The organism is Paracoccus sp. S-4012, assembly GCF_009674885.1.
Classification (GTDB): domain Bacteria; phylum Pseudomonadota; class Alphaproteobacteria; order Rhodobacterales; family Rhodobacteraceae; genus Paracoccus.
Window position 1 is genome coordinate 113,267 of the sequence record NZ_WKKA01000003.1, and the last position, 54,818, is coordinate 168,084.

Here is a 54,818-nt window from a genome sequence, read left to right on the forward strand (position 1 = left end):
GTCGCGGTCCACCAGCGTCTCGTAGATGTGGTGGGCGAAGTTGTGGGTCACGCCCTGGTTCTGCGAATGCGGATCGAGCGTGAGCGCATCCGAGCCGCGGGCCCAGCGGATCGTTTCCGCCGAGGCGCCGGAGACGAGCATCGTGGTGGCCAGCAGGCTTGCCGCGAGACGCGGGCCGATTCGGTTCATCCTGGTTCTCCCTGTCGGTTTCTTTTTCGGTCCGCCCGTCCGTTGGCCGGGCGCTGCGGCAATCGAAGCGGAAACTGCGGCCAAGTGCAACGAAAGACGCAAGTTCCGCCGCCATGACCTTGCGGCCGCGGCTGGGGCAGGGCGCTTCGTGCCGCGTCACGCACCGGGGTGGGCGTAGCCGAGCACCCGGCCCGCGGCATCGACGGTGCAGAGATGCAGCCGCGCGCCATCGCGCGCCTCCACCGTCGCGCCGCTGTCAGAGGTCGCAATCACGCGCGAGACGATCTCAGACGGCGGGCGCCCGACATGATCGGCGATGACCGCCGTGCAGGCACCTTCCTGCCGTGCCTGCAGGTCATCGGCCGGAGGCGCGGCCGTCGTGCAGGCGGCGACGGTGAAGGGAAACAGCAGCACAATTCGCATGTCATCCTCCCGGATTCGGACCCTGCCAGCGTAGCAGATCAATTCGCGATGGGCGCCAATCCCGGAACGTCCCCGGGGTGCAACCAGAATCGTCGCTGCAATCCTACCCAATTTGGACAGGTTGAGGGCCGGCGGTGTCGATTCCATTCTTTGATTCCTTGAAACCTCGCCGGCCCGCCGGCGCCCTCGACACGCGGAGTCTTTTGTAATGCCTCGTATTTTGCTTCAACTCATTGCTCTCCTCGCGGCCATTCCGGCATTCGCCCTTGAGCCCGCGCCGGGCCATCCTCCCCCCGGCGGCGGTGGCGGGGCGGTGCGCAACGTGCCCGAGATCGACCTCTTCGCCGGTGCCTCGGTGCTGATGATCGCGGTCGTCGTCGGCCTTCTTCTCTGGGAATGGCGCCGTCGCAGCCTGCGCCGGTGATCCATGAGCCAGACCGGCGGGGCGTTTGGAGGCTCGGGGCCCGAGTGATCGCGATGACGCCTCGCGGCGTAGTCCCGGCGCGGCGCTCGTATCCGAACGGGTAGATTGCCCTGCCAGCCCCGCCGGTCATTCTGGGAATCCCGGGATCTGCCGATCCTGCAAACTGGAGTGATGTCCATGCTTCGCATTTTCCTCCCCCTGTTCGTCGCCTTGTTCGCCGTAAGCCCTGTGCTTGCCCAGTCAGCCCAGGGACTTGCCAACGGCAAGGGCCACAACAAAGGTCCGCGGAACGTGCCGGAGATCGACCTCTTCGCGGGCGCCACGGTCCTGTTGATCGCCGTCGTGGTGGCGCTTCTGCTCTGGGAGTGGCGTCGTCGCAGCGTGCGTCAGTGAGGCGTCACGCCAGTCCCGCCAACCTGGCCCCTGAAGGCCGTGCCATCGCCGCAGGGCCCGCCCCAGCCTCGCTGTTTCCGGCGACGGGCTGGGGCGTGGCGGCTCTCTTCGGCACGGTGCTGTTCGTCGAACTGGTCGTCGTCGCCGTCAGCTACCAGTTCCTGATCGACCTCGACTGCGGTGATTTCGGCAGTCCGCAGGCCTGCCTCGCGATCCGCGACGGCCTCGGGCGTCTGCTCTCGCTCGCGATGCTGGTCGGGCTGCTGATGACGGCCCGCCGCCAGCTGTTCGGCTTCCTTGACGCCGGCCCTGCGCAGAACGGCGGCCTGTCGCCCGGAACCGCGCTGGGCGTGATGCTGGCCGGGCTGGCGGTGATGCTGCTTCCGATGATGCAGCGCGACCTGACGGCCAGCCTCGCGCCCCTGGCGCTCGGCCTCGGCCTCGGCGCGGCGCTGTCGGTCGGCGGGGCGGTGCTGGGCACGGCGCCGCTGGCCAGCTGGCTGTCGATACTGCGCCGCGGAGGCCCGTGGCTGTGGCTCGGGCTCGGCCTCGCCCTCTTCTCGCCCGAGCTGACGGCGCTGCTCAACGGCGCCTGGGGCTGGCGGCCGCTGACCGCCGTGACCTTCGACATGGTGCTGGGGGTGCTGGCCCTGCTTCCGGGCGAGCTGACCTTCGAGCCCGGCCCGATGATCATCGGCTTCGACGACTTCTTCGTGCGCGTCGGCGATGCCTGCTCGGGCCTGCAGGGCTTCGCGCTGATCACGCTGGTCACGACGGCATTCATCGCCTTCGAGCGCCATCGGCTGCGCCTGCCGCTGGCGCTGATTCTGCTGCCCCTCGGGCTGCTGGCCAGCTTCGCGCTCAACGTGGTGCGGATCGCGGTGCTGATCTGGATCGGCGCGCGGATCTCGCCGGATCTGGCGGTGAACGCCTTCCACAGCTACGCGGGCTGGCTGCTGTTCACGCTGCTGAGCATCGGCCTCATCGGCCTGGCGCATCTCACGCCGGTCCTGTGGCGGACCGAAGCCGCCGCGACCTCGACACGCCCCGTTGCAGCCTTCCGGCGCGATCCGGTGTCGGCGATGCTGGTGCCGCTCGTGGTGCTGCTGCTCTCGGGTCTGGTCGCCTCGACCTTCTTCATGACGCCCGAATCCGCCTATCCCTACCGCGTCCCGGCGATGTTCGCGGGGGCGGCGCTGTTCTGCCCGGTCTGGGCACGGCTCGACTGGCGCACAGACATGGTGGCGCCACTCGTCGGCGTCGGGGTCGGGATCCTGTGGATCGCGGTCTCGCCCGCGCTCGGAGGCCCCGTGGACGCGGCGCCCTTCGCCGGGATGGGCCTTGCGGCGGCGGCGATCTGGATCGCGCTGCGGTTCGTCGGCACCGTGCTGCTCGTCCCGTTGATCGAGGAGGCGGCTTTTCGCGGCTATCTGCTGGGCCACCTGCTGAAGCTGCCCGGCCCCGCCGGGCGCGTGGCCGCCGCCATTCTGTCCTCCGCCGCCTTCGCTTTCCTCCATGCCAGCGGCCCCGCCGCCTTCGTGGCGGGCCTCGCCTTCGCGGCCGTCTACCTGCGCCGCGGACGCCTCGCCGACGCGGTCTGGTCCCACGCTGCCGCGAATCTGGCGGTCTTCGCCGCCGCCGCGGCGAGCGGCAACTGGGCGCTGATCTGAAGGCCGGGTGTTGCCGAAGCGGCAGGATCGCCCCGGAACCCCGCGTCGCGGGCGGGGTGCGGCGGATTAGCCTTTGAGTCCGCGGCCCTCGTGGTGCAAACCTGCGGAAGGGCGCGATGCCGAAGAGCATCCGCCAGAGTCCCGTTCCAACTCGGAGTCCACATGTCTCTCTCCAAGCTGCTCGGCGCCGTCAGCGTCGCCTCGTTCCTGGCCGCTCCGGCCTTCGCGCAGGACTATCCCGCGCGCCAGATCACCATGGTCGTGCCGTTCTCGGCCGGGGGCCCCACCGACACCGTGGGCCGGCTGGTGGCCGAGCGCATGTCGGCCGATCTCGGCCAGCAGGTGATCGTCGAGAACGTCGGCGGCGCGGGCGGCACGCTCGGCGCCGGTCAGGTCGCCAAGGCCGAGCCGGACGGATACACGGTCCTGCTGCACCACATCGGCATGGCGACGGCGGAGACCCTCTACCGCAATCTCGCCTACGAGACGCTGGACGCCTTCGACTATGTCGGCCTCGTGACCGACGTGCCGATGGTGATCGTGGCGCGGCGGGACTTCGAGCCGGCCGACTTCCCGGCCTTCGTCGACTACGTCAAGGCGAACGCCGACAGCATCACCATGGCCAATGCCGGCATCGGCGCCGCGAGCCATCTGTGCGGGATGCTGTTCATGCAGGCGCTCGACGTGCCGCTGGTCACGGTGCCCTACAAGGGGACCGGCCCGGCGATGACCGACCTGCTGGGCGGGCAGGTCGACATCATGTGCGACCAGACCACCAACACCACCCAGCAGATCAAGGGCGGCACCATCAAGGCCTATGCCGTGACCACGCCCGAGCGGCTGGACGTGTTCCCCGACCTGCCGACCGTGGTCGAGGCCGGGATGCCGAGCCTCGAGGTCGCGATCTGGCACGGCATCTACACGCCGAAGGGCACGCCCGCCGAGGTGAACCAGCGGCTCTCGCAGGCGCTGCAGAGCGCGCTCGCCGACGAGGGCGTCATCAAGGCGATGGCCGACCTCGGCACCGCGCCGGTCGCGGCCGAGCGGGCGACCCCCGAGGCGCTGAAGGCGCATCTCGAGGCCGAGATCGCCCGCTGGCAGCCGGTGATCGAGACCGCCGGCGTCTACGCCGACTGACCGGCCCGCGAGCCGCATCAAGGCCCCGCCGCCGCATTTCCGGCGGCGGGGTTGCTTTCAGACTGGGGGAACGGAATGGCCACCAAACCCAAGGACGACACCGACATGGTCGCCGGCCTCGCCCTGATGGCGGTGGCGGCATTCTTCGGCTGGCAAACGGCGGGCCTCGAGATCGGGACCTCGCTGCGGATGGGGCCGGGCTATTTCCCGATGGTCCTCTCGGGGCTGCTGTTCCTGCTGGGGCTGTTCGTCTTCGCCAAGTCCTTCGGCCGGGACGGCGAGCCCACGACGCCGCTCGCCTGGCGCGGCATGATCTTCATCATCTCGGCGCCGGTCTTCTTCGGCCTGACGGTGCGGGGCCTCGGCTTTGTCCCGGCGCTCTTCGTCACCACGCTGATCGCCTCGCAGGCCTCGGCCAAGATGCGCCCGCATTACGCGCTGATCCTCGCGGTCACGGTCACGATCCTCTCCACCCTCATCTTCAGCTACGGCCTCGGCCTGCCCTTCCGGCGCTTCGGCCCCTGGTTCCCCCTCTGAGCGCCCGACCATGGACCTTCTCTCCAACCTCGCCCTCGGCTTTTCCGTCGCCGGCTCCCTCACCAACATGGGCTTCTGCCTGATCGGCGTGATGCTCGGCACGCTGATCGGCGTGCTGCCGGGGATCGGCGCCACCGCCACCATCGCCATGCTGTTGCCGATCACCTTCCAACTCGAGCCGGTCAGCTCGCTCATCATGCTGGCGGGCATCTATTACGGCGCGCAATACGGCGGCTCGACGACCGCGATCCTCATCAACATGCCCGGCGAGAGCTCGTCCGCCGTGACCGCGATCGACGGCTACCAGATGGCGCGCAAGGGCAAGGCGGGGACCGCGCTTGCGGTCGCGGCGCTCGGCTCGTTCTTCGCGGGTACGGTGTCCACCTTCCTCGTCGCCCTCTTCGCGCCGCCGCTGACCGCCGTCGCGCTGAAGTTCGGGGCGGCCGAGTATTTCAGCCTGATGGTGCTGGGCCTCGTGATGTCGGTCGCGCTCGCGCATGGCTCGGTCATCAAGGCGCTTGCCATGGTCATCCTCGGGCTGCTGCTCGGGATCGTCGGGACCGACATCTACACCGGCGTCCCGCGCTTCACGATGGGCATCACGCAATATGCGGACGGCCTCAACTTCGTGGCGGTGGCGATCGGGGTGTTCGGAATCGCCGAGATCCTGCGCAACCTCGAGGACGAGCACGAGCGCGAGGTGATGACCAAGAAGGTCACGAACCTGCTGCCGACGCGCGCCGAATTCCGCCAGATGGTCGGCCCGGTCCTGCGCGGGACCGGCATCGGCTCGGTCCTCGGCATCCTGCCGGGGGGCGGCGCGATCCTCGCCTCCTTCGCCTCCTACACGATGGAGAAGAAGCTCTCGAAGACGCCGGAGGAGTTCGGCCGCGGCGCGCTCGCGGGCGTGGCGGGGCCGGAGAGCGCCAACAATGCCGGCGCGCAGACGAGCTTCATCCCGCTCCTGACCCTTGGCATTCCCGCCAACCCGGTCATGGCGCTGATGATCGGCGCGATGATCATCCAGGGGATCGTGCCGGGACCGAGCGTGGTGACGGATCAGCCGGCACTCTTCTGGGGCATCGTCGCCAGCATGTGGATCGGCAACCTGATGCTGGTGGTGCTGAACCTGCCGCTGATCGGGCTGTGGGTGAAGCTGCTGACGGTGCCCTACTACATCCTGTTCCCGATCATCATGGCGATGTCCTCGATCGGGGTCTATTCGGTCAATTCGAACGCCTTCGACCTCTACGCCGTCGCCTTCTTCGGCCTGCTCGGCTACGCGATGGTGAAGCTGCGTTTCGAGCCGGCGCCGCTGCTGCTGGGCTTCGTTCTCGGCCCCCTGCTGGAGGAAAATCTTCGCCGCGCCATGATCCTGTCGCGCGGCGATCCGACCACCTTCGTGACGCGGCCCATCAGCGCCGGACTGCTGGTGGTTTCGGTCGCGGTGCTGGTGCTGGTGTTCCTGCCGCAGATCCGCAAACGGCGCGAGGAGGTGTTCACGGAAAGCGACGCCTGAGGTTTCCACCTCCGCGGAATCGCGGGCCACCACATCCGGCAGCTTGCGCCGCGAAATCCCGGTCGGACTCGAGCCCGCGCCGATAACGCCGATGCCGATCTTGAGCGCGGGGCGATCCTCGGCGATGTCTCGCGCAAGGATTGCCGGGGAGGCGAGGGGCAAGCGGGTCCGTCAAGCGGCCTCCGCCCTTCCGCGGCAGTGCCCCCGGCCTTCAGATACCTTCGCCGACGAACGCCTTCTCGACCACGAACTCCTTCGGATCGCTGTTGGCGCCCTCGTTCAGCCCGAAGCCCTCCAACACCGTCTTCACGTCGATGTTGAAGGCCAGCGAGCCGCAGATCATCGCGCGGTCCGTCGCCGGGTCCATCTTCGGCAGCCCGAGGTCCTCGAAGACCTTGCCCGAGGTCAGGTTGTCGGTGATCCGCCCCATCCGCGCCGAGACCTCCCGGGTCGTCGTGGGGTAGTAGAGCAGTCGCCCCCGCACCACTTCGCCGATCAGCGGGTCGTCGGCGAGGCTCTCGACCAGCTCGCGGCCGTATTCCAGCTCCGCCGCCTCGCGGCAGGTATGCATCATCACGACCGTGCCGAAACGCTCATAGGTCTCCGGGTCGCGCATCAGCGAGGCGAAGGGGGCGACGCCGGTTCCGGTGGCCAGCAGCCACAGCCGCTCTCCCGGCAGCAGCGCGTCATGGACCAGCGTGCCCACGGGCTTGGGGCGCAGGATGATCTCGTCGCCCTCGCGGATGTGCTGCAGGCGCGAGGTCAGGGGACCGTCGGGCACCTTGATCGAGTAGAACTCGAGTTCGTCGTCCCAGTTGGGCGAGGCGATGGAATAGGCGCGCAGGAGCGGCTTGCCGTTCTCGCCCGGCAGGCCGATCATCACGAACTCGCCCGAGCGGAAGCGCAGCGACTTCGGCCGGGTGCAGCGGAACGAGAACAGCCGGTCGGTCCAGTGCCGCACCTCGGTCACGGTCTGGGCGTCGGGCAGGGTCACGGCGGGGCGGTCGGCAACAGCGGCTTCGGCCAAGGCAAGGGCTCCTCGCTGGAAGGGGTTGCGAGGCTTCTAGGCCAGCCGCGCCCGGATCGGAAGGGACCGGCAGGCGGGCCGGCCGTCGCAGACGGGGCCGCGGTTCCGCGCCCGCCGCCCGCGCCACGCTCGGATCGCGGCGCCGGTAGGGCGGGTGGAACCCCGTCGCGCCAGGCGCATGAAAGCCGGAACGGCATTCCTTTTTCCGTCCCTATTCGTCCACCACGGCGAACAGCGCGGGCACCGCGGGGCAGGGGGCGAGCTTGTTCCGCGCCACGTCCGACAGCGTGATGTTGTGCAGGAACACATAGACCTGCGCGCTCAGCCCCTGCCACAACCGGTTCGACATCGACTGCGCCATGCTGCCCGACAACGCGCCCGTGGCGCCTGCGCCGACATGCAGCGCGCTCACCGTCTCGTCCACGGCGCCCAGCACCTCGGTCATGGTGATCTCCTCCGCCGGCCGGGCGAGGCGGTAGCCGCCGCCCGGTCCGCGGGCCGAGGTGACCAGCCCCGCACGGCGCAGCCGCACGAAGAGCTGCTCGAGATAGGGCAGCGAGATGTCCTGGCGGCGCGAGATCTCGGCCAGCGACACCGGGCCGTTCCTGCCGTTCAGCGTGAGGTCCACGAGCGCCACGACCGCGTAGCGCCCCTTGGTCGAGAGTTTCACGGGCAGCGCCCTCCATCCGGCACGAGCCGCGCCTTGCACGGCAGGCACCGATGCCCCAGATAGATGCGATGATCTAGGCCGGGCCGCCCGCACCGGTCAAGGAACGCATTCGAGGATACTGATGCCCGAACTGATCTTCCCCGGACCCGAAGGACGCCTCGAAGCCCGCTACCACGCCCAGGCCGCCCCCGACGCCCCCATCGCCATCGTGCTGCATCCGCACCCGCAATATGGCGGGACGATGAACAACCGGGTCGTCTACAACCTGCATTACGCCTTCCACCGGATGGGCTTCACCGTGCTGCGGTTCAACTTCCGCGGCGTGGGGCGCAGCCAGGGCGAGTTCGACCAGGGGATAGGCGAACTGTCGGACGCGGCCTCGGCGCTCGACTACCTGCAGGCGATGAACCCGAACTCCAAGCATTGCTGGGTGGCAGGCTTCAGCTTCGGGGCCTGGATCGGGATGCAACTGCTGATGCGGCGGCCCGAGATCACCGGCTTCATCAGCGTGGCGCCACCCGCGAACATGTACGACTTCACTTTCCTCGCCCCGTGCCCGGCCTCGGGGCTCATCATCAACGGCACCGCCGATAGGGTCGCCGCGCCGAAGGACACGGCGACGCTGGTCTCGAAGCTGCGCGACCAGAAGGGCATCACGATCACGCATGAGCAGGTCGAGGGCGCCGATCACTTCTTCAAGGATGACGAGGCGCACATGAAGCCGATGATCGACACCGTGCAGGCCTATGTCCGTCGCCGGCTGACCGAAACGACGCGCTGAGCCGGCGCGTCACCCGACCGTCAGGTCGAGGGTGATCTCGCAGTCGAGCAGCTTGCTGATCGGGCAGTTTGCCTTGGCCCCCTCGGCCGCCCGGCGGATCGCTGCCTCGTCCCCTTCGCCGCGGACCCGCGACGTCAGGGCCGAGCGCGTCACGGCGAAACCCTCGCCCTGTCGGTCGAGCGTCACCGCTGCCTCGGTCTCGATGCGCACGTCCTTCACCCCCGCGTCGCCCAGTTCCTTCGACAGCGCCATGCTGAAGCAGGCCGCGTGCGCGGCGCCGATCAGTTCCTCGGGGTTGGTGCCGGGGCCGTCCTCGAACCGCGCCCGGAAGCCGTAGGGATGCGCCTTGAGCGCGCCGGTCTCGGTCGAGATGCTGCCCTCGCCGTCCCTGATGCCGCCGCGCCATTCGGCCGATCCACGCTTGATGGTCATGTCGTCCTCCGCTGTAACACCGCCTCAACGCGGCGACCGCCGGTCCGGGTCCGCCGCGAACCGCCGCGGCCTTCAACCGGCCCGCGATTGCGTCTAAGCTGCGCCCGAGAGGGCGGCCCAGACGCGCCGCGAGCAAAAGGAGTGCCCGAGAGATGAGAACCCGCGCCGCAGTCGCGCTCGAGGCGGGGCGCCCGCTCGAGATCATGGAGGTGAACCTCGAGGGCCCGAAGGCGGGCGAGGTGATGGTCGAGATCAAGGCGACCGGCATCTGCCACACCGACGAGTTCACCCTCTCGGGCGCCGACCCCGAGGGGTTGTTCCCGGCGATCCTGGGGCATGAGGGCGCCGGGGTGGTGGTCGAGGTGGGGCCGGGCGTGACCTCGGTGAAGGTCGGCGACCACGTGATCCCGCTCTACACGCCGGAATGCCGGCAGTGCCCGTCCTGCCTCAGCCGCAAGACCAATCTCTGCACCGCGATCCGCGGCACGCAGGGGCAGGGGCTGATGCCTGACGGCACGACCCGCTTCAGCATGCTCGATGGCACGCCGATCCTGCATTACATGGGCTGCTCGACCTTCTCGAACTACACCGTGCTGCCCGAGATCGCGGTGGCGAAGGTCGATCCCGAGGCGCCCTTCGACAAGATCTGCTACATCGGCTGCGGCGTGACCACCGGCGTCGGCGCGGTGCTGAACACGGCGAATGTGGAGGCGGGCGCGAAATGCGCGGTCTTCGGGCTGGGCGGCATCGGCCTCAACGTGATCCAGGGGCTGAAGCTCGCCGGGGCCGACATGATCATCGGCGTCGACATCAACCCCGACCGCGAGGAATGGGGCCGGCGCTTCGGCATGACCCATTTCGTCAACCCGAAGGACGTGGGCAACATCGTCGAGACGCTGGTCAACATGACGAAAACCCCCTTCGACCAGATCGGCGGCTGCGACTACACCTTCGACTGCACCGGCAACGTGACGGTGATGCGCCAGGCGCTCGAGGCCAGCCACCGCGGCTGGGGTCAGTCGATCGTGATCGGCGTGGCCCCGGCGGGGGCGGAGATCCAGACGCGACCGTTCCAGCTGGTGACGGGGCGGGTGTGGAAGGGCAGCGCGTTCGGCGGCGCGCGGGGGCGGACGGATGTGCCGAAGATCGTGGACTGGTACATGTCGGGCAAGATCGAGATCGACCCGATGATCACCCACATCCTGACGCTGGACGAGATCAACAAGGGCTTCGACCTGATGCATGCGGGCGAGTCGATCCGCTCGGTCGTGGTGTATTGAGGGGAGGCGCGAACTTTTCGCGCGGCCGTGCATCCAATCGTCAGGACCGGCCGGTGCCGGCCCCCAGTCGAAAGGATGAAGCCATGCTGATCCGTTCCCTCGCCGCCGCCGTCGCCGTCTCCTGCGCGGCGGCGTTTGCCGTCCCCGCCGCGGCCCAGGACGCCGACCTGAGCAAGGCGCCCCCGCCGGCGCCCTATGCCGCCGTGAGCAGCCTCGTCGAGCTGCCCGACTTCCTGCCCGGCCTCGGCACCCTCTATGTCGATCCCGAGACGCTGCCCGCCGGGCCGTTCCTCGGCTACGACCACGACGGCAAGCTGTCGGCCACCATCTACATGGTCCCGATCGCCGATCTGGAGGCCGGCACTGCCTTCGACGATCTGGCGGTCGGTGCGCCGGAGGTCACCTCGGTCGACATCTACTACAACGCCGGCCATCCCGGCGTCGAGGAGCCGCATGCCCATGTCGTGCTGTTGCATGACGCGGATGCGAAGGCGAGGCTGGCGGAATGAACCGGCGCGGCCTCCTGGCGCTGGCAAGCGGGGGCGTCGCCGCCCTCGCGCTGCGCACCCGCCCCGCTGCGGCGCACGGGGCTGCGGCGCACGGGCCGGTGCTGATCGAGATGCGAGGCAGCGCGCGGGGCGAGCATGTGGGCTTCGCGCCGCTCGGCCTTGCGGTGGCGCCCGGCGCACTCCTGCGCTTCGTCAACCGCGACGCGAGCAACAGCCATACGGCGACCACCTACCACCCGTCGCTCTTCGACCGGCAACGCCGCATTCCCGCGGCGGCGGCGCCCTGGGACAGCGGGCTGCTGCTGCCGGAGGAGAGCTTCGAGGTCACCCTGGAGGCGGCGGGCGTCTACGACTGCTACTGCCAGCCGCATGAAATGGCGGGGATGGTGCTGCGCCTCGTCGTGGGCCGCCCCGGCGATCCGGGGTGGGAGGGGGCCGCCCCGCCCTCGGACGACCTGCCGGAAGCGGCGCTTGCGGCCTTGCCCTCGGTCGAGGCGATCCTGGCCGATGGGCCGCTCATGCCTGCGGGGCTGGCATGAGCGCGGCGCCGCAGCGGGCGCGGGCCGCCGCCGACCCCGGCGCCTCGACCGAGGCCGATCTCGTCGCCGGCGCCCGCGCCGGCGACGAGGCGGCGATGCGCGAGCTGATCCGGCGGCTGAACCCGCGCCTGTTCCGCGTCGCACGAGGCCACCTCGACGGCGATGCCGAGGCCGAGGAAGCGGTGCAGGAAGCGTGGATTGCGGCCTTCACCCGGCTCGAGCAGTTCCGCGGAGAGGCCGCCTTCTCGACCTGGGTCACGCGCATCGCCATCAACGCCGCGCGGATGCGTCGCCGCGCGGCCCGTCCGCAGGAGGAGTATGACACAGTGGCCGAACGCGCGCGCCCCGATGTCCTCGCCTTCCCGGGCCGTGGGACCGAGTCCGCCGAGGCTGCGCTGGCCCGGCGCGAGGTGCGCGGCATGCTCGAGGCCGCCGTCTCGGCGCTGCCGCCCGAGTTGCGCGTCGTGTTCCTGCTGCGCGAGGCCGAGGGCCTCGCCGTCGCCGCCATCGCCCGCGACCTGTCGCTGAACGCGATCACGGTCCGCACCCGACTGTTCCGCGCCCGCCGCCTGCTGCGGACGACGCTGGAGGCGCGGCTGCAGGGCGGCTTCGCCGCCGTCTTCCCCTTCGACGGCGCGCGCTGCGCGGGCATGGCGGACCGGGTCGTGGCAGGGCTGCGCGCGGGCGGTCGCCTCTGACCGAAGGAGGGCTGGCCCCGCGCGCCACGACGTGAAACCCTGCGCCCGCGCCCGAATCCGCGGCGCGGCAGGATGCGAGGGGCCAATGTCGCTGGAAACACTGTCCGAGAACCGCGCCTTCGGCGGCGTGCAGGGCGTCTACCGCCATGCGAGCACCGCCACGGGCACCGACATGGTGTTCGCGGTCTATCTGCCGCCCGCGGCCGAACTCGGCCCGGTCCCGGTCCTGTGGTATCTCTCGGGCCTCACCTGCACGCATGAAAACGCCATGACCAAGGCCGGCGCGCAGGCGCATGCGGCCGAGGCGGGGATCGCGCTCGTCTTCCCCGACACCTCGCCCCGCGGCGAGGGCGTGGCCGATGACGAGGCCTATGATCTGGGCAAGGGTGCCGGCTTCTACGTCAACGCGACCGAGGAGCCCTGGGCGCCGCATTACCAGATGTGGGACTACATCGCCGACGAATTGCCCCGCGTCGTCTCCATCAACTTCCCGGTGGACGAGGAGGCGCAGGGCGTCACCGGCCATTCGATGGGCGGGCACGGCGCGCTGACGCTGGCCATGTCGCTGCCGGAACGCTTCCGCAGCGTCTCGGCCTTCGCGCCGATCGCCAATCCGACGCGCTCGGACTGGGGAAGGAAGCAGCTCGGCGCCTATCTCGGCGCGGACGAGAGCCTCTGGCTCCCGCATGATTCGAGCCTGCTGATGGCCGAGCAGGGGTTCGACGGCGAGGTGCTGATCGACCAGGGAAGCGAGGACCAGTTCCTCGACAAGCTGATGCCCGAGGCGCTCGCGCAGGCGATGATGGCGCGGCGGCAGCCGGGCATGTTCCGCATGCAGCCGGGCTACGATCACAGCTACTTCTTCGTCTCGACCTTCATGGCCGATCACGTCTGGTGGCATGCCGAGCGGCTGCTGGACTGACCCTCACGCAGGCGGCATGACCGCGGCGACCAGCCGCGGCAGTTCGCGCCAGTGGTCGAAGCGCGCGTCGGGCGCGATCTCGTCCACGCCGCGGTCGCGGTAGCCGCCGGTATAGAGGATCAGCGGCAGCCCCGCCGCCCGCGCCGCGCCGGCATCGGCCATGCTGTCGCCGACCATCACCGCCGGACCACCGCCCAGCCGCCGCACGGTCTCGGTCAGCGGGCCGGGCGCGGGCTTGTGGCCGAACTCGGTGTCGCCGCCGATGACGGCCCCGAAGCGATCAGCCAGTCCGAGCGCCGCGACTAAATCCTCGGTCAGTTGCTGCGGCTTGTTGGTGCAGATGCCGAGTCGGCGGCCACTGGCCTTGAGGCTGTCGAGCGCCTCGATGACCGACGCGTAAGGCTGCGTCTTGTCGCAGATCAGCTTGGCATACCACTGCATGTAGTCGCCATGCCAGCCGTCGAAGCCGCCTTCGTCCGCCTCGACCGCCGCCATCACCCGGCGCACGAGCGTGGGCACGCCGTTGCCGATGAAGCCGCGGACCTGATCGAGTTCCAGAGGCTCATGCCCGCGCCCCTCCAGCACCCGGTTCATCGCCGCATGCATGTCGGGCGCGCTGTCGACGAGCGTGCCGTCGAGATCGAAGACCACCGCGCTCATGCCGCGCCCTCCGCCGCCGCGCGGATGGCGCGGATGTTCTCGCCATAGACCTCCGGCCGCTCCACCGAGCCGCCGCGGAACACCGCCGAGCCTGCGACCAGCACATCCGCGCCCGCCGCCACGACCAGCGGCGCGGTGCCCGGATCGACGCCGCCGTCGATCTCGACATGCACCGGCCGGTCGCCGATCATCTCGCGCAGGCGGCGGATTTTTCGGGTCATGTCGATGAACCGCTGGCCGCCGAAGCCGGGGTTCACGGTCATCACGCAGACGAGGTCGGCTAGGTCCAGCACATGTTCCACCGCCTCGGCGGGGGTGCCGGGATTCAGCGCCACGCCCGCCTTGCAGCCCGTCGCCCGGATCGCCTGCAGCGTCCGGTGGATATGCGGCCCGGCCTCGACATGGGCGGTGATGAGATCGGCGCCGGCCTCGGCATAGGCCTCGATGAAGGGGTCCACCGGCGCAATCATCAGGTGCACGTCCATGAGGGTGGTGACGTGCTTGCGGAAGGCGGCGACGGCGGGCGGGCCGAAGGTCAGGTTCGGCACGAAATGGCCGTCCATCACGTCCACATGCACCCAGTCGGCGCCCTGCGCCTCGATGACGCGGATCTCGCGGCCGAAATCGGCGAAATCGGCGGAGAGGATCGAGGGCGCGATGCGGATGCGGCGGTCGAAATTCTCTGTGGCGGCCATCGGGCGGGGACTCCGGCTGGAAAGCGTTCCTCTAGCCCCGCGACGGCCCGGCGTCCAGCTTGCGGGTTGCACCGGGGGCGCTTAGGTGAAGCGATCCCGATCGAAAGCCCGTGCCGCATGAAGTTCCTCGACCTCGCCCGCGTCCATATCCGCTCCGGCGGCGGCGGCGGCGGCTGCATCAGCTTCCGGCGCGAGAAGTTCATCGAGTTCGGCGGCCCCGACGGCGGCGACGGCGGCCGCGGCGGCGACGTCTGGGCCGAGGCCGTCGAGGGGCTGAACACGCTCATCGACTTCCGCTACCAGCAGCATTTCTTCGCGAAGAACGGCCGCCCCGGCGAGGGGTCGCAGCGCACCGGCGCGGGGGCCGAGGACATCGTCCTGCGCGTCCCCGTGGGCACCGAGATCCTCGAGGAGGATCAGGAGACGCTGGTTGCCGACCTGACCAAGCCCGGTCAGCGCGTGCTGCTGGCGCAGGGCGGCAACGGCGGCTGGGGCAACCTCGCCTTCAAGACCTCGACCAACCGCGCGCCGCGCCGCGCCAATCCCGGCCAGCCCGGCGTCGAGCGGACGCTGTGGCTGCGGCTGAAGCTGATCGCCGACGCGGGCCTTGTCGGGCTGCCGAATGCGGGCAAGTCCACCTTCCTCGCGGCGGTGTCGAACGCGCGGCCGAAGATCGCGGATTATCCCTTCACGACGCTGGTCCCGAACCTCGGCGTGGTCGGCGTGGACGGGCATGAGTTCGTGCTGGCCGACATCCCCGGCCTGATCGAGGGGGCGAGCGAGGGCAGGGGCCTCGGCGACCAGTTCCTGGGCCATGTCGAGCGCGCCGGGGTGCTGATGCATCTGGTGGATGGCACCTCGGAGGATGTGGCGGGCGACGCGCGCACGATCCTGACGGAGCTGGAGGCCTATTCGACCATACTGGCCCAGAAGGCGCGCATCACGGTGCTGAACAAGATCGACGCCCTCGACGCGGACACGCTGGAGGCGCGGCGCGCGGCGCTCGAGGCGGAGGTCGGGGGCAAGGTGCTGACGATGTCCGCCGTCGCGGGTACCGGCGTGACGGCGGTGCTGCGCGCCCTCTGGTCCCGCATCGCGCCGACCCGCGCGCCCGAGCCCGATACCGAGGACGAGGGCCGCCCGTGGCAGCCGTGATCCCCGACCTCGCCGCGGCGAAGCGGCTGGTCGTCAAAATCGGCTCGGCCCTGCTGGTCGGCCCTGAGGGGTTGCGCGAGGACTGGCTCGCCGGCCTCTGCGAGGACGTGGCCATCTGGCGGCAGCGAGGCGCGGATGTGGTGCTGGTCAGTTCCGGCTCCATCGCGCTCGGCCGCCGCGTGCTGGGGATGCCCGCCGGCGGGCTGCCGGTGGAGCAGAGCCAAGCCGCCGCCGCCGTGGGCCAGATCCGCCTCGCCCGCGCCTACGAGGCCGCGCTCGCGCCGCATGGCGTCACCACCGCGCAGGTGCTGGTCACGCTCGAGGACAGCACCGACCGCCGCCGCTATCTCAACAGCCGCGCCACGCTGGAGGTGCTGCTGGGCCTCGGCGTGGTGCCGATCGTGAACGAGAACGACACCGTGGCGACGGACGAGATCCGCTTCGGCGACAACGACCGCCTCGCGGCGCAGATCGCGGTGACGGTGGGGGCCGACCAGCTTCTGCTGCTGTCGGACGTTGACGGCCTCTACACCGCCAACCCCAAGACCGACCCCGACGCGCGGCATCTTCCCGTGGTCCCGCGCCTCACGGCGGAGATCGAGGCGATGGCGGGCGATCCGGTCAGCGGCATCAGCAAGGGCGGCATGAAGACCAAGCTCATGGCGGCGCGCACTGCCATCGCGGGCGGCTGTGCGATGGCGATTGCCGAGGGGTCGGTGCTGCGGCCGCTCTCGGCGGTGGCCGAGGGGGCGCGGGCAACGTGGTTCCTGCCGGAAGACGACCCGCAGGCGGCGCGCAAACGCTGGATCGCGGCGATGAAGCCCAAGGGCGAGCTGCGCGTGGATGCCGGCTGCGCGGCGGCGCTCGCGCAGGGGCGGTCGCTGCTGCCGGCGGGTGTGGTCGTGGTCGATGGCAGATTCGGCCGCGGTGATCCGGTGCGGGTGATCGGCCCGGCGGGTGAGGAACTGGCGCGCGGGCTGGTCCGCTATGCTGCCGTCGAGGCCGCCGTGATTGCCGGCCACCGCAGCGACGAGATCCCGGCGCTGCTGGGCTATCCCGGCCGCGCGGCGCTGATCCACCGCGACGACATGGTGGTCGAAAAACCGTGAGGCGGGGCGGCGTGATCGCAAGCCGCGTTGACAAGGCGACTGTTTCAGTCTGATATGCCCGCGAGCCAAGCCGCGAGGGGCGCCGTTCCATGCTGATCTGTCACTGCCAGGGCATCAGCGACCGCGACATCCGGGCCACGGTCGCCTGGATGCGGGCCGCCGATCCCGACACCGTTGTCACCCCGGGCAAGATCTATCACGCGCTCGGGCGACGCGCCGACTGCGGCGGCTGCATGTCGCTGTTCGTCTCGACCATGCGCACCGCACCGGGCTTTGCCGTTCCCGCCGGGGACGCCTTGCCCGCGGGCGGGGTTCCGGCCATCCTGCGCCACATGCGAGCCAATGCTGCAGGAGAACGGAATGAAGGGCGACCCGAAGGTCATCGACTATCTGAACAGCGCGCTGCGGTCTGAACTGACCGCGGTCAGCCAGTACTGGCTGCACTACCGCCTGCAGGAGGACTGGGGCTACGGCAGGATCGCCGACAAGTCGCGCGAGGAATCCATCGAGGAGATGAACCACGCCGACCGGCTGATCCAGCGGATCATCTTCCTCGAAGGCCACCCAAACCTGCAGAAGCTCGACCCGCTCAGGATCGGCCAGACCCTGCGCGAGACGCTGGAGGCCGACCTCGCGGCCGAACACGATGCCCGCAAGCTCTACATGGAGGCGCGGGAATATTGCTCGAGCGTCAACGACCAGGTGTCGAAATCGCTGTTCGACGACCTGATCGAGGACGAGGAGGGCCATATCGACTTCCTCGAGACGCAGATCCAGCTCTACGAGGAGATCGGCGGCCAGAATTACGGCATGCTGAACGCCAAGAGCGCCGACAAGGCCGAGTGACGGGGTCGGGTGCGTGCTCCGCGCGCGCCGCACCACGGGGGTGCGGGGCGTGCAGGACACGCACCCTGCCGCTCACGCCCCGGTCTGGAACTGGATGCCGCAGTTCCGCGCGGTGTTGGCATGCTCGATCGCCTGCATCTCGCCCTTCAGCCGCGCCACCTCGGCTGCGGACTGGCCGTCGCCCTTGATGAAGAAGGCGGCCGGCCAGAACAGGATCAGGCTGATGGCCGTCGCGGTCGCGTCGTTGCTGGCCCGGCGGTCCTGCTCGGCGATGGCGTGCGAGGCGCGGCTTGAGACCCGGTGCGCCTCGTCGCCGAGCTGCTGGCAGTTCATCGCCGTGAACATCGAGGGCGAGACGTAGGACGGCGCGATCTGATCGCTCTGGTCTGCGCAGCCCGCGAGGGCCGTGCTGGCCGCGAGGACGGCGCAGCCGAGGACGGTCCGCGCCCGGCGGCGCGGCGGATGGATGGTTCGGGTCACGGGGTGACCTCCCTTGCTGGAGTGGATCGGCGGGGCTGAAATTGGCCCCGTTTCGTTCCTAGCGGGCGGGTCTTAAGCCGCCGTCACCGTCGCCCGCGATAATGCCGACAATCCTCGCGATCCCTTTCCGCCGGGAATACCCGTCCTTTCCGCGGCCGCTTGAGGTAGAGGTTGGCCGCGGGGGCGGACGGTTGAGCGAAGCGGACATCGAGATCGGCGACCATCCGCGGGCGGATCTTCCCGGACAGGCCTGCGACCAGCTCGGCAATCAGATGGACCTCGGCGCGGGGCAGATCCTCGTGCTGGGGTTCCTCGCGGGGGTCTTCATCGCCTTCGGCTCGATCGCCTTCCTCGTGGTGATGGCGGTGCCGGAGGGGGCGGTGCCCTTCGGCATCCTGCAGGCGGCGGCCGGGCTCGCCTTCTCGGGCGGGCTGCTCCTCGTCATCGTGGCGGGGGCAGAACTCTTCACCGGCAACACGCTGATGCTCGGCCGCTGGTATGCCGGGCAGAGCCCGCTATCCGCGATCCTGAAGGCCTGGGCGCCCGCCTGGATCGGCAACCTTGCGGGCTCGATCTTCGTCGTGGCGCTGTTCATCGCCGCGGGAGGGCATGAGGCGGGCGAGGGACTGCTGGCCTCGGCGGCGCTCGACACTGGCGGCGAGAAGACCGCGAAAGGCGCCGGAGCGATCTTCGCCTCGGGCATCCTCGCCAACATGCTGGTCTGCCTCGCGGTCTGGATGACCTTCGCGGCGCGCACGGTTCAGGGGAAGATCATCGCCCTCGTGCCGCCGATCGCGACCTTCGTGGCCGCCGGGCTGGAGCATTCGGTCGCCAACATGTCGCTGATCCCGATGGGGCTGGCGATGGTCTGGCTGGGCGAGCCGGGGGCCGATCCGGCGCTGACGATGGGCGGGCTGCTGGTCAACCTGCTGTGGTCCACCCTCGGCAACATCGTCGGCGGCGGAATCATCGCCGCAGCCTACTGGTTCAGCTATGACCGCGAGGCTTAGGCCGCTCGCCGCGTCAGCGCCTCGACGGCGAGGGCGAGGCGGCGGACGCCTTCCTTCAGCCGCTCGGGCGTGTTCAGCGTAAAGTTCAGCCGCACCGCACCGCGGTCCCGGCCCTCGGGGTCGAAGGCCGAGGAGGGGCTGATGCAGACGCCGTGTTCGAGGCCCTCGGCCAGCAGCGCGTCGGTGTCCAGGCGCGGGTCGCGGGCGCGGGCCCAGACGAACATGCCGCCCGCCGGCCGCTCCCAGCGGAAGGCGTGGGCAAGGTCGCGCTCCATCGCGCCCAGCAGCGCGTCGCGGCGGGCGCGGTAGAGGTCGAGCGTCGCGGGCAGGCAGCGGTCCACGAGGCCGGAGGTCAGGGCCTCGGCGGCGATGACCTGCGACAGCCCCGCGGTGCACATGTCGCTGCCCTGCTTGGCGAGCGCGAGCGCCTCGATCATCTCGCGCGCGGCAATCACCCAGCCGACGCGGAAGCCGGGGGCGAGTTCCTTGCTGAGGGTGCCCATGTAGATCACCGGTCCCTCGGGATCGCCCGAGAGGGTCAGCATCCGCGGCAGGGGCGCGGAGTCGTAATAGAGGGTGCCGTAGGGGTCGTCCTCGACCAGCCAGGCGCCGGTCGCCTGCGCCGCCTCGACCAGCGCACGGCGCTGCGCTGTGGGGACCAGCCGCCCGGAGGGGTTGGAGAAGTTCGGCACCGCATAGGCGAACTGCGCGCCCTGCAGGGCGGCGTGAAGGTCGGGGTCGTCCTGCAGGCGCATCGGGCGATAGACCGGTCCGCGCGGCCGCCAGGCGTCGAGCGCGCCGAGATAGGCGGGCGACTGCGCCGCGACCACGCCGCCCTCGTCCAGCAGCACCTTGCCGATCAGGTCGAGGCCCTGCATCCCGCCGCTGACGATGAGGACGTTCTCGCGCGTGAGGCTCAGCCCGGGGGCCGAGAAGCGCGCGGCGATGGCGTCGCGCAGGGCGGGCAGGCCCTCGATCGGGGGATAGGCGAGCGACTGCTCGGGCGTGTCGGCCACGGCGCGGCGGGCGAGTTCGCTCAGTTCCGCCACCGGCCAGGTCGAGGGGTCGGGCAAGCCGCCGCCGAGATTCACGAGGCCGGGGATCTGGCCTGCACCGAGGAAGGTGCGGGTCACGTCATTGGTCTGGCCCATCCAGCGGGCGAACGGGGCGCGGGTCATGGCGGGCTCCTTGTCTCGGCCGGACACCGGGGCTTCGCCCAAACAGCCGCCGCCGTCAATGAGGGGCGTCAGCGCGGCGGTGCCTGCAGGCGCGGGGAAGGCGCGGTCACAACCTCGGGTCGGGGGCGGCGGTCTCGCCGCGGCCCTCCTGCAGGACCATGCGGCCCTTCGAGGCGGCGCGGCGGAAGGCAGAGACTTCCTGATACTCGGGATCGTTGTAGAAGGCCTCCGCCGCCGCGCGGTCGGGGAACTCCAGCAGCACCATCCGCTCGGTGAAAGCCTCGCCCTCGGCGGTGGTGCAGGCGTCGCCGCGCGTGAGGAACCGGCCGCCGTGGCGGGCGAGGATCGCCGGGGTGCGGGCCGTGTAGCGGCGGTAGGTCTCGGGATCGTGGACGGTCATGGTGCAGACGAAATAGGCGGGCATCCTGCCTCCTTCTCAGCGCTTCTCTTCGGCGGGCTGCCGCGTCGCGCGGCTCCGGCGCTGCCGCAGCCCGTCGATCTGCGCCAGCCGCACCGGCTCCGGCCCCGGCTCGGGCAAGGCGAGGACCGCGTCGCGCAGGATCGTGATGCCCTCCTCGCTGTTCTTCGGCAGCGACTCGGGGTCGATCGGCCGGCCGATCGAAATCTTGTAGGTGTGCCCGGCCTTGTTGAGCACCTCGTGGAACAGGGTCACGTCCCGCAGCGTCGGGTGGATCGCGTCGAGGACGTAGAAGAGGGCCGAGTTCCGCGCGAAGATCCGCACCGGGATCACCGGCGCCGCGAACTTCTTGGCGATCATGGCGGCCGAGGCCATCCACGGCCGCTCGTTCAGGTGCAGCCCGCTGCGCTTTGCCAGGCGCCCGGAGGGGAAGATCAGCCCCGCGCGCCCCTGCTCCAGCAAGGCGCGCCGGGTGTAATCCATGGTCGCCCTGGTCTTGGCGTGGCTGCGCTTCTCGACCCGCCACTCGACCGGGGCGATCAGGTCCTCGAGCTGCGGCAGCACGCGGATGATGTCGTGGTTGGCGTAGATGAAGAGGTCGTCGCGCACCGCGCCCACGACCGAATGCATCACCAGCCCGTCGGCGATCCCCGTCGGGTGGTTCGAGACGATCAGCGCCGGTCCGGTCGCAGGCAGGTTCTCGAGCCCCTCGACCCGCAGGTCGCGCACGATCAGCGCCTGCATCCGCCGCACGATCTCGTCCGAGGGCAGGTCGCGGAACTCGGCCGCGAGGTCCAGCGTGCGCGGATATTGCAGCGCCGCCATCATCGCGCTGCGGAAGACGGCGTGCCACCGCTTGCCGGAGAAGAACCATGGCGCCCGCTCCGCGATGAGCGGGTCGAGGCGGCTCTGCATGTCCTTCCGGGCGTCCATGGGGCGATTATCCCGCGACCGTGGCAGTGTTCAAGATAAGCTCCGGACAGCATCCCGCGCGGGCCGCGGCCCGTGCTTTCGACAACATCGTCCGGCAGAGGCTTCGGTTCCCGCGCCGGCGGAGTCGAGGCCGCCCCGTGGCCGACCGGCAACTTCCTGCCGATTGCGGATTCATGACATCACCCGCACCATCACGGCGGCGAGGCCGGCAATCGCGGCGACCGCCGCCAGCGTGACGCTGAGATCGGCGCCCACGCTCTGCGCAGCGATGCCGATCATCGCCCACATGATCGCCAGGGAGAAGCCGATCATCGGCCCGAGGCGGAACTGCACGTTGATCGCCGTGACGAGAAGGAAGCCGACGGCGATCACCGCAGCGAGGGTGGCCGAGACGCCGAGCTGTCCGGTCAGCACCGCGGCGAAGGAGGCGTAGAGCGAAACCACCGTCCAGCCGGCGAAGATGCCGACGCTGGTCCGGCGCGGCACCTCCGGCGCGGGTCCGGCGTCGCCGAGAGCCGCAAGAATGGAGAACGCCGAGGTAGCGCCCGCGGCAAGCATCCCGGCAATGGCCGAGCGGTCGGCGATCCAGGGCCAGGCCGCAGCCCCGGTCAGCGCCCCGGCCATGGCAAGCATCTCGGCGGGGCGGTCGGGCGTCCCTGACCGCTCCTGCTGCCGGATGCCCAAGGCCGCCGCCCGCACCCTGAAGCTCGCGCGGATCGCATGGAACAACACCGCTGCCCAGACCAGCACAAGCAGCAGTTGCAGCGCCTTCCCCGACGGCCGGGCGAGCGCCGGTGGCGGCGAAGGGTCCGGGGGCGGCACCGGCAGCAGCGCGGGCAGGTCCGGCCAGCCGCGCGCGCCGGAGGCGAAGGGCAGGTCCCCGGCCAGTGACAGCATCACCCCCTGCGGCCCGCCGGAGAGCGCGAATGTGACGCTGCTGACGAGAAACGCCACGGTGGCCGTGAGCATCAGGGCGAGGGCGACGCGGCGCATCATGGGGAACGCCGGGGAACCTGCCCGGTTGCAGGCCGCGTCCGTTCCGCAGGTCAGCTCAGGCCAGCACGCCCTCGGCCGTCAGCCGCCGCGCACCGCCAAGCCGCGGCGCCAGCACCTGCGGCAGCTCGACCGAGCCATCCGCCTGCTGTCCATTCTCCAGCACCGCGATCAGCGCGCGGCCCACGGCGAGGCCCGAGCCGTTCAGCGTATGCACGAACTCCGGCCGCCCGCCGCCCTCGGGCCGGAAGCGGGCGTTCATGCGCCGCGCCTGGAAGTCGCCCACGTAGCTGACCGAGCTGATCTCGCGGAAGCGGTCCTGCCCCGGCAGCCAGACCTCGAGGTCGTGGGTGATCCGCGCGCCAAACCCCATGTCGCCGGTGCAGAGGACCATGGTGCGGTAGGGCAGGCCCAGCTCCTCCAGCACCGTCTCGGCGCAGCGGGTCATGCGGGCGTGTTCTTCCAGCCCCTGGTCGGGATGGGTGATCGAGACCATCTCGACCTTCTCGAACTGGTGCTGGCGCAGGATGCCCGCGGTATCGCGGCCCGCCGAGCCCGCCTCGGAGCGGAAGCATTGCGTGTCGGCCACGAAGCGCAGCGGCAGCTCGGCGGCGTCGACAATCTGGCCCGCGGGGATGTTGGTCAGCGGCACCTCGGCGGTCGGGACCAGCCACCATCCCTCGCGCGTCTGGTAGCTGTCCTCGCCGAACTTCGGCAGTTGCCCGGTGCCATACATCGCCTCAGGCAGCACGAGGACCGGGGTCCAGACTTCCGTGAGCCCGTGGCGGTCCACATGCAGGTCGGTCATGAACTGCGCGAGGGCGCGGTGGATGCGGGCCACGGCGCCCTTGAGCATCACGAACCGCGCGCCCGAGATGCGGGCGGCGGTCTCGAAGTCGAATCCGGGCTTTGCGCCGGGGATGTCGAAATGTTCGAGGGGCCTGAAGTCGAGTGCCCGCGGCTCGCCCCAACGGCGGATTTCCACGTTGTCACTCTCGTCGCGCCCGTCCGGCACGCGGTCGAGCGGCGTGTTCGGCAACTCCATCAGCGCGTCGCGCAACTCGGTATCGAGCGCCTCGGCCTCGGCCATGGCGGTGGCAACCTCGGCCTTGCGCTCGCCCACGAGCGCGCGCAGCCGCTCGAACTCCGGCTCGTCGCCCCGCGCCTTGGCGGCGCCGACCGCCTTGCTGGCGCGGTTCTGCTCGGCCTGCGCCGTCTCGGCCGAGGCGATCCGCGCCCGGCGGGCGGCGTCGAGGGCCAGCAGCGCCTGCGCGCGCGGCTCCATGCCGCGGCGGGCGAGGGCATGGTCGAAGGCCTCGGGGGCTTCGCGGATGACGCGGATGTCGTGCATGGGCGGGGCCTCGGGCTTCGCTTGGTCGGTCGGCGGGGGTCTAGCGCATGGGTCCGCGGGGCGGAAGCGGGCTTGCGGGTCCTCGCGCTTTCGGCTCAACCGGATGGCATGGCCGTCACCGCCGCTCCCGTCCTGCGCCGCGATCTGACCGGAATCGCCTGGATGATCGCCACGTCGTTCTGCTTCGTGGCGGTGAACGGCAGTGTGCGCTACCTCGACGGCGCGCTGCCCGCGCCGCAGGCCGCGTTCCTGCGCTTCGCCTTCGGCGTGGTCCTGGTGATGCCGGCCCTGCTGCCGGCGCTGAGGGCGGGTTTTCCGGCCCGCGTCTGGCGGCTCTTCGCGGTGCGGGGCATGCTGCACACGGCCGGGACGGTCCTGTGGTTCTACGCCATGGCCCGCATCACCATCGCCGAGGTCACGGCGATCGGCTTCCTCAACCCGATCCTCGTCACCCTCGGCGCCACGCTGCTGCTGGGCGAGCGGCTGTCGGTCCGGCGCGCGCTCGCCATCGGCGCGGCGCTGATCGGGGCGCTGATCGTCATCCGTCCGGGCCTGCGGGCGCTGGACCCCGGCCACGGGGCGCAGGTCCTCGCCTCGGTGATGTTCGCGAGTTCGTATCTGGTGCTGAAGCGGCTGACCGACCTTGTGCCGGCGAGTGTCGTCGTGGCCATGATGTCGCTGACGGTGGCGATCGGACTCGCGCCGCTCGCGCTCGCCGTCTGGGTGCCGCCGACGGGGCAGCAGCTCGGCTGGCTCTCCTTCACCGCGGCGGCGGCCACGGCCGGGCATTACTGCATGACCCGCGCCTTCACCGCGGCCCCGCTGGTCGTCACGCAGCCGGTCACCTTCCTGCAGCTGATCTGGGCCTCGCTCCTCGGCGCGCTCGTCTTCGCCGAGCCGCTCGACCCCTTCGTGATCCTCGGCGGCGCGGTGATGATCGGAGCGATCAGCTACATCACCTGGCGCGAGTCGCGCCGCGCGCCCGTTCCCGTGACGCCGCCGCCCGAAGCCACGCGGCTGCCCTGACGCTGCCGCTCGCGCCAGCCGGCGTCCATCTCCGGCCCGAGGTTCGAGCGCGCCAGCATCCCGCGGCCGAGGACATGGTCCGCCACCTTCTCGCCCGCCATCATCGCCGGAGCGTTCAGGTTGCCGTTGGTCACGCGCGGGAAGATCGACGTGTCGGCCACGCGCAGCCCCTCGACCCCGATCACGCGGGCCTCGGCGTCCACCACCGCCAGCGGATCGTCCGCGCGGCCCATGCGGGCGGTGCCGCAGGGGTGATAGGCGCTTTCGACATTGTCGCGCAGGAAGGCGTCGATCTGCGCGTCGGTCTGGACCGCCTCGCCGGGCAGGATTTCCTGGGCGCGGAAGGGCGCCATCGCGGGCTGGTTCATGATCTCGCGCGTGAGCCGGACGCAGGCGCGGAACTCCGTCCAATCATCAGGATGGCTCATGTAATTGAACTGGATTCTGGGAGCCGCGGCGGGATCGGGCGAGCGCAACCGCACCGTCCCGCGCGATTTCGAGCGCATCGGCCCGACATGCGCCTGGAAGCCGTGCCCCTCCGCCGCCGCGCGGCCGTCGTAGCGCACGGCGAGCGGCAGGAAGTGGAACTGTATGTCGGGATACTCCACCCCGGCGGCCGAGCGGATGAAGCCGCAGGCTTCGAACTGGTTCGACGCGCCGAGGCCGCGCCCGGTCAGCAGCCATTGCGCGCCGATGCTGGCCTTGCCCCAGAGGTTCCAGTGCTTGAACAGGCTGACCGGCTGCGAGGCGGCGTATTGCATGTAGATTTCGAGATGGTCCTGCAGGTTCGCGCCGACGCCGGGGCGGTCGGCCAGCACCGCGATGCCATGCTCCGCCAGATGGGCGGCGGGGCCGATGCCCGAGAGCATCAGCAGTTGCGGCGTGTTGATCGAGGAGGCGGCGAGGATCACCTCGGCCCCCGCCCGGATCACGCGGCCGTCGGCCATCTCGACCCCCAGGGCCCGGCGCCCCTCGAACACCACCCTTGCCGCGAGGCCGCGGATCAGGCGCAGCTTCCCGCTGGCCCTCGCCGGGCGCAGGTAGGCGTTGGCGGCCGACCAGCGGCGGCCGCGCCAGATGGTCGCCTCCATCGGGCCGAAGCCCTCCTGCGCCGCGCCGTTGTAGTCCTCGGTCAGCGGGTATCCCGCTTGCCGCCCGGCCTCGATGAAGGCGCCGAAGAGGGGGTTCGCGCGGGGGCCGCGCGTGACGTGGACCGGGCCGGAATCGCCCCGGTAGCCATTCGGATCGCCGCCGTGCCAGTTCTCCATCCGCCGGAAATAGGGCAGCACATCGGCATAGGCCCAGCCACTCGCGCCTTCCTCGGCCCAGTGGTCGAAGTCCTTCGCATGGCCGCGCACATAGACCATGCCGTTGATCGAGGACGACCCGCCCAGCACCTTGCCGCGCGGCGTGGCGAGGCGGCGGCCGCCCAGATGCGGCTCGGGTTCGGTCGCGTAGCCCCAGTCGTAGCGGCGCATGTTCATGGGGTAGGAGAGGGCCGCGGGCATCTGGATGAACGGCCCGGCGTCGCTGCCGCCGAACTCGATCAGCGCGACCGTGCGGCCCGCCTCGGTCAGCCGGTATGCGAGCGCGCAGCCGCCGGAGCCTGCGCCGACGATGACGTAGTCCGCGAGCGGCTCAGACCGGCGCATCGACGGGCCCCATGCCGACATAGACGGATTTCAGCTGGCTGTAATGCTCGAGCGCCGCGGTCCCGTTCTCGCGCCCTATCCCTGAGAGCTTCACCGCGCCGAACGGCATCTCGACCGGCGTGAGGTTGTAGGCGTTGATCCAGGTGGTGCCGGCCTCGAGCCGCCCGACGACCCGGTGGGCGCGGGCGAGGTCGCGGGTGAAGACCCCGGCGGCGAGGCCGTAGGGCAGGGCGTTCGCGCGTGCAACGGCCTCGTCCTCGGTGCGGAAGGTCAGCGCGGTGAGGACCGGGCCGAAGATTTCCTCGGTGGCGAGCGGGCTGTCGTCTGGGGCGACGAAGACGGTGGCGGGAACGAACGGGCCGTCGCCCTCGCCGCCGCAGATCAGCCGCGCGCCCGACGCGCGGCCTTCGGTGATGGCGCCGCGGATTTTCTCAAGCTGCGCGGGGGAGATGATCGGGCCGAGGGTGGTCCCCTCGTCACGCGGATCGCCTTGCTTCAGCGCCGCCACGCGCTCGGCGAGACGCGCGAGGAACGCCTCGGCGATGCCGTCCTGCAGGAACACCCGTGTCCCGTTCGAGCAGACCTGCCCGGAGGAGTAGAAGTTGCCGAGGATCGCCGCGCCGACCGCGTCCTCGATACTGGCGTCGTCGAAGACGATCAGCGGCGACTTGCCGCCAAGCTCCATCGTGACATGGCGCATCCCCGACGCGGCGGCGGCATAGACGCTGAGGCCGGTCGCCACTGAGCCCGTCAGCGAGACCTTGGCCACCCGCGCGTCCCCGATCAACGCCGCGCCAAGCTCGCGGCCGCCGTTCAGGACCTGGAAGATGCCCGGCGGAGCCCCGGCTTCCGTCAGAATCTCGGCCAGTTTCAATGCGCCCAGCGGGGTTTCCTCGGACGGCTTGAAGATCATCGCGTTGCCCATGACGAGGGCGGGGGCGGCCTTCCAGCAGGCGATCTGGCTGGGGTAGTTCCACGCGCCGATGCCGACGCAGACGCCCAAGGGCTCGCGGATCGTGTAGGCCCAGTCGCGCCCGAGCGGGATATGCTGGCCGGTGACGGCCCCCGCGAGGCCGCCGAAGAACGCGAGCGCGTCGGCGCCGGAGGGCCAGTCGGCCACCCGCGTCTCTGAGATCGGCTTGCCGGTGTCGAGGGTCTCCAGCTGCGCCAGTTCCTCGGCGCGCTCGCGAATCAGGCGGGCGGCGTCCAGCAGCACGCGGCCGCGGTCGGCGGGACGCCACGCGGCCCAGTCCTTCTGCGCGCGGGTCGCGGCGGCCAGGGCGGCCTCGATCTCGGGGGCTGCGGCTGCGCGCAGGTTGGCGATGATCTCGCCGGTATAGGGGAACCGGACGGGCAGAGCGGCGCCGCTGCCCTCGGCGGGCCTGCCGTCGATCCAGTGGGAGGGTTGGGTCATCGCAGGGCCTCGTCGAGATAGCCGCGCGCAAGCGCGAGCGCCGCCGCGCCATCCGCAGGCGCGGGGGCGAGCGCGGCGCGCAGGTAGATGCCGTCGATCAGCGCGCCGAGGCGGTCGGCGACGGCCTCCGCCTCGGGGGTCAGGCCGCGTAGCGGGACGCGCAGGTTCGAGCGCAGGCGGCAGTGATAAATGCGCAGCAGTCGCCCGGCCTCGGGGCTGGTCCGCGCGAGGGCGTAGAAGGTGAGCCAGGCGGCCACCGTGCCGTGCTCGAAGTTCTGCGGCCCGAAGCTCGCCCGCAGGATCGCGTCGAGGCGGGTGCGCGGCGACTCGGCGGCCGCCGTCTCGGACCGCACCGAGGCGCCGAAGGCCGTGAGGATATGGCGCATCGCGGCGAGGAACATCTGCTCCTTCGAGCCGAAATAGTGATGCGCGAGCGCCGGCGACATGCCGGCAGCCCGCGCGATCTCCGCGACCGTGACCTCGAGCGAGCCCGCCCGCGCGACAGTCGCGATCGCGGCGTTGATCAGCGCGGCTTTTCGGATAGGCTCTGCCCCGAGTTTCGGCATGTTCTCAGGCTTTCCCCCGAAAGTGGTTGCATGTCCGGTGCTAGCCTTGGTTTATTGACTCGTCAATCAACAACACTGCCGCAGGGAGCCGCCATGTCCGCCCGCCTCACCGTCCCCGTCGCCCTCGCCCTGGCCGCATCCCTCGGCCTGCCGGCCCAGGCGCAGGAGCCGGCCTCCTGCAGCAGTGTCATCCTCTCGGATGTCGGCTGGACCGACATCACCGCCACCACGGCGCTCGCCTCGACGGTGCTTCAGGCGCTCGGCTACGACACCGAGACCAAGGTGCTGTCGGTGCCCGTGACCTACACCGCGCTCTCGACCGGCGACGTGGACGTGTTCCTCGGCAACTGGATGCCGACGATGGAGGCCGACATCGCCCCCTACCGGGAGTCGGGGGCCGTGGACGTCGTGCGCACCAACCTGACCGGGGCGAAATACACCCTCGCCACCAACCCGGCGGGCGCGGAGCTGGGGATCGCGGATTTCGGCGACATCGCCGCCCATGCCGACGCGCTCGCAAGCCAGATCTACGGCATCGAGCCGGGCAATGACGGCAATCGGCTGCTGCTGGAGATGGTGGCGGAAGACAAGTTCGGCCTCGGCACCTTCGAGGTGGTCGAAAGCTCCGAGCAGGGGATGCTGGCGCAGGTCGCGCGCGCCGACCGGGCGGGCAAGCCGATCGTGTTCCTCGGCTGGGAGCCGCATCCGATGAACCAGAACTTCGAGCTGACCTACCTCACCGGCGGCGACGAGATCTTCGGGCCCGATCTCGGCGGGGCCGAGGTGCTGACGAACACCCGCGCCGGCTATGTCGAGGAGTGCCCGAATGTCGGCAAGTTCCTGCAGAACCTCGAGTTCACGCTGGAGATGGAGAACGACGTGATGGCCCGCATCCTCGATGATGGCCAGGAGCCGATGGCGGCGGCGAAAGCCTACCTGACCGAGCACCCGGAGGCTGCGCAGCCCTGGATCGCGGGCGTCACCACGCAGGACGGCGGCGATGCGGCAGCGGCGCTCGCGGCCGCGCTCGAGGGCTGATGGAGCGCCTGACGGCCCTCGTCACCGACTGGAAGATCCCGGTCGGGCGGACGGCGAGGCGGGTTTTCGACTGGCTGCGCGACAATGGCGCGCCGCTGTTCGATTCGATCGCCGCGGCGATGGAGGCGCTGATCGGCGGCATCCTCTGGGTGCTGTCGGCGCCCAGCCCCTTCGTCATCATCGCCATCGCGGCGGGCCTGACATGGCTGCTGCAACGGCGCATCGGGACCACGGTGCTGGTCGCGGTCGGGTTCCTGTTCATCCTCAACCAGGGCTACTGGACCGAGACGATGCAGTCGCTGACGCTGGTCCTGTCGTCCTGCCTCGTCTGCATGGCGGTGGGGGTGCCGATCGGCATCGCCGCCGCGCACCGGCCGCGCCTCTATGCCTGGATGCGGCCGGTCCTCGACCTGATGCAGACGCTGCCGACCTTCGTCTACCTGATCCCGGCCATCGTGTTCTTCGGCATCGGCATGGTGCCGGGCTTGATCGCCACGGTGATCTTCGTGCTGCCGGCGCCCATCCGGCTGACGCATCTGGGCATCAGCTCCACCCCCCTCGCGCTGATCGAGGCTGCGCGCGCCTTCGGCGCCACCCGGCGGCAATTGCTGTGGAAGGTCGAGCTGCCCTCGGCCCTGCCGCAGATCATGGCCGGGCTGAACCAGACGATCATGCTGTCGCTGTCGATGGTCGTCATCGCGGCGCTCGTCGGCGCCTCGGGCCTCGGGGTTCCGGTGGTCCGCGCGCTCAACAGCGTCAACACCGCGCTCGGCTTCGAATCGGGCTTCGTGATCGTGATCGTGGCGATCATCCTTGACCGGATGCTGCGGATGGAGCGCAAACCGTGAGCGCGGGACAGACCCCCGCGGGGCAGCCGATGGTCGAGTTCGACCGGGTCTCGATCGTCTTCGGCGACCGCCCCGGACGCGCGCTGCCGCTGATGGATGACGGCCGCGACCGGGCCGAGATCCGGGCCGCGACCCAGCAGGTTCTGGGCGTCCATGATTGCAGCCTGACCGTGGGCGAGGGCGAGATCCTCGTGCTGATGGGCCTCTCCGGTTCGGGCAAATCCACGCTCCTGCGGGCCGTCAACGCGCTGAACCCCGTCATCCGGGGCGAGGTGCGCATCCGCCGCAAGAGCGGGATGGTCTCGGTCACGCGCGCCAGCCGGTCCGAGCTGCGCGACATCCGCCTGCGGGACGTGTCGATGGTGTTCCAGCAGTTCGGCCTGCTGCCCTGGCGCACGGTGCGCGAGAATGTCGGCCTCGGCCTCGAACTCGCGGGCTGCAAGCCGGCCGAGCGACTGGCCCGGGTGGAGGCGCAACTGGAGATGGTGGGCCTCGCCGACTGGGCCGACCGCAAGGTGGGCGACCTCTCGGGCGGCATGCAGCAGCGCGTGGGCCTCGCCCGCGCCTTCGCCACCGAGGCGCCGATCCTGCTGATGGACGAGCCTTTCAGCGCCCTCGATCCGCTGATCCGCACCCGGTTGCAGGACGAGCTGATCGAGCTGCAGGCCCGCACCAAGCGGACCATCATCTTCGTCAGCCACGACCTCGACGAGGCCTTCAAGCTCGGCAACCGGATCGCCCTGATGGAGGAGGGGCGGATCGTCCAGGCCGGCACCGCGCGCGAGATTATCGCAGCCCCGGCAAGTGCTTACGTCGAGGACTTCGTGGCCCACATGAACCCGCTGGGGGTGCTGACCGCCGAGGATCTGGCCGAGCCGGGCGAGGCCCAAGGCGCGGCGCTGCCGCGGGACATGGGCGCGCGCGAGGTGATGGCGGCGCTCGCCGGGACCGAGGCGCTGCCGCTGGAAGGCGGCGGGCGGGTCACGCGCGCGGGGGTGCTGGCGCGGCTGGTGGACCCGCGGGGGTGAGCCTGCGGGACCGGCCGCCTTGGCGAGGGCCGAGCGCCTAAACCACCGGCGGGCGGCCGAGGTCCAGCTCGCGCAGCCGCTCGACGAAGGCGCCGAGGCGGTGCTTGCGATAGGCGGGGATATCCATATCGGCATAGTCGAGGAAACCCGCCCCGGTCTTCAGGCCGATCCGGCCCTCGGCCATGTTCCGGCCAATCACGCCGGGGGCGGCGTAGCGGTCGTCCTCCATCGCCTCGACCAGATAGTTGCTGGCGTGATGCAGGATGTCGCCGCCGCCCCAGTCGATGAACTCCAGCAGGCCCAGCACCGAGAAGCGGAAGCCGAAGCCGTATTTCACCGCCTTCTCGATGTCCTCGACCGAGGCCACGCCCTCCTCGGCCAGCCGCGCCGCCTCGTTCATGGCGACGGTCTGCAAGCGCGGGACGATGTAGCCGGGCCGTGCGGCGCAGGTGACGGGCACCTTGCCGATGCCCTCGAGCAGCGCCGTGAGCCGGGCCGTGGTCTCGGGCGCGGTGGCGCGGCCGGGCGAGAGCTCGACCAGCGGCACGATGAAGGCCGGGTTCAGCCAATGGGCGTTCAGGAACCGCGAGGGATCGGCGACGGCGGGCGAGAGGTCGTCCACGAGGATCGTCGAGGTGGTCGAGGCGAGGATGGTCTGCGGGCCGCAGAGGGCCGAGGCCTCGGCGAGGGCCGCGCGCTTCAGCTCGGGGATTTCGGGGAAGCCCTCGAAGACGAAGCCCGCTCCCGCGAGGGCCGGGGCGGCCTCGGACTTCGGCAGGACGCGGATGCGCGCGGCGATGCGGTCGATGAGCGCCGGATCGTCGAAGAGGCCCAGCCCGTGCATCAGGCCCAGCGTCTCGCGGATTTCGGCCTGCGCCTCACCGGCGAGCTGGCCGAAGGCGCCGTCCTCGCGGTCCTTGAAGTCGAGCAACACGACGGGATGCCCCGCATAGGCGAAGACGATCGCGATGCCGCGACCCATGCGCCCGGCGCCGAGGGCGACGATGCTGTCGCGCGCGGGGCTCATGCCGGGAAGCCTTCGGTGAGGAACCGCTGCAACGCCGCGCGGTCCATGCCGTCGAGGTCCACGGCCGAGAGCGGCCGTCCCGTTTCCATGAAATCCTCGCCGCAGATCGCGCCGCCGATCGCCATCAGCCCCTCGGCCACCGGCACCGACACCCCCGCCAGCCGGGCGGCCGAGACCAGCAGCGACAGGCCCAGCTTCACGTCCTCCAGCATGTAGCGATGCTCGGTCAGCACGATCTTCTCGCGCCAGTCGCCGGAATCGGTCAGGTCGCCATGCGAGCCGCGGCCATACATCCACTCCTCGCCGTCATCGGCATAGTGGTCAGCCAGCGGGAAATGCGGGCCGCCATAGCGGAGCGCCTCGCGCACCGTGATGCGCTCGGCGTCGAGCGCGTCGGTGGTGCGGCGGACCGAGGGCTGGGTGCCCTCGTTGTGGATGTCCCATTCGGGGAAATGCTCGAGGGGGGCGGCGTTCATGATGATGAGCGGCGGATGGATGATCGGGCCCGCGTTCATCAGCGCGCCGGAGAGCGCGTCGCCGCAGGGCTCGATCACGCCGGGGAAGGCGCGGTCGAGGACGGCCACGGCCTGATCCTTCAGCGCGAGCGGGAAGATGCCCGTGGGCAGGCGGGTGGCGCGGGCGCTGACGACCATTTCGGCGAAGCCGTGCTTGCGCACGAGCCAGGGCAGGGTGCCGGATTCGGCGAAGGCGACGCCCTGGGCGGTTCCCGCGGCCTGCGCGGCGCGGGCGAAGATCAGCGTGCCGAGGGTGCCGGGCGGCAGGTGCACCACCTGGCCGGGGCGCAGATGCGGGGCCACGCGGGCGGCGATGTCGTCATGCGCGGGCGCCGGCACCGGGCAGAAGATCAGCGCCGCGCCGTCCATCGCCGCGGCGAGATCCGACGTCACCTCGGCCAGCTTCGCCTCGTGGCTGCCCTTGCCGTCGCGCACCCGCAGGACGTTGCCGCCCTCGCGGTGGCGCGCGACCTCCGCCTCGCCCCGGCGCCACAGCGCCACCTCGTGCCCGGCCAGTGCAAAATCCGCGGCAGCGGCCAGCGAGCCGTTGCCGCCGCCCAGAACGGCGATCTTCATGGAAGTCTCCCTTGTTGTGACAGGCCGATCACGCCTGCGGATAGCCTGACAGCAGCCGCCCCCGCCCCCAGGCGAAGGCACCGCCGAGCCCGAGCCCGAGGGCCGAGATCAGGACGATCGGCACGAACATGTCGAGCGTGCGGAAATTGCGCGCCGCGTCGATCAGCAGATAGCCGAGGCCCTCGGTCGAGGACATCATCTCGGCCAGGAACACCACGATGCAGCTGATGATCATGGCGATCCGCGCGCCGGTGAGGATCGAGGGCGCCGCCGCCGGCAGGATCACGAAAAGCAGCGATTGCCACGGCGAGGCCCCGGCCGAGCGCGCGACCCAGACCAGCTTCTCGTCCACGTTCCGCATCCCCTGATAGGCGGCGAGATAGACCGGGAAGGCCGCCTCGATCGCCACGAGCGCGATCTTGGAACTGTGGCCGAAGCCGAGGATCAGGATGATCGCAGGGTAGAGCGCGATCTTCGGCAGCGGCGCGAGGATGCGGACGAAGGCGTTGACCACCGTCTGGGTGGCGCGGCCGGAGATCGAGATCAGCGCCAGAACCAGCCCGACCGCGAGGCCGATGGCGAAGCCCGAGACGAGGCGGAACAGCGTCGTGCCGATATGCGACAGGAAGGCGTGGTCGCCCAGCGCGGTGGCGGTCCGCGCCGCCACGTCCCAGGGCGACGGCAGCAGCGCACGGGGCGCGACGTCGGCCGCTACCACCGCCGACCACAGCAGGATGAGGGCGAGGATCGGCAGGAGGCCGATCAGGTTCGAGACACGTCCCTGCGTCATCCGGCGGTCAGCTCGATATGGTCGCGGGTGTCGGCCCAGCGCAGGAAATACGTGCGGATGGCCTCGAAGGTCAGGTCGAGCAGATAGCCCATGGCCGCGATGATGATGATGGTGGCGAACATCCGGTCGTAGAGGGCCATGTCCATCGAGTTGAAGAGCAGGTTGCCGATCCCGTTCGAGCGGGCGACGATCTCGCTCACGACCATGGTGATGAGCGCGAGGATCAGTCCGGTGCGCAGCCCGATGAAGATCTCGGGCAGGGCGGCGGGCAGGATGATGCGGAAGAGGCGCGAGGTGCTGCCCATGCCCATGGCCGCCGCACTCCACACGACGGTGCTGCTGACGGATTTCGCGCCCTGCCAGGCGTGGTAGATGATCGGCAGGCTGGCGCCGAGGAAGATCACCAGGATCTTCGACGCGTCGCCGATGCCGAGCCAGATCATCAGGATCGGCATCAGCGCCGCCTTGGGGATCGGGTAGATCATCATGATGAGCGGGTTGAAGAGCTTGGCCGCGATCTCGCTGGTGCCCATCAGCAGCCCGAGCGCGATGCCGAAGACGGCGGCGATGCCGTAGCCGATGAACATGCGCCTGAGCGAGTGCATCACATCGGCAAAAGACGAGCGTTCCGAGAGCAACTCCGGCAGCGCGGCGAAGGCGGCGAAGGGGCTGGGCACGCCCGAAAGCCCGAGGCTGCGATGCGCCCATTCCCACATCGCGATCAGCGCCAGTCCGGCGAGGAACGGAGGCAGCGCGCGGCTCATGCGGCGGAGACCTCGAAGGCGTCGATCATGCCCTCGATCTGGGTGACGTATTCCTGATAGCGGCGGTTGAACATCAGCTCGGCGCGCTCGCGCGGGCGGTCCAGCTCGATCGTGATCTCGCGGGCGATCCGGCCGGGATGCGACGCCATCACAACGATCCGGTCGGAGAGATAGACCGCCTCCTCGACGCTGTGGGTGACGAACATCACCGTCTTGCGGTGATCCTCCCAGATCCGCAGCAGGTCGCGCTGCAGATGGGTGCGGACATGGGCGTCGAGCGCGCCGAAGGGCTCGTCCATCAGCAGGATCTGCGGGTCGTAGGCCAGCGTCCGGGCGATGGCGACGCGCTGCTTCATGCCGCCGGAGAGTTCCTTGGGGTAGAAGTTGGCATAGCCCTCGAGGCCCACCATCCGCAGCAGGCCGCGCGCGCGCGCCTCGGCCTCGACTTTCGACTTGCGCTGCAGCCTGAGGCCGTAGGCGACGTTCTGGAGGACGGTCTTCCACGCGAAGAGCGCGAATTCCTGGAAGACCGGGCCACGGTCGGGACCGGGCCCGGTCACGGGCTTGCCCTCGATGCGCACGCTGCCTTGGGAGGCGGCGATGAAGCCGCCGACGATGTAGAGCAGCGTGGACTTGCCGCATCCCGAGGGACCGATGATCGAGACGAACTCGCCCCGCTTCAGGTCGAGGTTGATGTCCGAAAGCGCGAGGTGATCCCGGCCTCCGGCGGTCCTGAACCGTTTCGAGAGGTTCTCGATCGCGATCATGGGATGCTCCGGCGAGGGGTTACTGCAGCGGCGCGACGATGGTCGGGTGCCGGAAGGTCTCGGCGTCGAGCGCGGAGGGGATCATCCCGGCCTCGTGATAGAGGTCGAGCATCGTCTGCAGCACCCCGAAGTCGAAGGCGGCGCCGGGGTTGCGCTCGAAATCCTGGCCCTCGACCATGTAGAAGCCCTCCAGCACCTCGACCGGGGCCTTGGTCACTTCCGAGGCGACGGCGATGGTCTGCTCGCGGTCGGCCAGCGCCATGTCCATCGCGCGGGTCAGGTCGCGGACGTAAAGCTCGGCCAGTTCGGGCTTCGCGTCCACGAAGGCCTTGCTGCAGACCTCGAAGATCTGGACGCTGGTGGGGGTGATGTCGTTGATCGTAAAGAGCGTGCGGATGCCGCCCGCCGCCTCGGCCTTGGCGGCGAAGGGCTGGTTCATCACCGCCGCATCGACACGCCCCGAGCGCAGCGCGTCCTCGGAGCCGGGGAAGCCCGTCTCGACCAGCTTGATGTCGGCCTTCGGGTCAAGCCCGGACTGCTGCAGGAACAGGAAAAGCTGCCCGTAAAGGCCCGAGCCGAGGACGTTGATGCCCACGGTCTTGCCCTTGAGGTCCGCGCCCTCGGTGATGTCGCTGTCCTCCATCACCGCCCAGTAGGGCGAGAAGCTGCCGGGCGCGGTGCCGAGATGCGAGGCGACGACGTAGCTTTCGAGGCCGCCCTGCAGGTTGCCGTTGGCCAGCGACAGCGCGCCTTGCGTCGAGCAGTCGAGCGCGCCGGCGATCATCGCCTGCACCATCGGCGCGGTGCCCTGGAACTGCACCCATTCGATGTTGTAGTCGCGGCCGATCGTGTCGAAGGCCTCGGGCCGCTGCATCATCCAGTATTTCGAATCCTCGCCGGGCATGGTCCAGCCGACGCGGATGGTGGGCACGTCCTGCGCCGCGGCGGGCGCGACCGCGGCGGCCATGGAAGCCAGCGCGAGGCCGATTGCGGCGCCCGTGCGGGCGAGCGTGGTGGTGAAGGTCATTGATGTTTTCCCTGTTGGCGGATGCTCAGCGGCATTGCTCGGTAGCGCGGGGCTGCGTATTCTTGTTCTTGGAGAGGTCGCCCATGGCCGGCCGCACTGCGTCCGCCTCGCGCATCCCGGCACGCCATTCGCCAGTCAACGGTCAGCCCTCCCCTGCATCTCCGCTGCTCTTCGCAACTACATGCGCGCATTTTCGAAAGCAAGGTGATTTTGCCAAAGCGGCGGGCCAAGTCCCGCGAAGCATCGAGGCTCACGTGGGCATGGCCCGCTCGATGATCGCAGGGGCGTCGATCCTTGCCTCGAAGGCGCCATAGGCGGAGCCGCGGGGTTCCAGCCGCAGGCGGCAGAAGGCTTCCGCCACCGGGCTTTCCCAGTCGAGCAGCACCGCCGCCTGCGCGGCGAGAGCCAACCGCTCGACCAGAAGCCTGGCGCCCGCCTCGGAGGGGCTGAAATCCAGCCCGTCGAGCCAGCGGTCATAGGCGCCGTCGCGGCCGCGCTGCCGCGCCAGAAAGCCCCGCAGGGCCTCCACCCCCTCCGGCTCGCGCCCGAGCGCGCGCAGCAGGTCGAGCGCGATGACGTTCCCCGACCCCTCCCAGATCGCATTCAGCGGCGACTGGCGGAAGAGGCGCGGCATGGGGCTGGTCTCGACGTAGCCCGCGCCGCCGTGACACTCCATCGCCTCACAGACATGAGCGGGGGCGCGCTTGCAGACCCAGTATTTCGCGATCGGCGTCAGCAGCCGGGCGAGCGGGTCGTCGTCGTCGAAGGCCTGCGCAAGCCGCAACGCAATCGCGGTCGCGGCCTCGCTCTCGACCGCCAGATCGGCCAGCACTGCTTCCATCAGGGGCTGGTCGATCAGCCGCCGCTGGAACGCGCTCCGATGCGCGCTGTGCCACAGCGCCTGCGCCAGACCCGCGCGCATCTGCCCCGCCGAGCCGAGCACGCAGTCGAGGCGCGTCTGGCTCACCATGCGGATGATCGTGGCGACCCCGCGCCCCTCCTCGCCGACCCGCTGCGCGAGCGCGCCGTGGTATTCGACCTCCGACGAGGCGTTCGAGCGGTCGCCCAGCTTGTCCTTGAGCCGCATCACCCGGAAGCCGGCGTTACGGGTGCCATCCGGCAGCCAGCGGGGCAGCAGGAAGCAGGTGAGGCCGCCCTCGGCCCAGGCGAGCGACAGGAAGGCGTCGCACATGGGGGCCGAGCAGAACCACTTGTGCCCGGTCAGCCGATACCAGCCCCCGCCTGCGGGTTCCGCCCGCGTCGTGTTGGCGCGCACGTCCGAGCCGCCCTGCTTCTCGGTCATCGCCATGCCGATGTTGACGCCCGCCTTTTCCGGCGCGGGCCGCGAGGCCGGGTCGTAGCGCCCGGCGAGGATGCGGGGCACCCATTCCTCGGCCACCGCCGGCTCGACCCGCAGTGCGGGGACGGCGGCGGCGGTCATGGTCATGGGGCAGGTGGTGCCGGAATCGGGCTGCGTGGTCAGGAACAGGATCGCGGCATGGGCGACATGGCCCGCAGGCGTGCCGTCCCAGGCGGCGGAGGCAAAGCCGCTCTCGAGGCTGAGGCGCATCAGCTCGTGATAGGCGGGGTGGAAGCGGACCTCGTCGATGCGGTGGCCGTAGCGGTCGAAGCTCTCGAGGACCGGCGGATTGCGGTTGGCCTCGAAGCCCCATTGCGTGACCTCGGCCGAGCCGGTGCGCGCGCCGAGGGCGGTAAGGCGCGCGGCATGCGCCGCGCCGCCCGCCGCAAGCACCGCGTCCCGCAGCGCGCGGTCGCTGGAGAACAGGTTCACGTCCTCGAAGGGCGGCGGCTGGTTCAGGACCTCATGCGTGTCGAGGGCGGCGATGGGCCGGAGGGTTGACATGCGCGGCGCCTTTCTTCTGGCTGGGCAAAGTCTAGCACGGGACCGGGTTCCAGGGCTTTTTTCGCCGCGACCAGATGCCGTTCCGTCGCGGCACGCCGCCGTCGCCAGCACGGCCGCCACGGCCTGTCACTGCTGGCGAAACCGGCCGTGGCGGGTCCCCCTTCTGCGGCGACGAGCCATGCCGAGCCAGCCCCCCGAGCCGGGCGCGAATCGGCGATTCTTCTTGCAAGTGGTTGTTTATGGCTGTCCGGTCGCCTATTTGTGACCGCAACCGCTGGCCCCGGACGCGCCTCCCTGATGCGTCCTGCCCAAGTCCGATCGAACCGATCCTCGGGTAATGCCCCCCTTCGGGGTGGGGCCTTCATTCATGCGTTGCCGGCGCCGCCGGTGTGCCATCAGGGTATGAAGACGGAGTCCCATGCAACCCAAATTGGCGGTCAGCCAAGTCTACAAGGTATTCGGGGATGCTGCCCCGGCGGCGCTGGACCTCCTGCGCCGGGGCCGGAGCAAGCAGGAAATCCTCGCCGAGACCGGCGCCACGGTGGGCGTCCGGGATGCCTCCTTCGACGTCCAGGAGGGTGAGATCTTCGTCGTCATGGGCCTCTCCGGCTCGGGCAAGTCCACCCTCGTGCGGATGCTGAACGGGCTGATCCCGCCGACCTCGGGGCAGATCCTCATCGACGGCGAGGACATCGCGCGGGCCGACGCGGCCAGGCTGAGGCGCATCCGGCGCGAGAAGATCTCGATGATCTTCCAGCATTTCGCGCTTTTTCCGCACTGGACCGTGGCCGAGAACGTCGCCTACGGCCTCAAGATCACCGGCGTGCCGCACGATGAGCGTCGTGCCCGTGCTCTCGACGTGCTCGAGCAGGTGGGCCTTGCCGCCTGGGCCGACAGCCTGCCCTCGGACCTCTCGGGCGGAATGCAGCAGCGCGTGGGCCTTGCCCGCGGGCTTGCCGCCGAGCCAGACATCCTGCTGATGGACGAGCCTTTCGGCGCCCTCGACCCGCTGATCCGGCGCGAGATGCAGATGGAGCTTCTGACGCTCCAGCGGACGCTGAAGAAGACCATCGTCTTCATCACCCACGACCTGAACGAGGCGCTGATGCTCGGCTCGCGCATCGCCATCATGAAGGACGGCCAGATCGTCCAGATCGGCACCGCGCAGGAGATCGTGACCGCGCCGGCCGACGACTATGTGGCCGCCTTCGTGGCCGACATCGACCGCGGCCGCGTCTTCACCGCCGACGACGTGTCGAGCGATGCCACGACGATCCAGCTGCGCCAGACCAGCGTGCGCGACGCGCTGCGGATGATGGAGCGGGGCGGGGCCAACGCCCTCTATGTCCTCGACGGCGATCGCGTGGCCGGGGTCGTGACCTATCGCGACCTCGCGGCTTCCGAAATGGACACGGCGATCACCGCCTCGTTGCAGGGCTCGCTGATCACGGACTTCCCGACCGCCGACACCACGACGTGCCTCAGCGACCTCTACAGCGACGCGGGCTCCGGCCTGCCCATCGCCGTGACCGACGAGCGCGACCGGCTGCTCGCCGTGGTCGAGCCGGCCGACGTGCTGGCGCATCTCTCGGGCGACGCCACTCCGCAAGAACAACAGGAGCAGACCTATGCTCAGCCCCGCTGACCTCGCGACACTGCCCTTCGACGACTGGGTGAACACCTTCGTGCGCGGCTGGCTGGTGCCGAACTTCCGGCCGTTCTTCCGCGCGACGCAGGTGCCGATCAGCGCCGTGCTGGACTGGCTCGATACGCTGTTCCGCTGGCTGCCGATGCTGGTGACGACGGCGCTGTTCGCGCTCGCCTCGTGGAAATGGGCCGGGCGCGGCATGGCGATCTTCACCGTGCTCGGCTTCGCCTTCATCGACATGATCGGCCTCTGGCCCGAGACCATGACGACGCTGGCGATGGTCGTGACGGCGGTCCTCTTCTGCGCCGTGATCGGCATCCCGGCGGGCATCGTGTCGGCGCGGTCGAACCTCTTCTGGCGCATCCTGCGCCCGGTCCTGGACGTGATGCAGACGATCCCGTCCTTCGTCTATCTGGTGCCGATCGTCATGCTCTTCGGCGTCGGCATGGCGCCGGGCATCATCGCCACCATCGTCTTCGCGCTGCCGCCGATCGTGCGGCTGACGAATCTCGGCATCCGCAACGTCCGCGGCGACCTGATCGAGGCGGCGGAGGCTTTCGGCTCGACCGGCTGGCAGATGCTGTGGGACCTGCAGCTGCCGCTGGCGATGCGCACGATCATGGCCGGGCTGAACCAGACGCTGATGCTGGCGATGTCGATGGTCGTGATCTCGGCGCTGATCGGCGCGGGCGGGCTCGGCCTGATCGTGAACACCGGCCTCGGACGCCTCGACGTGGGCGGCGCTACGGCGGGCGGCGTGGGGATCGTGATCCTTGCCATCGTGCTCGACCGCATCACGCAGGGGTTGGCCGAGCAGAACAATGTCAGCCGCATGTCGCTGCGGCAGACCCTTTCCAACGTCTTCCGGCTGCGCGGTACCGCCGCCCTGGCCGGGGTCGAGAAGGCAGGCTGAACCTGCCCGCTTCGCATGGCGGGCCGCGCGCGGCCCGTCCATCCGCATTGCAAGACGAAAAGGAGACCCGGATGAAACCCCGTCTCGACAAGACCCTTACCGCCCTGGCCACCATCGCCATCATGGCGGGCGTGGCGCCGGCACTGGCGCAGGACGCGCAGCCCGGCGAGGGCACCTCCGTCACGCTGGCGCAGCCCACCTGGGATACCGGCTGGTTCCAGACCGAGATCTTCCGCCAGATGCTGCAGGAACTCGGCTACGAGGTCGGCGCGCCCATGACGCTCGACAACCCGGCCTTCTACCAGTCGGTCGGCTTCGGCGATGTCGATCTCTGGGTCGATGGCTGGTTTCCGATCCACGATCCCTACCGCCAGGCCTTCGAGGGCTCGGCCGAGATCGTCGACAACTTCACCACCGGCGGCGCGCTCGAGGGCTATCTCGTGGACAAGGCCACCGCCGAGTCGATGGGCATCACGTCGCTCGAGGATTTCAAGCGCGACGACGTGAAGGAGGCTTTCGACCGCGACGGCGATGGCCGTGCCGACATGGTCGCCTGCCCGCCCGGCTGGGGCTGCGAGACGGTGATCGAGCATCACCTCGACGCCTATGACCTGCGCGACCATGTGAACCCGGTGAAGGCCGGCTATCCCGCCGCGATGGCCGACGCCGTCGCCGCCTACGAGTCGGGCGAGCCGATCCTGTTCTACACCTGGACGCCGAACTGGACCGTGAACGAACTCGTGCCCGGCGAGGACGTGGTCTGGATCGAGGTGCCGGAGGTCAGCCTGCCGGAGGAGATCGCCTCGCTCGCCGATGCCGCCACACGCGAGGGCGTCGAGGGCTGCGTGAACGATCCCTGCCGCCTCGGCTTCCCGGCCAACAGCATCGTCTCGGTCGCCAACAGCGCGTTCCTCGAGCAGAACCCGGCCGTGCGCGTGCTGCTGGAAGCGGCCGAGGTCGAACTGACCGACGTCTATGCCCAGAACGCGCGGATGAACGCGGGCGACTCGGATGTCGAGGCACATGCGGCCGAGTGGATCGCCGAGAACCGGGCGGCCGTGGACGGCTGGCTCGACGCGGCCCGCAGCTCGGCGCTGTAAGACAAGGGCTATGGGTTGACGAGGGCGGCGGGGCAACCTGCCGCCCTTTTTCATCCTGTGATGGGAACGCGGCCTCCTGCACGGCGTCGCTTGCGCGCGCAGGGTCGCGCAGGCAAACATTTGCCGTCATGTCCGTGGTCTATCTCGATCACTTCAGCCTCAGCCGGTCCCCCTTCGGGAGCGCGCCAGAGCCGGCCCTGTTCCACAACGCTTCGGGCCATCAGCAGGCCCTCGACTGGATCGAGAGCCGGGTCGCCGCGCGTGCGCCGGTCCTCGTGCTGACGGGCGAGGAGGGCATCGGCAAGACCACGCTTCTGCGGCTCCTGCGGGAGCGGCGCGAGGGTGCGTGGGCCATCGCGCTCGTCTCGGCCTTCCGCGCGCACCCCGGCCGCGTCCTCGTGGAGGCGCGCGACCTCTTCGGCCTTTCGGGCGAGCGGGACGGCCCGGCCCTCGCCGCCGACCAGATCCGCCGCTTTGCCGCAGACCGGCAGGCGCAGGGCGGTTTCGTCCTGCTGATGGTGGATGACGCGCAGGCGCTCGGGGTCGAGGGACTCGCGGCGCTGCAGGCGCTCGCCCTCGACAGCCGTGCGGGCGGCGCGTTGACGCTGCTGCTGGCGGGGCGGCCGGAACTGCGCGGGCTGCTGAACGCGCCGGAACTGCAGCAGCTGCAGACGGCGCAGAACGCCCACGCGGTGCTGCCGCCGCTCGGCAGCGCCGAGACCGCCGCGTATGTCGCCCACCGGCTGGAGCGGGCGGGCGCGCGCGAGCCGATCTTCGATCCCGGCGCGATGCAGGTGCTGCATTACTTCGGCCTCGGCGTCCCACGGCTGATCAACATCATGGCGCGCTACTGCCTGATGACCGCGGCGGCGGAAGGGGTGACGGAGCTGGATGGTCCCTGGGTCGGCGCGGCGCTGCACGAGGCGAGCGCGGCAGGCGTGCTGAGCCAGCTCGAGGAGCTGGCTGCTGCGGAGGGGTTGGCGCAGGCCGCGCCCGAGCCGGCGACGGCGGCCACGGTCTCGGCAGCACCGCCGGAGGATGCGCCGCTGACCGGCGGGGGCGCGGCGGTTTCTGAAGCCAAAGCGGCGGAGCCGCGCCGAGAGCCGCCGACTGGCCGGCCTGCCGGCGAACGCGCCCATCGCCCGGTGCTGAGGTCTGACGCGCTGCGCGGCGCGACCCGTGCGGATGCCGTGCCGCCCGGCGCTGCCGCGGCGTCGGTCCATGGATCGGTCGCCAAGTCCCGTCCGCAGGCGCCGCCCCCGCGCCGCCGCGTCGGACTGGGGCTGTCGGCCGCGGTGGCCATCCTGGTCCTCGGCACCGGTTTCGCCTGGCTTCAGGGGCGTCACACCGAGACGCCTTCGCCTGGCCAAGCCACGAAACCGGCGGCGACCCTCGCCGCGCCGGGCCGGACGGCCCTGCGGCCGCCGGACCAGCGGCCCGCTCCGCTCCCGTCCCCCGTCGCCGTCACCCCCGAGCCCGACGTTGCCGCCCTGATGCAGCGCGCCCTCGCGGTCGAGGCCACCGACCCCGCCGAAGCGGCCCTCGCCTATGCCCGCGCCGCGCTCCGCGGACGGGCGCGGGCGGCCTGGTATCTCGGCCAGATGCACGAGACCGGGTCCGGCCTCGCGCCCGCGCCGCTCATGGCCCGGCTATGGTATGCCGCCGCCGCCGACCTGCCGTCTGCGCAGCAGCGGCTGCAGGCCCTGTCGGCCGCCGATGGGACCACCGGAACGCCGCGCGCCGCCATTCCGGTCTTTCACGCCCGGCTGGACAGCGGCGGCAGCGAGATGATCTGGCACCAACCGCAAGGCGCCACCCCCGCGCGCTTCCGCGTCGAACTGACCGGCCCCGCGGGCGAGCCGCTTCCGGCGATGGAGACGGCGGTGCCGGGGCTGATCGTCCGGTTCCCGGTCGGCGCGTGGCGTGTGACCGCGATCGGCCCCGACGGCTCGGAGAGCGAGCCCTCGGCCTTGGCGCGGATGCTTCCGGCGGACGACTGACGGCCCCGGATCAGCAGCCGATGGTCGCGCAGATATATTGCCTGTAGGCGCGGTTCGCCTCGCTCTCGCCTGTCGCGTCCTCGGAGGCGGCGGGCGCCGGGCTGGCGATCGGCGTCGCGCATTGCAGCTGGTAGTCGGGCTGGATCCCCTGGTTGACGCAGTCGCCGATGTCCCAGCCCGGCGGAATGTCCTGCAGATCGACATTCTTCCACTTGGGATGCCCGGTTTCCTGCAACTGCGGCAGCCGCGTCAGCATCAGGTTCGAGAGGTCGGACACCGCCTTGCAGCTCTGCCGGTGATAGCTGTTGCCGCCGAGGTCGTAGTCATAAGTCATCAGCAGCGCCTTGACGGCGATGCCCTCGACCGGCTCGGGCTGGAACGGATAGGTGTTCGCGGGGATGGTCGCCGTGTCGTAGACGCTTCGCAGCGTGTCATCCACGATCGGCACCAGATGGAACCGCTCGCCGTCGATGTCGCCCTCGGCAAAAAGTGCGGTCGGCGCGCCCGCGACATAGAAGAAGGCGTCGATCTCGCCGGCCTTCAGCGCCGGCAGCGCGTCGATCTGCGAGATCAGGCGGCGCTCGGCCGGCTCGGTTCCGGTCAGGTCGAGGACCAGCGAGGCGGTCAGGTAGGTGCCGCTGTTCTCGACCCCGATCGCCACGCGCTTGCCGGCGAGGTCGGCGAGGCTGTCGATGTCCGATGTGGCGAGGAGATGGACCTCCTCGTCATAGAGGGGAAAGGCGATCCGCACGCCGAAGATCGCCCGCGCCACATCGGGATCGTCGGCGGAATAGGTGCGCAGGTATTCCAGCACGTCGCTCTGCACGATGCCGAACTGGGTGTTGCGGCGCGTGCGGACGGCCATGAAGTTCTCGAGCGAGCCCGCCGATTCGACCACCTCCAGCGTCTGGCCGCATTCGGCCATCAGCCCGGCCAGATCGCGGCCGATCTGGATATAGGTGCCGGTCGCGCCGCCGGTCATCACCGCCTTGTCGAAATCCTGCGCGGCGGCAGGACCCGCCGCGAGTGCCAGCAGCGCGCCCAGCGCCGCGCCGAGCCAGCTTGTCCTGCGCATCATTCGCTCCCTTTCGCTTTCGGCTCCGCGAGCCGGAGATGTCAGTTGCAGGGGCCGAGCTCCACGACCAGCGCGAGCAGGCTCTGGCGGTTGATCTGGCCATAGGCCGCGCGCAGGGCCTCTGGCGCACATTCCCCTTCGGTCAGGCGGCGCTGCAACTCGGCCCGTTCGGGGCCGGTGCCGAGCGCGGGTGCGCTTGCAAGCGCGGCCTCGATCTGCTGCGCCGTCCATCGTCCCGGCGGCGTCTCGGCGGCAGGCGCGGCGGCGACCGGCTGCCCGGCCGGGGCGGGCGCAAGCTCCTGCTTCTGGGCGGTCAGCCCGGCGATTTCCTGCTCGAGCGCGCCGCGCGACGCCGCCATCTGCTGCAGCTGCGCCTCGGCCTCGGCCAAGGCCGCCTGCGTGGTCGCAAGGCGATCCTGCGCCGCGGTGGAAGCCTGCACCGCCTCGTCGCGGCGGCGCTCGGCCTCCTCGGCCGCCGCCGTCGCGGCCGTCTCCCGGGTCGTCGCTTCCTCCAGCCCTTGCCGCAGATCGGCCTCGGCCTGCTGGGTCTGGCTCAACGCCGCCTCCGCCTCGCTCCGGCGCTCGTCGAGGGCGGCGATCTCGTCCTCGGCCGCGTCCCGCTGCGCGGCGAGGTCGGCCGTCTGCTGCTGCGTCCGGTTCAGGGCGGCCTCGGCCTCGACACGGCGGGCGTCGAGGGCTGCGAGCGCCTCCTCCGCCGCGCCGTGCTGCGCCGTCAGATCGGCGGCCTGCTGCTGCGTGGCGCCTAGCGTTTCCCGAAGCGCCGCGATCTGCTGCTCCAGTTCGCCGCGCTGCTGCCCGAGGTCGGCGAGCCGCGCCTCGGAGTCGGCCGTCTGCTGCCGCATCTCGGCAAGCTGCGCCTCCGCATCGGCCAGCGCGGCCTCCTCCTCGCCCCGGCGCGCCTCGGCTTCACGCTGCGCGGTGAGTTCCTGCTGCACGGCCTCCAATTGCGAGGCGAGCCCGTCGCGGGCCGCCTCGGCCTCCTGCCGCGCGGCCTTGGCTTCCGCCAGCCGGGCCTGCGCGTCGGCGAGCGCGGCCGGATCTTCGCCCGCGTTGGCCTCGGATTCGCGCAGTGCGGTGAGTTCCTGCTGGACCGCTTCCAGCTGTGCGGCGAGGTCGGCGCGCCCGGCTTCAGCCGCCAGCCGCGCGGTGTCCGCTTCGGCGAGCCGCGCTTCCGCATCGGCCAGTGCCGCCTGATCCTCGCCCGCCGTTGCCTCCGCCTCGCGCGACGCGGTGAGTTCCTGCTGGACCGTCTCCAGTTGCGAGGCCAGATCGGCGCGCGCCGTCTCGGCCTCCTGTCGCGCCGTGTCGGCTTCGGCGAGACGCGCCTCCGCATCGGCCAGTGCCGCCTGATCTTCGCTTGCCGTTGCCTGAGCCTCGCGCAGCCCGGCGAGTTCCTGCTGGACCGTCTCCAGTTGCGAGGCCAGACCGGCGCGCGCCGTCTCGGCCTCCTGCCGCGCGGTGTCGGCTTCGGCGAGACGCGCCTCCGCATCGGCCAGCGCCGCCTCATTCTCCTTCGCGCCGCTATCGCGCAGTGCGGCCAGTTCCTGCTCCATCGCCTCCACCCGCGAGGTCAGCGCGGCCTTCTCGGCCTCCGACTCCTTCAGCGCGGCATCCGCTTCGGCGAGCCGCGCGTTCAGGGCCTCCAGTTCCTCTCCCGCAGCCGCCGGTGCCCCGGCGCGCGCCGCCGTCGCGCCCTCTTCGGCGCTGCCGAGCGCGTCCTCGCGTGCGGCAAGGGCCGCCTGCGCCGTCGCGAGCCATTGCTCCGCCGATGCCGCGTCGGCACGCGCGCTTTCCAGTTGCACGGCCAGTTCCTGCGCGTGGGCCTCGGCGGCCTGCCGCTGCTCGGCAGTGGCTGCGGGGGAAGCCGCGGTCGCCTGCGCGGCCCGCAGCTCCTCGGTCCGCTGGCTCAGCATCTGGTTGATGGAGGCCGCCCATTCCTCTGCCGCGCGAGCTTCGGCCCTCGCTGCATCCAGCTCATCGGAGAGGGCTGCGAGCCGCGCTTCCGTTTCGCCGGCGGGTTCGGCCTGGGCCTGTCCCGCCGCCAGCTCGGCCCGCATGGCGTCGATCTGGCTGCGCAAGCTGGCGGCCTCGTCCTCCATCAGGACGATGATCTCGCGCAATGCGGCGGCCTGTTCCTGGGTCGGCAAGTCTTCCGGGGCACCGCTGCCCTGCGCGAGAGCGGCGCCTGCCATCACGGCCCATAATCCACTTGCGGCAAGAAATCTGTTCATCTGCCACCCCGCTTGCCGTCATCAAGCGCAACGCCCCCCATAGCTGTCAAGCGTGACCGTCATGCGGGCGAAAATCGCCGCGGAGGCTCGCCCCGGATCAGAGCGGCCGCGTCTCGCGCACATGGGCCTCGAAGAAGTCCGAGAAGGTCGCGACCCGCAGCGGCAGCCGCTCGTAGGGCGGATAGTAGAGCGTCAGCCAGATTTCCGGCACCGACCAGCCGGGCAGCACCTCCGCCAGCCGGCCCGCGGCAAGGTCCTCCGCCACGATGAAGCGCGGCAGCAGCGCGATACCCTCGCCGTTCAGCGCCAGTTGCGCCAGCAGGTCGCCATTGTCGGCGCTGAAGGGGCCCTCGGCCTTGTGGCTCCGGCGGCTGGCGCCGTTCGACAACTCCCATGTCTCGGTGGCGGCGCCCGAGCGGTAGCCGAGGCAGGCATGGCCGGCGAGGTCGCCCGGTGTCCGGGGCGTGCCGCGCGCGGCCAGATAGCCGGGCGCCGCGACGAGGAGGCGGTGCACGCGGCAGATCTTGCGCCAGATGGTGGACTTGTCAGAGGGCGGGCCGGAGATGCGGATGGCGAGGTCGTAGTCGTCCTCGACGATATCCACGAAGTTGTCGTCCAGGTTCAGCGCCACATGCGTCTGCGGGTAGAGCGCGGCGAATTGCGACAGCACCGCCGGCAGCACCCGCACCGCGAGCGATGTCGGCACGCTGATCCGCAGCAGGCCCGAGGTGATGCCCTGTGCCTCGCGCGTCTCCTCGGCCGCCTCCGAGAGGCCCTCCGACAGCGGCGCCACCCGCGCGGCGTAGACCGCCCCGGCCGAGGTCAGCGAGACCTGGCGCGTGGTGCGGATCAGGAGCTGCACGCCAAGCTGGGCCTCGAGCGCGGCAATGGTGCGGGTGACGGAAGGTGGCGTGAGGCCGAGTTGCCGGGCGGCGGCCGCGAAGCTCTGCTGCTCGACCACGGCGAGGAAGACGCGGATGGATTCGAGTTCGCCCATGCTGTCACCGTTACCTCCTATGCAACGATGAATGCCGGATTATGGACGTTCAAGCAACAGGTGAGAGGGCCTATCTCCTTGGGCATAGCGAAACACCCACACCCCAAGGGGAAGAGGAGACCACCATGTTCAAGCATATCAGCATCCTGTCCGCCGCCGCCGCCTTGCTCGCCACGCCGCTCGCGGCGCAGACCGTCTCGCCCGGCCACGACATGATCGCGCGGATCAACGGCGTCGATGCGAGCGCCTATACGCTCAACGAGCTCGCGCAGATCGAGGCCGAGAAGGGTGCCGGGGCGCCGGGCGAGCGCGCCGCCTTCATCGCTGCGCAGAAGCAGGCACCGGCCGCCAGAGCCGGGACGGCGCTGCAACTGCTGGGCGGGGCCGCGCATGGCTTCACGGCCAATGAATGGGCCCAGATCCAGGATGAGGACAGCGACTCCGACCGTCGGGACCGCGCGCGCTTCATCCTCGAGCAGCGTTCGGTCGGGACCCAGGCGCAGCCGGGCGCCGACGCCGTCGCCCGCCGGCTCGGCGTCGAGGGCCTGGGCTTCACGGCCAACGAACTGGCCCAGATCGACGACGAGGACAGCGCCGGCGCCCGCCGCGACCGCGCGCGCTTCATCCTCGAGCAGAAGGCCGACAGCTGAGCCGCAGACCGGGACGCGCGCAGCCCGCGCGCCCCGAAGCTATGGACGGCGCCGCTCCTCACCGCTGGGGCGGCGTCCAGTCGCTGCGCACATCGCGGCGCCCGAGCCGCAGCGCCAGCCCCACGATCACGCCCACGCCGATCGCCACCGTCAGGTCCGCCAGCACGGTGAGCAGCATCGTCATCACCAGCAGCACCCGGTCCCCGGTGCGGGTCCGCATCCAGCCGCGCCACTTCGCCGGCTCGCTCATGTTCCAGGCGGTCAGCACCAGCACTCCGGCCAGCGCCGGCATCGCCAGTTGCCCGGCCAGCGGTCCCCCGAACATCATCACCGCCAGCACCGCGAGCGCATGGAAGATCCCCGCCATCGGCGTCCTCGCCCCGGCGCGCACATTCGTTGCCGTCCGCGCGATCGCCCCAGTCGCGGGCAGCCCGCCGAACAGCGCCGAGCCGATATTCGCGCAGCCCTGCGCCAGCACCTCGGCATTCGGCCGGTGCCGCCCGTCGATCATGCGGTCCGCCACCAGTGCCGAGAGGAGCGATTCGATCCCGGCGAGGAAGGCGATGACGAGCGCCGAGGGCAGCAATTCGCGCAGGCGCGCATAGCTCATCTCGGGCAGCGCCGGCATCGGCAGGCGGTCGGGCAGGGCGCCGAAGCGGCTCTCGATCGTGTCCACCGGCAGGCCGAGGATCACCGCCGCGGCCGAGGTCAGCCCCACGGCCACGATCAGCCCGGGCAGGCGCGGGAAGGCCCGGCGCAGCGCCACGATCAGCGCGATGGTGACGACGCCGACCCCGAAGCTCGCGGGCGAGACGGTCGCGCGCGCCTCCCAGAGCGCGCCGATCTTGGGGATGAACTCCGCCGGGACCGGGCCGGCGGGGTGCAGTCCCATCAGGTCGCCCAGCTGGCTTGCGGCGATGATGATCGCGATGCCGACGGTGAAGCCGTTGATGACCGGCTCGGGGACGTATTCGATCAGCCCGCCCGCGCGCATCAGCCCGGCGATGATGAGGATCACGCCCGCCATCAGCGTGGCGAGGATCAGCCCGTCCTGCCCGTAGGTGGCGACCACGCCCGCCACCACGACGATGAAGGCCCCGGTCGGCCCGCCCACCTGCACCCGGCTGCCGCCAAGAGCCGAGATCAGGAACCCCGCCACCGCCGCCGTGACCAGCCCCGCGCCCGGCGGCACCCCCGAGGCGATGGCGATCGCGAGGCTCAGCGGCACCGCCACCATGGCGACGGTCAGCCCGGCGAAGAGGTCGGCCGTGAACTGCTGCCGGTCATAGGTTCTGAGCGTGGTCAGGAGCTTGGGGGTGAGCATGGCGCGATGAGCCTACGCCTCGGCGCGTCGGAGGGGTAGGGTCAGCGCCTGCATTGCCCGGCCGTCGCCGACGAGTTGCCAAAGTCCTAGCGGACAACCAGCACCGGAACGGTCGTGGTGGTCACGACCTCGGCGGTCTGGCTTCCGAGAAGCAGCCGCCGCGCCCCGCGGCGGCCATGCGAGGACATCACGATGAGATCGCAGTTCTGCAGTTTCGCAAAACGGACGATCGCTTCCGCGGGGGAATCGTCAATCTCGTGCATGAAGGTGACCGAGGCGCCATGCGTGGCCGCCCGCTGTTCGATGGCGGCGAAGCGTTCCTTCATCCGGTCATCGATCTGCTGGTCATAGCGCACCGAAGGATCCTTGATCCCGGCGCCCCGTGCCGAGCGGGCAGCCTCGGCAGAGAGCGGCTCGGAGACCGTGAGAACCGTGGCGCGCGCGCCAAGGGCGCTGGCGAGCTTGAGGCCATGTTCGATGCCCTTGTCGGCAAGCTCGGACCCGTCGGTCGTGATCAGGATATGCTCGTACATCATGTCTTCCTTTGCGAGAATCCAAGCCGGGCGGGGCGGCGAAAGAAACGCGACATGCTGCCCCAACCGGGGATTTCGGAGCCGCTGCCATTGCTGGTCCGGGATCATCAATTCGAGGCGGCCCCTGTCAAGGGTGCAGGCGTCTGATCTTGCTCCGGTGACAAGGTGATCGCGGACAATTTGCCAGAATGCCGTCCGAATCCGGGCCAGCCCATTATCTCACGCCAAACGGTTCCTCCCGATTGCTGCGATGGGGTCCGCCGAGCGCAACAGGGTCCCGTATGAGCGCCTTCCCCGGCCGCCCGTCAAATGCTCGATACATGCAACTTGCCGCATCCGCAGCGACTACCTAGCATGCCCGTTGCGGGACGCGCGCGGGGGGTCGTCATGCCGGATATCCTGATTGCCGAGGACGAGCCGACCATCATGGAAACCCTCAAGTTCCTGCTGGAACTGGAGGGGTGGAGCGTGTGCGGCGTGACGACCGGCGATGCGGTGCTTCGCGAGATGCGGCGGCGGCCGCCGGGGATGGTCATCCTGGACGTGATGCTGCCGGGGATGAGCGGCCTCGACGTGCTGGGGAAGCTGCGCGCCGATCCCGATCACGCCCGCGTCCCGGTCCTGATCCTGACCGCGCGCGGGCAGAGCCATGATCGTCAGCTGGCGATGGACCTGAAGGCCGACGGCTTCGTGACCAAGCCGTTCGCCAATGACGACGTCGTGTCCGAGGTGCGGCGGCTGCTCGCCTCGCAGCCGATCGGCACCATGGAACGCTGAGGTGAGCCCGCGGCGCCCCCCTCACCAGGCCGCCGGCCGGCGCCGCGATGCCGCCTTCCTGCTGCCGGCGCTCTGCGCGCTGCTGATGCTGCCGCCCTTCGTCAACCTCTTCGTGCGCGAGGTGCTGGTCTGGGGCATGCCGCTCGACATGGTCTATCTGTTCGGCATCTGGTTCGTGCTGGTGATCGGGGCCTTCTTGCTGTCGCGCGGACTGGCCGAGCCCGGCACGGGGCCGCCGCGCCGTTCCGATGAGGCCGGGCGCGGGTGCGCCGAAACCCCGTCGCGGGGCGGCGACGACGCCTGATGCTGACGCCCGGCTTCGTCATCCTGACGGCGGTGGGCTATATCTGCCTGCTGTTCGTGCTGGCCTATGTCTCGGACTGGTTGGCCCGCAGCGGGCGCGGCGGGTTCCTGCGCTCGCCGCTGGTCTACACGCTCTCGATCTCGGTCTATTGCACCAGCTGGACCTTCTACGGCGCGGTGGGAACCGCGGCGCGCGACGGGCTGGAGTTCATCGCGATCTACATGGGGCCCACGCTGGTCTTCGTGGGCTGGTGGTTCCTGCTGCGCAAGCTGCTGCGGATCGGGCACAGCCAGCGCATCACCTCGATCGCCGACTTGCTCTCGTCGCGGTTCGGCAAGTCGAGCTTCCTCGCCGTGCTCGTGACGCTCATCGCCGTGATCGCGATCACGCCCTATATCGCGCTGCAGCTGAAGGCCATCACCACCTCGATCCGCGTGGTCTCGATGGCCGAGGGGGGCGAGGGGCTGCTGGCCGGGATCGGCGATGCCTGGCTGGCCTTCGGCGTGGCGATGGGCATGGCGGTCTTCACCATCCTGTTCGGCACCCGCAACGTCGATGCGCGCGAGCAGCATCTGGGCGTCGTCGCGGCCATCGCCTTCGAGGCCATCGTCAAGTTCCTGGCGCTGATGGCGGTCGGGGCGTTCGTCGTCTTCGGGCTGTCCTCCGGCCCGGCCGAGATCTTCGCCCATGCGGCCGCTGCGGGGATCGCGGTCCACGAGGCGCAGCCCTTCGGCGCCCGCTGGGCCACGGCGCTGTTCCTGTCCGCCTGCGCGGTGATCTGCCTGCCGCGTCAGTTCCAGATCACCATCGTCGAGAACTCGGACGAGAACCATCTCCGCGCCGCAAGCTGGGCCTTTCCGGCCTACCTGCTGCTGATGAGCCTCTTCCTGATGCCCATTGCCTTCTATGGCCTCGCGACCATGCCGGCGGGCTCCAACCCCGACATGTTCGTGCTGACGCTGCCGATGGCCGCCGGGCAGGACCGGCTGGCCCTGTTCGCCTTCATCGGCGGGTTCTCGTCGGCGACCTCGATGATCATCATCGCCTCCATCGCGCTCTCCATCATGGTCTCGAACCATGTGGTCCTGCCGCTCTCGCTGCGCTTCACCAACAACCTGACGGAGGGGAGCGAGCGCGGCATCGCGCGGCTCCTGCTGCGTAGCCGCCGCATTTCCATCGCCGTCCTGCTGTTTCTCGGCTTCGGCTATTTCTGGCTGACCGGCGAGACCGACGCCCTTGCCCCCATCGGACTGATCTCCTTCGCCGGCGTGGCGCAGTTCCTGCCTGCGCTGCTGGCGGCGCTCTACTGGCGCGGGGCGACGATGGCGGGCGCGGCGGCCGGCATGACGCTGGGCTTCGCGGTCTGGAGCTGGACCCTGTTCCTGCCGAGCTTCGCGACCTCCAACGTCCTCGTGGCAGAGCTCGTCGCCGAAGGCCCTTGGGGGATCGCGCTTCTGCGGCCGCAGGCGATGTTCGGCATGGAAGGCCTCGACCCGCTGGTCCATTCGATGTTCTGGAGCATGCTGGCCAATGCCGGGATGCTTGCGGTCGTTTCGCTGCTGACGCGGCAGGGCGCGCTCGAGCGCATCCAGTCCGGCATCTTCGTCGACATCTTCCGGCAGGGCGACCTGGGGCAGGGGCGCTCCTTCCGCAGCACGGCGACGGTCGAGGACCTGTTCTTCCTCGCGCAGCGAGTCCTCGGCGTGCAGCGGGCGCGGGCGCTGTTCGAGGCGCAGGGGGTGCCGCGCGTGCCCTCGGCCGCCAACATCTATGTCGGTTCGGACTTCATCTCGCAGCTCGAGCGCGAACTCGCCAGCGCCATCGGGGCGGCCTCGGCCCATATCCTGCTGTCGAAGGTGGTCGAGGGCGACACGCTGTCCTTCGAGGAGGTGATGCTGATCGCGGGCGAGACCTTGCAGATGATCTCCTATTCCAACGAGCTGGAGCGGAAATCGCACGAGTTGCACCTGACCGCGCAGCAGTTGCAGGAGGTGAATGCCAAGCTCTACGCGCTGCACCGGCAGAAGGACGATTTCCTGTCGCAGGTCAGCCACGAGGTCCGCACCCCGATGACCTCGATCCGCTCCATCTCCGAGATCCTGATGCGCCGCCCGAAGCTCGCCGCCGAGCAGCGCGACCGCTTCGTCGGTCTGATCCATCGCGAGAGCGTGCGCCTGACCCGGCTGCTGGACGAGATCCTCGAGCTCAACGCGCTGGAGAACGGCGGCCGCGACTGGAAGAACCGGCCCGTGGATGCCGAGGCCGCGCTGAGCCGCGCCTGCGATGTCTGCGAGGCGCTGGCCCGCGAGGCCGATGTCGGCATCATCCGGAGGCAGGCGGGCGCCCCGGTGGTCATCATGGGCGA

The 54,818-nt window shown here is 70.3% G+C and carries 56 protein-coding genes (2 of these 56 running past the window's edge); 28 read left to right on the forward strand and 28 right to left on the reverse strand.

The window, feature by feature from the left end; genetic code table 11:
- On the reverse strand, positions 1-189 hold the beginning of the coding sequence (locus tag GI374_RS05925; RefSeq protein WP_154336108.1) for an ABC transporter substrate-binding protein. The gene continues 1,395 nt to the left of window position 1, outside the view; the window shows 189 of its 1,584 coding nt (coding positions 1-189); its start codon is at positions 187-189; its stop codon lies off the left edge, out of view.
- A 156-nt stretch (positions 190-345) separates the two neighbouring features.
- Positions 346-759 (reverse strand): hypothetical protein, encoded by a 414-nt coding sequence (locus GI374_RS05930; protein WP_154336109.1) that lies wholly within the window; start codon positions 757-759, stop codon positions 346-348.
- 454 nt (positions 760-1,213) lie between these two features.
- On the opposite strand from GI374_RS05930, the gene GI374_RS18845 reads away from it, so the two are divergent.
- The 5 genes from GI374_RS18845 (at position 1,214) to GI374_RS05950 (ending at position 6,292) form a co-directional block, all read left to right on the forward strand.
- A complete protein-coding gene (locus GI374_RS18845) occupies positions 1,214-1,429 on the forward strand; it encodes a hypothetical protein (protein ID WP_229582746.1) in 216 nt (71 codons plus the stop codon).
- Between the two features lie 95 nt (positions 1,430-1,524).
- On the forward strand, positions 1,525-3,099 hold the full coding sequence (gene xrtE / locus GI374_RS05935; RefSeq protein ID WP_195759848.1) for an exosortase E/protease, VPEID-CTERM system: 1,575 nt from the start codon (positions 1,525-1,527) through the stop codon (positions 3,097-3,099).
- 162 nt (positions 3,100-3,261) lie between these two features.
- A complete protein-coding gene (locus GI374_RS05940) occupies positions 3,262-4,236 on the forward strand; it encodes a tripartite tricarboxylate transporter substrate-binding protein (RefSeq protein WP_154336111.1) in 975 nt (324 codons plus the stop codon).
- A gap of 75 nt (positions 4,237-4,311) precedes the next feature.
- Complete coding sequence (locus GI374_RS05945) at positions 4,312-4,773, forward strand: tripartite tricarboxylate transporter TctB family protein (protein ID WP_154336112.1); 462 nt, start codon at positions 4,312-4,314, stop codon at positions 4,771-4,773.
- A 10-nt stretch (positions 4,774-4,783) separates the two neighbouring features.
- The gene (locus GI374_RS05950) at positions 4,784-6,292 is read left to right on the forward strand and encodes a tripartite tricarboxylate transporter permease (protein WP_154336113.1); all 1,509 of its coding nucleotides are present in this window, start codon (positions 4,784-4,786) and stop codon (positions 6,290-6,292) included.
- Positions 6,293-6,503: 211 nt separating this feature from the next.
- Here the strand turns inward: GI374_RS05950 and GI374_RS05955 are convergent, their stop codons facing one another.
- Both GI374_RS05955 and GI374_RS05960 read right to left on the reverse strand, forming a co-directional pair.
- Positions 6,504-7,319, reverse strand: coding sequence for a ferredoxin--NADP reductase (locus tag GI374_RS05955; RefSeq protein ID WP_154336114.1), 816 nt, complete (start codon positions 7,317-7,319; stop codon positions 6,504-6,506).
- 211 nt (positions 7,320-7,530) lie between these two features.
- A complete protein-coding gene (locus tag GI374_RS05960) occupies positions 7,531-7,989 on the reverse strand; it encodes an Rrf2 family transcriptional regulator (protein WP_370515172.1) in 459 nt (152 codons plus the stop codon).
- 121 nt (positions 7,990-8,110) lie between these two features.
- On the opposite strand from GI374_RS05960, the gene GI374_RS05965 reads away from it, so the two are divergent.
- Positions 8,111-8,770: an alpha/beta hydrolase gene (locus GI374_RS05965; RefSeq protein ID WP_154336115.1), complete on the forward strand. Its 660-nt coding sequence runs from the start codon at positions 8,111-8,113 to the stop codon at positions 8,768-8,770.
- Positions 8,771-8,779: 9 nt separating this feature from the next.
- Here GI374_RS05965 and GI374_RS05970 read toward each other — a convergent pair whose 3' ends face one another.
- Positions 8,780-9,202, reverse strand: a complete 423-nt coding sequence (locus GI374_RS05970; RefSeq protein ID WP_154336116.1) for an OsmC family protein — start codon at positions 9,200-9,202, stop codon at positions 8,780-8,782.
- Between the two features lie 152 nt (positions 9,203-9,354).
- Here GI374_RS05970 and GI374_RS05975 point away from each other — a divergent pair, with 152 nt between their 5' ends.
- The 5 genes from GI374_RS05975 (at position 9,355) to fghA (ending at position 13,150) form a co-directional block, all read left to right on the forward strand.
- A complete protein-coding gene (locus GI374_RS05975; protein ID WP_154336117.1) occupies positions 9,355-10,482 on the forward strand; it encodes an S-(hydroxymethyl)glutathione dehydrogenase/class III alcohol dehydrogenase in 1,128 nt (375 codons plus the stop codon).
- An 83-nt stretch (positions 10,483-10,565) separates the two neighbouring features.
- Positions 10,566-10,991, forward strand: coding sequence for a hypothetical protein (locus tag GI374_RS05980; RefSeq protein ID WP_154336118.1), 426 nt, complete (start codon positions 10,566-10,568; stop codon positions 10,989-10,991).
- The gene (locus GI374_RS05985) at positions 10,988-11,530 is read left to right on the forward strand and encodes a plastocyanin/azurin family copper-binding protein (protein ID WP_154336119.1); all 543 of its coding nucleotides are present in this window, start codon (positions 10,988-10,990) and stop codon (positions 11,528-11,530) included. Before GI374_RS05980 ends, GI374_RS05985 begins: the two co-directional genes overlap by 4 nt.
- Positions 11,527-12,228: an RNA polymerase sigma factor gene (locus GI374_RS05990; protein ID WP_154336120.1), complete on the forward strand. Its 702-nt coding sequence runs from the start codon at positions 11,527-11,529 to the stop codon at positions 12,226-12,228. Before GI374_RS05985 ends, GI374_RS05990 begins: the two co-directional genes overlap by 4 nt.
- Before the next feature lie 85 nt (positions 12,229-12,313).
- Positions 12,314-13,150 (forward strand): S-formylglutathione hydrolase, encoded by an 837-nt coding sequence (gene fghA / locus GI374_RS05995; protein WP_195759849.1) that lies wholly within the window; start codon positions 12,314-12,316, stop codon positions 13,148-13,150.
- 3 nt (positions 13,151-13,153) lie between these two features.
- On the opposite strand, the gene gph is transcribed toward fghA, so the two are convergent.
- Positions 13,154-13,810, reverse strand: a complete 657-nt coding sequence (gene gph, locus GI374_RS06000) for a phosphoglycolate phosphatase (RefSeq protein ID WP_154336121.1) — start codon at positions 13,808-13,810, stop codon at positions 13,154-13,156.
- Complete coding sequence (rpe, locus tag GI374_RS06005; RefSeq protein WP_154336122.1) at positions 13,807-14,505, reverse strand: ribulose-phosphate 3-epimerase; 699 nt, start codon at positions 14,503-14,505, stop codon at positions 13,807-13,809. The genes gph and rpe overlap by 4 nt, the downstream gene beginning before the upstream one ends.
- A 117-nt stretch (positions 14,506-14,622) precedes the next feature.
- Here rpe and obgE point away from each other — a divergent pair, with 117 nt between their 5' ends.
- From obgE to bfr, 4 genes are all read left to right on the forward strand, one after another.
- Positions 14,623-15,660 carry a GTPase ObgE gene (gene obgE / locus GI374_RS06010; protein ID WP_154336123.1) on the forward strand — a complete coding sequence of 346 codons (1,038 nt, stop codon included), beginning with the start codon at positions 14,623-14,625 and terminating at the stop codon, positions 15,658-15,660.
- A complete protein-coding gene (gene proB, locus GI374_RS06015; protein ID WP_370515173.1) occupies positions 15,648-16,769 on the forward strand; it encodes a glutamate 5-kinase in 1,122 nt (373 codons plus the stop codon). Before obgE ends, proB begins: the two co-directional genes overlap by 13 nt.
- 89 nt (positions 16,770-16,858) lie before the next feature.
- Positions 16,859-17,182 carry a bacterioferritin-associated ferredoxin gene (locus GI374_RS06020; RefSeq protein ID WP_154336125.1) on the forward strand — a complete coding sequence of 108 codons (324 nt, stop codon included), beginning with the start codon at positions 16,859-16,861 and terminating at the stop codon, positions 17,180-17,182.
- Positions 17,130-17,615: a bacterioferritin gene (gene bfr / locus GI374_RS06025; protein ID WP_154336126.1), complete on the forward strand. Its 486-nt coding sequence runs from the start codon at positions 17,130-17,132 to the stop codon at positions 17,613-17,615. Before GI374_RS06020 ends, bfr begins: the two co-directional genes overlap by 53 nt.
- A 72-nt stretch (positions 17,616-17,687) precedes the next feature.
- On the opposite strand, the gene GI374_RS06030 is transcribed toward bfr, so the two are convergent.
- Positions 17,688-18,095 (reverse strand): hypothetical protein, encoded by a 408-nt coding sequence (locus GI374_RS06030; protein WP_195759850.1) that lies wholly within the window; start codon positions 18,093-18,095, stop codon positions 17,688-17,690.
- Between the two features lie 191 nt (positions 18,096-18,286).
- On the opposite strand from GI374_RS06030, the gene GI374_RS06035 reads away from it, so the two are divergent.
- On the forward strand, positions 18,287-19,105 hold the full coding sequence (locus GI374_RS06035; RefSeq protein ID WP_195759851.1) for a formate/nitrite transporter family protein: 819 nt from the start codon (positions 18,287-18,289) through the stop codon (positions 19,103-19,105).
- On the opposite strand, the gene GI374_RS06040 is transcribed toward GI374_RS06035, so the two are convergent.
- From GI374_RS06040 to serS, 5 genes are all read right to left on the reverse strand, one after another.
- The gene (locus GI374_RS06040; RefSeq protein ID WP_154336128.1) at positions 19,102-20,283 is read right to left on the reverse strand and encodes a PLP-dependent aminotransferase family protein; all 1,182 of its coding nucleotides are present in this window, start codon (positions 20,281-20,283) and stop codon (positions 19,102-19,104) included. The genes GI374_RS06035 and GI374_RS06040 overlap by 4 nt on opposite strands.
- Before the next feature lie 106 nt (positions 20,284-20,389).
- On the reverse strand, positions 20,390-20,707 hold the full coding sequence (locus GI374_RS06045; RefSeq protein ID WP_154336129.1) for a DUF1330 domain-containing protein: 318 nt from the start codon (positions 20,705-20,707) through the stop codon (positions 20,390-20,392).
- Between the two features lie 12 nt (positions 20,708-20,719).
- A complete protein-coding gene (locus GI374_RS06050; protein WP_154336130.1) occupies positions 20,720-21,634 on the reverse strand; it encodes a lysophospholipid acyltransferase family protein in 915 nt (304 codons plus the stop codon).
- 171 nt (positions 21,635-21,805) lie between these two features.
- Positions 21,806-22,627, reverse strand: a complete 822-nt coding sequence (locus GI374_RS06055) for a hypothetical protein (RefSeq protein WP_154336131.1) — start codon at positions 22,625-22,627, stop codon at positions 21,806-21,808.
- 58 nt (positions 22,628-22,685) lie between these two features.
- Entirely contained in the window at positions 22,686-23,978 is a 1,293-nt protein-coding gene (gene serS, locus GI374_RS06060; protein WP_154336132.1) for a serine--tRNA ligase, read from the reverse strand.
- A 108-nt stretch (positions 23,979-24,086) separates the two neighbouring features.
- Here serS and GI374_RS06065 point away from each other — a divergent pair, with 108 nt between their 5' ends.
- Positions 24,087-25,004 (forward strand): DMT family transporter, encoded by a 918-nt coding sequence (locus GI374_RS06065; RefSeq protein ID WP_229582752.1) that lies wholly within the window; start codon positions 24,087-24,089, stop codon positions 25,002-25,004.
- Here the strand turns inward: GI374_RS06065 and betA are convergent.
- From betA to betI, 3 genes are read right to left on the reverse strand one after another with little or no spacing between them, the layout of a single operon-like run.
- The gene (betA, locus tag GI374_RS06070) at positions 24,929-26,656 is read right to left on the reverse strand and encodes a choline dehydrogenase (protein ID WP_154336133.1); all 1,728 of its coding nucleotides are present in this window, start codon (positions 26,654-26,656) and stop codon (positions 24,929-24,931) included. The two genes, GI374_RS06065 and betA, sit on opposite strands and share 76 nt — an antisense overlap.
- Positions 26,643-28,070, reverse strand: a complete 1,428-nt coding sequence (gene betB, locus GI374_RS06075) for a betaine-aldehyde dehydrogenase (RefSeq protein ID WP_154336134.1) — start codon at positions 28,068-28,070, stop codon at positions 26,643-26,645. Before betB ends, betA begins: the two co-directional genes overlap by 14 nt.
- The gene (gene betI / locus GI374_RS06080) at positions 28,067-28,636 is read right to left on the reverse strand and encodes a transcriptional regulator BetI (RefSeq protein WP_154336135.1); all 570 of its coding nucleotides are present in this window, start codon (positions 28,634-28,636) and stop codon (positions 28,067-28,069) included. The genes betB and betI overlap by 4 nt, the downstream gene beginning before the upstream one ends.
- Before the next feature lie 93 nt (positions 28,637-28,729).
- Here betI and choX point away from each other — a divergent pair, with 93 nt between their 5' ends.
- The 3 genes from choX to choV are packed head-to-tail and all read left to right on the forward strand — an operon-like array spanning position 28,730 to position 31,550.
- Positions 28,730-29,674: a choline ABC transporter substrate-binding protein gene (choX, locus tag GI374_RS06085; protein WP_154336136.1), complete on the forward strand. Its 945-nt coding sequence runs from the start codon at positions 28,730-28,732 to the stop codon at positions 29,672-29,674.
- Positions 29,674-30,522 (forward strand): choline ABC transporter permease subunit, encoded by an 849-nt coding sequence (gene choW, locus GI374_RS06090; RefSeq protein ID WP_154336137.1) that lies wholly within the window; start codon positions 29,674-29,676, stop codon positions 30,520-30,522. Before choX ends, choW begins: the two co-directional genes overlap by 1 nt.
- A 29-nt stretch (positions 30,523-30,551) precedes the next feature.
- Positions 30,552-31,550: a choline ABC transporter ATP-binding protein gene (gene choV / locus GI374_RS06095; RefSeq protein WP_154336278.1), complete on the forward strand. Its 999-nt coding sequence runs from the start codon at positions 30,552-30,554 to the stop codon at positions 31,548-31,550.
- Between the two features lie 37 nt (positions 31,551-31,587).
- Here choV and GI374_RS06100 read toward each other — a convergent pair whose 3' ends face one another.
- The 7 genes from GI374_RS06100 to GI374_RS06130 form a co-directional block, all read right to left on the reverse strand.
- Positions 31,588-32,577, reverse strand: coding sequence for a 3-hydroxybutyryl-CoA dehydrogenase (locus GI374_RS06100; RefSeq protein ID WP_154336138.1), 990 nt, complete (start codon positions 32,575-32,577; stop codon positions 31,588-31,590).
- Positions 32,574-33,668: an NAD/NADP-dependent octopine/nopaline dehydrogenase family protein gene (locus GI374_RS06105; protein WP_154336139.1), complete on the reverse strand. Its 1,095-nt coding sequence runs from the start codon at positions 33,666-33,668 to the stop codon at positions 32,574-32,576. Before GI374_RS06105 ends, GI374_RS06100 begins: the two co-directional genes overlap by 4 nt.
- 28 nt (positions 33,669-33,696) lie before the next feature.
- Complete coding sequence (locus GI374_RS06110) at positions 33,697-34,458, reverse strand: ABC transporter permease (protein WP_154336140.1); 762 nt, start codon at positions 34,456-34,458, stop codon at positions 33,697-33,699.
- Positions 34,455-35,222 carry an ABC transporter permease gene (locus GI374_RS06115; RefSeq protein ID WP_154336141.1) on the reverse strand — a complete coding sequence of 256 codons (768 nt, stop codon included), beginning with the start codon at positions 35,220-35,222 and terminating at the stop codon, positions 34,455-34,457. Before GI374_RS06115 ends, GI374_RS06110 begins: the two co-directional genes overlap by 4 nt.
- A complete protein-coding gene (locus GI374_RS06120) occupies positions 35,219-35,989 on the reverse strand; it encodes an ABC transporter ATP-binding protein (protein ID WP_154336142.1) in 771 nt (256 codons plus the stop codon). Before GI374_RS06120 ends, GI374_RS06115 begins: the two co-directional genes overlap by 4 nt.
- Positions 35,990-36,008: 19 nt before the next feature.
- On the reverse strand, positions 36,009-37,016 hold the full coding sequence (locus tag GI374_RS06125) for an ABC transporter substrate-binding protein (RefSeq protein WP_154336143.1): 1,008 nt from the start codon (positions 37,014-37,016) through the stop codon (positions 36,009-36,011).
- A 250-nt stretch (positions 37,017-37,266) separates the two neighbouring features.
- Positions 37,267-38,880, reverse strand: a complete 1,614-nt coding sequence (locus GI374_RS06130) for an acyl-CoA dehydrogenase family protein (protein ID WP_154336144.1) — start codon at positions 38,878-38,880, stop codon at positions 37,267-37,269.
- Between the two features lie 418 nt (positions 38,881-39,298).
- Between GI374_RS06130 and GI374_RS06135 the strand changes: the two genes are divergently transcribed.
- The 4 genes from GI374_RS06135 (at position 39,299) to GI374_RS06150 (ending at position 44,541) form a co-directional block, all read left to right on the forward strand.
- A complete protein-coding gene (locus GI374_RS06135) occupies positions 39,299-40,525 on the forward strand; it encodes a glycine betaine/L-proline ABC transporter ATP-binding protein (RefSeq protein ID WP_154336145.1) in 1,227 nt (408 codons plus the stop codon).
- Positions 40,509-41,441: a proline/glycine betaine ABC transporter permease gene (locus GI374_RS06140; protein ID WP_154336146.1), complete on the forward strand. Its 933-nt coding sequence runs from the start codon at positions 40,509-40,511 to the stop codon at positions 41,439-41,441. Before GI374_RS06135 ends, GI374_RS06140 begins: the two co-directional genes overlap by 17 nt.
- Before the next feature lie 71 nt (positions 41,442-41,512).
- On the forward strand, positions 41,513-42,541 hold the full coding sequence (gene proX / locus GI374_RS06145) for a glycine betaine/L-proline ABC transporter substrate-binding protein ProX (protein ID WP_154336147.1): 1,029 nt from the start codon (positions 41,513-41,515) through the stop codon (positions 42,539-42,541).
- 128 nt (positions 42,542-42,669) lie between these two features.
- Positions 42,670-44,541, forward strand: coding sequence for an AAA family ATPase (locus tag GI374_RS06150; protein ID WP_154336148.1), 1,872 nt, complete (start codon positions 42,670-42,672; stop codon positions 44,539-44,541).
- Positions 44,542-44,551: 10 nt separating this feature from the next.
- On the opposite strand, the gene GI374_RS06155 is transcribed toward GI374_RS06150, so the two are convergent.
- From GI374_RS06155 to GI374_RS06165, 3 genes are all read right to left on the reverse strand, one after another.
- The gene (locus tag GI374_RS06155; protein ID WP_154336149.1) at positions 44,552-45,616 is read right to left on the reverse strand and encodes a TAXI family TRAP transporter solute-binding subunit; all 1,065 of its coding nucleotides are present in this window, start codon (positions 45,614-45,616) and stop codon (positions 44,552-44,554) included.
- Between the two features lie 41 nt (positions 45,617-45,657).
- Positions 45,658-47,868, reverse strand: a complete 2,211-nt coding sequence (locus GI374_RS06160; RefSeq protein WP_154336150.1) for a hypothetical protein — start codon at positions 47,866-47,868, stop codon at positions 45,658-45,660.
- A gap of 97 nt (positions 47,869-47,965) precedes the next feature.
- A complete protein-coding gene (locus tag GI374_RS06165) occupies positions 47,966-48,865 on the reverse strand; it encodes a LysR family transcriptional regulator (protein ID WP_154336151.1) in 900 nt (299 codons plus the stop codon).
- Positions 48,866-48,990: 125 nt separating this feature from the next.
- Here GI374_RS06165 and GI374_RS06170 point away from each other — a divergent pair, with 125 nt between their 5' ends.
- Complete coding sequence (locus tag GI374_RS06170; protein ID WP_154336152.1) at positions 48,991-49,515, forward strand: hypothetical protein; 525 nt, start codon at positions 48,991-48,993, stop codon at positions 49,513-49,515.
- Positions 49,516-49,573: 58 nt separating this feature from the next.
- Here GI374_RS06170 and GI374_RS06175 read toward each other — a convergent pair whose 3' ends face one another.
- Together GI374_RS06175 and GI374_RS06180 are read right to left on the reverse strand one after the other, a co-directional pair.
- Complete coding sequence (locus GI374_RS06175) at positions 49,574-50,839, reverse strand: SulP family inorganic anion transporter (RefSeq protein WP_154336153.1); 1,266 nt, start codon at positions 50,837-50,839, stop codon at positions 49,574-49,576.
- A gap of 86 nt (positions 50,840-50,925) precedes the next feature.
- On the reverse strand, positions 50,926-51,372 hold the full coding sequence (locus tag GI374_RS06180) for a universal stress protein (protein ID WP_154336279.1): 447 nt from the start codon (positions 51,370-51,372) through the stop codon (positions 50,926-50,928).
- Between the two features lie 387 nt (positions 51,373-51,759).
- On the opposite strand from GI374_RS06180, the gene GI374_RS06185 reads away from it, so the two are divergent.
- The 3 genes in view from GI374_RS06185 to GI374_RS06195 are tightly spaced (at most 1 nt apart) and all read left to right on the forward strand, a layout consistent with a single transcriptional unit that may run on beyond the window.
- Positions 51,760-52,149, forward strand: a complete 390-nt coding sequence (locus GI374_RS06185; RefSeq protein WP_154336154.1) for a response regulator transcription factor — start codon at positions 51,760-51,762, stop codon at positions 52,147-52,149.
- A 1-nt stretch (position 52,150) separates the two neighbouring features.
- A complete protein-coding gene (locus GI374_RS06190) occupies positions 52,151-52,453 on the forward strand; it encodes a hypothetical protein (protein ID WP_154336155.1) in 303 nt (100 codons plus the stop codon).
- Positions 52,453-54,818: the 5' portion of an ATP-binding protein gene (locus tag GI374_RS06195; RefSeq protein ID WP_154336156.1), read on the forward strand. It continues 385 nt past the right edge of the window; 2,366 of the gene's 2,751 nt are visible here — the first part of the coding sequence; the start codon lies at positions 52,453-52,455; its stop codon lies beyond the right edge, outside the window. Before GI374_RS06190 ends, GI374_RS06195 begins: the two co-directional genes overlap by 1 nt.

Excerpts from the sequence above, each read along its gene's own strand:
- GI374_RS05940 (WP_154336111.1), top strand. The coding sequence starts at position 3,262 with ATGTCTCTCTCCAAGCTGCTCGGCGCCGTCAGCGTCGCCTCGTTCCTG.
- GI374_RS06040 (WP_154336128.1), bottom strand. The coding sequence starts at position 20,283 with ATGACCCGCGCCCCGTTCGCCCGCTGGATGGGCCAGACCAATGACGTG.
- GI374_RS05980 (WP_154336118.1), top strand. The coding sequence starts at position 10,566 with ATGCTGATCCGTTCCCTCGCCGCCGCCGTCGCCGTCTCCTGCGCGGCG.
- GI374_RS06185 (WP_154336154.1), top strand. The coding sequence starts at position 51,760 with ATGCCGGATATCCTGATTGCCGAGGACGAGCCGACCATCATGGAAACC.
- GI374_RS06130 (WP_154336144.1), bottom strand. The coding sequence starts at position 38,880 with ATGTCAACCCTCCGGCCCATCGCCGCCCTCGACACGCATGAGGTCCTG.
- GI374_RS06150 (WP_154336148.1), top strand. The coding sequence starts at position 42,670 with ATGTCCGTGGTCTATCTCGATCACTTCAGCCTCAGCCGGTCCCCCTTC.
- GI374_RS06135 (WP_154336145.1), top strand. The coding sequence starts at position 39,299 with ATGCAACCCAAATTGGCGGTCAGCCAAGTCTACAAGGTATTCGGGGAT.
- GI374_RS05990 (WP_154336120.1), top strand. The coding sequence starts at position 11,527 with ATGAGCGCGGCGCCGCAGCGGGCGCGGGCCGCCGCCGACCCCGGCGCC.
- GI374_RS05965 (WP_154336115.1), top strand. The coding sequence starts at position 8,111 with ATGCCCGAACTGATCTTCCCCGGACCCGAAGGACGCCTCGAAGCCCGC.
- fghA (WP_195759849.1), top strand. The coding sequence starts at position 12,314 with ATGTCGCTGGAAACACTGTCCGAGAACCGCGCCTTCGGCGGCGTGCAG.
- choX (WP_154336136.1), top strand. The coding sequence starts at position 28,730 with ATGTCCGCCCGCCTCACCGTCCCCGTCGCCCTCGCCCTGGCCGCATCC.
- GI374_RS05985 (WP_154336119.1), top strand. The coding sequence starts at position 10,988 with ATGAACCGGCGCGGCCTCCTGGCGCTGGCAAGCGGGGGCGTCGCCGCC.
- proX (WP_154336147.1), top strand. The coding sequence starts at position 41,513 with ATGAAACCCCGTCTCGACAAGACCCTTACCGCCCTGGCCACCATCGCC.
- GI374_RS05930 (WP_154336109.1), bottom strand. The coding sequence starts at position 759 with ATGGAATCGACACCGCCGGCCCTCAACCTGTCCAAATTGGGTAGGATT.
- bfr (WP_154336126.1), top strand. The coding sequence starts at position 17,130 with ATGAAGGGCGACCCGAAGGTCATCGACTATCTGAACAGCGCGCTGCGG.
- GI374_RS05975 (WP_154336117.1), top strand. The coding sequence starts at position 9,355 with ATGAGAACCCGCGCCGCAGTCGCGCTCGAGGCGGGGCGCCCGCTCGAG.
- GI374_RS06175 (WP_154336153.1), bottom strand. The coding sequence starts at position 50,839 with ATGCTCACCCCCAAGCTCCTGACCACGCTCAGAACCTATGACCGGCAG.
- GI374_RS06155 (WP_154336149.1), bottom strand. The coding sequence starts at position 45,616 with ATGCGCAGGACAAGCTGGCTCGGCGCGGCGCTGGGCGCGCTGCTGGCA.
- GI374_RS06170 (WP_154336152.1), top strand. The coding sequence starts at position 48,991 with ATGTTCAAGCATATCAGCATCCTGTCCGCCGCCGCCGCCTTGCTCGCC.
- betB (WP_154336134.1), bottom strand. The coding sequence starts at position 28,070 with ATGACCCAACCCTCCCACTGGATCGACGGCAGGCCCGCCGAGGGCAGC.
- GI374_RS06125 (WP_154336143.1), bottom strand. The coding sequence starts at position 37,016 with ATGACCTTCACCACCACGCTCGCCCGCACGGGCGCCGCAATCGGCCTC.
- GI374_RS06055 (WP_154336131.1), bottom strand. The coding sequence starts at position 22,627 with ATGCGCCGCGTCGCCCTCGCCCTGATGCTCACGGCCACCGTGGCGTTT.
- choW (WP_154336137.1), top strand. The coding sequence starts at position 29,674 with ATGGAGCGCCTGACGGCCCTCGTCACCGACTGGAAGATCCCGGTCGGG.
- GI374_RS05945 (WP_154336112.1), top strand. The coding sequence starts at position 4,312 with ATGGCCACCAAACCCAAGGACGACACCGACATGGTCGCCGGCCTCGCC.
- GI374_RS06050 (WP_154336130.1), bottom strand. The coding sequence starts at position 21,634 with ATGGACGCCCGGAAGGACATGCAGAGCCGCCTCGACCCGCTCATCGCG.
- GI374_RS06020 (WP_154336125.1), top strand. The coding sequence starts at position 16,859 with ATGCTGATCTGTCACTGCCAGGGCATCAGCGACCGCGACATCCGGGCC.
- betA (WP_154336133.1), bottom strand. The coding sequence starts at position 26,656 with ATGCGCCGGTCTGAGCCGCTCGCGGACTACGTCATCGTCGGCGCAGGC.
- GI374_RS06120 (WP_154336142.1), bottom strand. The coding sequence starts at position 35,989 with ATGATCGCGATCGAGAACCTCTCGAAACGGTTCAGGACCGCCGGAGGC.
- serS (WP_154336132.1), bottom strand. The coding sequence starts at position 23,978 with ATGCACGACATCCGCGTCATCCGCGAAGCCCCCGAGGCCTTCGACCAT.
- GI374_RS06105 (WP_154336139.1), bottom strand. The coding sequence starts at position 33,668 with ATGAAGATCGCCGTTCTGGGCGGCGGCAACGGCTCGCTGGCCGCTGCC.
- betI (WP_154336135.1), bottom strand. The coding sequence starts at position 28,636 with ATGCCGAAACTCGGGGCAGAGCCTATCCGAAAAGCCGCGCTGATCAAC.
- gph (WP_154336121.1), bottom strand. The coding sequence starts at position 13,810 with ATGAGCGCGGTGGTCTTCGATCTCGACGGCACGCTCGTCGACAGCGCG.
- GI374_RS18845 (WP_229582746.1), top strand. The coding sequence starts at position 1,214 with ATGCTTCGCATTTTCCTCCCCCTGTTCGTCGCCTTGTTCGCCGTAAGC.
- GI374_RS06110 (WP_154336140.1), bottom strand. The coding sequence starts at position 34,458 with ATGACGCAGGGACGTGTCTCGAACCTGATCGGCCTCCTGCCGATCCTC.
- obgE (WP_154336123.1), top strand. The coding sequence starts at position 14,623 with ATGAAGTTCCTCGACCTCGCCCGCGTCCATATCCGCTCCGGCGGCGGC.
- GI374_RS05970 (WP_154336116.1), bottom strand. The coding sequence starts at position 9,202 with ATGACCATCAAGCGTGGATCGGCCGAATGGCGCGGCGGCATCAGGGAC.
- choV (WP_154336278.1), top strand. The coding sequence starts at position 30,552 with ATGGTCGAGTTCGACCGGGTCTCGATCGTCTTCGGCGACCGCCCCGGA.
- GI374_RS06115 (WP_154336141.1), bottom strand. The coding sequence starts at position 35,222 with ATGAGCCGCGCGCTGCCTCCGTTCCTCGCCGGACTGGCGCTGATCGCG.
- GI374_RS06100 (WP_154336138.1), bottom strand. The coding sequence starts at position 32,577 with ATGAGCCCCGCGCGCGACAGCATCGTCGCCCTCGGCGCCGGGCGCATG.
- rpe (WP_154336122.1), bottom strand. The coding sequence starts at position 14,505 with ATGGCCGCCACAGAGAATTTCGACCGCCGCATCCGCATCGCGCCCTCG.
- GI374_RS06165 (WP_154336151.1), bottom strand. The coding sequence starts at position 48,865 with ATGGGCGAACTCGAATCCATCCGCGTCTTCCTCGCCGTGGTCGAGCAG.
- GI374_RS06065 (WP_229582752.1), top strand. The coding sequence starts at position 24,087 with ATGGCCGTCACCGCCGCTCCCGTCCTGCGCCGCGATCTGACCGGAATC.
- GI374_RS05950 (WP_154336113.1), top strand. The coding sequence starts at position 4,784 with ATGGACCTTCTCTCCAACCTCGCCCTCGGCTTTTCCGTCGCCGGCTCC.
- GI374_RS06045 (WP_154336129.1), bottom strand. The coding sequence starts at position 20,707 with ATGCCCGCCTATTTCGTCTGCACCATGACCGTCCACGATCCCGAGACC.
- GI374_RS06180 (WP_154336279.1), bottom strand. The coding sequence starts at position 51,372 with ATGTACGAGCATATCCTGATCACGACCGACGGGTCCGAGCTTGCCGAC.
- GI374_RS06160 (WP_154336150.1), bottom strand. The coding sequence starts at position 47,868 with ATGAACAGATTTCTTGCCGCAAGTGGATTATGGGCCGTGATGGCAGGC.
- GI374_RS06140 (WP_154336146.1), top strand. The coding sequence starts at position 40,509 with ATGCTCAGCCCCGCTGACCTCGCGACACTGCCCTTCGACGACTGGGTG.